60 protein-coding genes are annotated in these 53,453 nt (G+C 39.5%); 32 read left to right on the top strand and 28 right to left on the bottom strand.

Features of this window, described 5'->3' with window-relative positions; all coding sequences use genetic code 11:
• Nucleotides 1-538 precede the first annotated feature (538 nt).
• The 5 genes from FL972_RS04470 to FL972_RS04450 are packed head-to-tail and all read left to right on the top strand — an operon-like array spanning nt 539 to nt 4,757.
• Entirely contained in the window at nt 539-1,777 is a 1,239-nt protein-coding gene (locus FL972_RS04470) for a dihydroorotase (RefSeq protein WP_144603889.1), read from the top strand.
• Nucleotides 1,770-2,282, top strand: a complete 513-nt coding sequence (locus tag FL972_RS04465; protein ID WP_144603888.1) for a DUF4199 domain-containing protein — start codon at nt 1,770-1,772, stop codon at nt 2,280-2,282. The genes FL972_RS04470 and FL972_RS04465 overlap by 8 nt, the downstream gene beginning before the upstream one ends.
• 6 nt (nt 2,283-2,288) lie before the next feature.
• The gene (locus FL972_RS04460; protein WP_144603887.1) at nt 2,289-2,837 is read left to right on the top strand and encodes a DUF4199 domain-containing protein; all 549 of its coding nucleotides are present in this window, start codon (nt 2,289-2,291) and stop codon (nt 2,835-2,837) included.
• A gap of 1 nt (nt 2,838) precedes the next feature.
• Nucleotides 2,839-3,801, top strand: coding sequence for a glycosyltransferase family 2 protein (locus FL972_RS04455; protein ID WP_144603886.1), 963 nt, complete (start codon nt 2,839-2,841; stop codon nt 3,799-3,801).
• Nucleotides 3,801-4,757, top strand: a complete 957-nt coding sequence (locus tag FL972_RS04450) for a glycosyltransferase (protein ID WP_144603885.1) — start codon at nt 3,801-3,803, stop codon at nt 4,755-4,757. Before FL972_RS04455 ends, FL972_RS04450 begins: the two co-directional genes overlap by 1 nt.
• Here FL972_RS04450 and FL972_RS04445 read toward each other — a convergent pair.
• Complete coding sequence (locus FL972_RS04445) at nt 4,754-5,518, bottom strand: class I SAM-dependent methyltransferase (RefSeq protein WP_144603884.1); 765 nt, start codon at nt 5,516-5,518, stop codon at nt 4,754-4,756. The genes FL972_RS04450 and FL972_RS04445 overlap by 4 nt on opposite strands.
• A gap of 162 nt (nt 5,519-5,680) precedes the next feature.
• On the opposite strand from FL972_RS04445, the gene FL972_RS04440 reads away from it, so the two are divergent.
• Nucleotides 5,681-7,159 carry a TolC family protein gene (locus FL972_RS04440; RefSeq protein WP_144603883.1) on the top strand — a complete coding sequence of 493 codons (1,479 nt, stop codon included), beginning with the start codon at nt 5,681-5,683 and terminating at the stop codon, nt 7,157-7,159.
• A 14-nt stretch (nt 7,160-7,173) separates the two neighbouring features.
• On the opposite strand, the gene FL972_RS04435 is transcribed toward FL972_RS04440, so the two are convergent.
• From FL972_RS04435 to FL972_RS19360, 9 genes are all read right to left on the bottom strand, one after another.
• The gene (locus FL972_RS04435; protein WP_144603882.1) at nt 7,174-7,545 is read right to left on the bottom strand and encodes a hypothetical protein; all 372 of its coding nucleotides are present in this window, start codon (nt 7,543-7,545) and stop codon (nt 7,174-7,176) included.
• Between the two features lie 76 nt (nt 7,546-7,621).
• A complete protein-coding gene (locus FL972_RS04430; RefSeq protein ID WP_144603881.1) occupies nt 7,622-7,780 on the bottom strand; it encodes an Arc family DNA-binding protein in 159 nt (52 codons plus the stop codon).
• 3 nt (nt 7,781-7,783) lie between these two features.
• Complete coding sequence (locus FL972_RS04425) at nt 7,784-8,275, bottom strand: hypothetical protein (RefSeq protein WP_144603880.1); 492 nt, start codon at nt 8,273-8,275, stop codon at nt 7,784-7,786.
• 1 nt (nt 8,276) lies between these two features.
• Complete coding sequence (locus tag FL972_RS04420) at nt 8,277-9,125, bottom strand: SPFH domain-containing protein (RefSeq protein WP_144603879.1); 849 nt, start codon at nt 9,123-9,125, stop codon at nt 8,277-8,279.
• Between the two features lie 117 nt (nt 9,126-9,242).
• A complete protein-coding gene (ftsY, locus tag FL972_RS04415; protein ID WP_091648546.1) occupies nt 9,243-10,199 on the bottom strand; it encodes a signal recognition particle-docking protein FtsY in 957 nt (318 codons plus the stop codon).
• Nucleotides 10,200-10,290: 91 nt separating this feature from the next.
• Nucleotides 10,291-10,443, bottom strand: coding sequence for a DUF4295 domain-containing protein (locus tag FL972_RS04410; RefSeq protein WP_091648549.1), 153 nt, complete (start codon nt 10,441-10,443; stop codon nt 10,291-10,293).
• Between the two features lie 37 nt (nt 10,444-10,480).
• Nucleotides 10,481-10,663 (bottom strand): 50S ribosomal protein L33, encoded by a 183-nt coding sequence (rpmG, locus tag FL972_RS04405; RefSeq protein ID WP_009036148.1) that lies wholly within the window; start codon nt 10,661-10,663, stop codon nt 10,481-10,483.
• 32 nt (nt 10,664-10,695) lie between these two features.
• A complete protein-coding gene (gene rpmB, locus FL972_RS04400; RefSeq protein ID WP_091648551.1) occupies nt 10,696-10,938 on the bottom strand; it encodes a 50S ribosomal protein L28 in 243 nt (80 codons plus the stop codon).
• A gap of 103 nt (nt 10,939-11,041) precedes the next feature.
• A complete protein-coding gene (locus FL972_RS19360) occupies nt 11,042-11,200 on the bottom strand; it encodes a DUF5522 domain-containing protein (protein ID WP_175557828.1) in 159 nt (52 codons plus the stop codon).
• A 71-nt stretch (nt 11,201-11,271) separates the two neighbouring features.
• On the opposite strand from FL972_RS19360, the gene rocD reads away from it, so the two are divergent.
• The 7 genes from rocD to FL972_RS04365 all read left to right on the top strand — a co-directional run bounded on the left by rocD (nt 11,272) and on the right by FL972_RS04365 (nt 19,488).
• The gene (gene rocD, locus FL972_RS04395) at nt 11,272-12,543 is read left to right on the top strand and encodes an ornithine--oxo-acid transaminase (RefSeq protein ID WP_144603878.1); all 1,272 of its coding nucleotides are present in this window, start codon (nt 11,272-11,274) and stop codon (nt 12,541-12,543) included.
• Between the two features lie 66 nt (nt 12,544-12,609).
• A complete protein-coding gene (locus FL972_RS04390; RefSeq protein ID WP_144603877.1) occupies nt 12,610-13,266 on the top strand; it encodes an HAD family hydrolase in 657 nt (218 codons plus the stop codon).
• Nucleotides 13,267-13,448: 182 nt separating this feature from the next.
• Nucleotides 13,449-14,663: a porin gene (locus FL972_RS04385; RefSeq protein ID WP_144603876.1), complete on the top strand. Its 1,215-nt coding sequence runs from the start codon at nt 13,449-13,451 to the stop codon at nt 14,661-14,663.
• Between the two features lie 111 nt (nt 14,664-14,774).
• A complete protein-coding gene (hemB, locus tag FL972_RS04380) occupies nt 14,775-15,743 on the top strand; it encodes a porphobilinogen synthase (RefSeq protein ID WP_144603875.1) in 969 nt (322 codons plus the stop codon).
• A 518-nt stretch (nt 15,744-16,261) separates the two neighbouring features.
• Nucleotides 16,262-17,557 carry an ammonium transporter gene (locus FL972_RS04375; RefSeq protein ID WP_144603874.1) on the top strand — a complete coding sequence of 432 codons (1,296 nt, stop codon included), beginning with the start codon at nt 16,262-16,264 and terminating at the stop codon, nt 17,555-17,557.
• A gap of 107 nt (nt 17,558-17,664) precedes the next feature.
• Nucleotides 17,665-18,837, top strand: coding sequence for a porin (locus FL972_RS04370; protein WP_144603873.1), 1,173 nt, complete (start codon nt 17,665-17,667; stop codon nt 18,835-18,837).
• 288 nt (nt 18,838-19,125) lie between these two features.
• Entirely contained in the window at nt 19,126-19,488 is a 363-nt protein-coding gene (locus tag FL972_RS04365) for a hypothetical protein (RefSeq protein ID WP_144603872.1), read from the top strand.
• 36 nt (nt 19,489-19,524) lie between these two features.
• Here the strand turns inward: FL972_RS04365 and FL972_RS04360 are convergent, their stop codons facing one another.
• Both FL972_RS04360 and dnaK read right to left on the bottom strand, forming a co-directional pair.
• Nucleotides 19,525-19,899, bottom strand: coding sequence for a co-chaperone GroES (locus tag FL972_RS04360; protein WP_144603871.1), 375 nt, complete (start codon nt 19,897-19,899; stop codon nt 19,525-19,527).
• 218 nt (nt 19,900-20,117) lie between these two features.
• On the bottom strand, nt 20,118-22,037 hold the full coding sequence (dnaK, locus tag FL972_RS04355; RefSeq protein WP_144603870.1) for a molecular chaperone DnaK: 1,920 nt from the start codon (nt 22,035-22,037) through the stop codon (nt 20,118-20,120).
• A gap of 541 nt (nt 22,038-22,578) precedes the next feature.
• On the opposite strand from dnaK, the gene FL972_RS04350 reads away from it, so the two are divergent.
• Nucleotides 22,579-23,385 (top strand): MOSC domain-containing protein, encoded by an 807-nt coding sequence (locus FL972_RS04350; RefSeq protein WP_250161281.1) that lies wholly within the window; start codon nt 22,579-22,581, stop codon nt 23,383-23,385.
• Nucleotides 23,386-23,407: 22 nt separating this feature from the next.
• On the opposite strand, the gene hemE is transcribed toward FL972_RS04350, so the two are convergent.
• From hemE to truA, 6 genes are all read right to left on the bottom strand, one after another.
• The gene (gene hemE / locus FL972_RS04345) at nt 23,408-24,433 is read right to left on the bottom strand and encodes a uroporphyrinogen decarboxylase (protein WP_144603869.1); all 1,026 of its coding nucleotides are present in this window, start codon (nt 24,431-24,433) and stop codon (nt 23,408-23,410) included.
• 106 nt (nt 24,434-24,539) lie between these two features.
• Complete coding sequence (locus FL972_RS04340; protein ID WP_144603868.1) at nt 24,540-25,067, bottom strand: hypothetical protein; 528 nt, start codon at nt 25,065-25,067, stop codon at nt 24,540-24,542.
• A 169-nt stretch (nt 25,068-25,236) separates the two neighbouring features.
• The gene (locus FL972_RS04335; RefSeq protein ID WP_144603867.1) at nt 25,237-25,755 is read right to left on the bottom strand and encodes a hypothetical protein; all 519 of its coding nucleotides are present in this window, start codon (nt 25,753-25,755) and stop codon (nt 25,237-25,239) included.
• Between the two features lie 2 nt (nt 25,756-25,757).
• The gene (locus FL972_RS04330; protein ID WP_144603866.1) at nt 25,758-26,348 is read right to left on the bottom strand and encodes a hypothetical protein; all 591 of its coding nucleotides are present in this window, start codon (nt 26,346-26,348) and stop codon (nt 25,758-25,760) included.
• Between the two features lie 39 nt (nt 26,349-26,387).
• Complete coding sequence (locus tag FL972_RS04325) at nt 26,388-28,160, bottom strand: ABC transporter ATP-binding protein (RefSeq protein ID WP_144603865.1); 1,773 nt, start codon at nt 28,158-28,160, stop codon at nt 26,388-26,390.
• Nucleotides 28,161-28,166: 6 nt separating this feature from the next.
• A complete protein-coding gene (truA, locus tag FL972_RS04320) occupies nt 28,167-28,925 on the bottom strand; it encodes a tRNA pseudouridine(38-40) synthase TruA (protein WP_144603864.1) in 759 nt (252 codons plus the stop codon).
• Nucleotides 28,926-29,027: 102 nt separating this feature from the next.
• Between truA and FL972_RS04315 the strand changes: the two genes are divergently transcribed.
• Together FL972_RS04315 and FL972_RS04310 are read left to right on the top strand one after the other, a co-directional pair.
• Entirely contained in the window at nt 29,028-29,510 is a 483-nt protein-coding gene (locus tag FL972_RS04315; protein WP_144603863.1) for a DUF4293 domain-containing protein, read from the top strand.
• Nucleotides 29,511-29,617: 107 nt separating this feature from the next.
• Entirely contained in the window at nt 29,618-30,724 is a 1,107-nt protein-coding gene (locus FL972_RS04310; RefSeq protein ID WP_144603862.1) for a trans-sulfuration enzyme family protein, read from the top strand.
• Here FL972_RS04310 and FL972_RS04305 read toward each other — a convergent pair whose 3' ends face one another.
• Complete coding sequence (locus FL972_RS04305) at nt 30,725-31,132, bottom strand: rhodanese-like domain-containing protein (protein ID WP_144603861.1); 408 nt, start codon at nt 31,130-31,132, stop codon at nt 30,725-30,727.
• Nucleotides 31,133-31,272: 140 nt separating this feature from the next.
• Between FL972_RS04305 and FL972_RS04300 the strand changes: the two genes are divergently transcribed.
• The 3 genes from FL972_RS04300 to FL972_RS04290 all read left to right on the top strand — a co-directional run bounded on the left by FL972_RS04300 (nt 31,273) and on the right by FL972_RS04290 (nt 33,037).
• Nucleotides 31,273-31,719, top strand: a complete 447-nt coding sequence (locus FL972_RS04300) for a hypothetical protein (RefSeq protein ID WP_186299993.1) — start codon at nt 31,273-31,275, stop codon at nt 31,717-31,719.
• Between the two features lie 92 nt (nt 31,720-31,811).
• Nucleotides 31,812-32,207 carry a PAS domain-containing protein gene (locus FL972_RS04295; RefSeq protein ID WP_144603859.1) on the top strand — a complete coding sequence of 132 codons (396 nt, stop codon included), beginning with the start codon at nt 31,812-31,814 and terminating at the stop codon, nt 32,205-32,207.
• Entirely contained in the window at nt 32,204-33,037 is an 834-nt protein-coding gene (locus tag FL972_RS04290; protein WP_144603858.1) for an MBL fold metallo-hydrolase, read from the top strand. The genes FL972_RS04295 and FL972_RS04290 overlap by 4 nt, the downstream gene beginning before the upstream one ends.
• A gap of 21 nt (nt 33,038-33,058) precedes the next feature.
• On the opposite strand, the gene FL972_RS04285 is transcribed toward FL972_RS04290, so the two are convergent.
• On the bottom strand, nt 33,059-33,799 hold the full coding sequence (locus FL972_RS04285) for an MBL fold metallo-hydrolase (RefSeq protein WP_144603857.1): 741 nt from the start codon (nt 33,797-33,799) through the stop codon (nt 33,059-33,061).
• A 110-nt stretch (nt 33,800-33,909) separates the two neighbouring features.
• Here FL972_RS04285 and FL972_RS04280 point away from each other — a divergent pair, with 110 nt between their 5' ends.
• A complete protein-coding gene (locus FL972_RS04280; RefSeq protein WP_144603856.1) occupies nt 33,910-35,001 on the top strand; it encodes a 6-phosphofructokinase in 1,092 nt (363 codons plus the stop codon).
• A gap of 3 nt (nt 35,002-35,004) precedes the next feature.
• Here FL972_RS04280 and FL972_RS04275 read toward each other — a convergent pair whose 3' ends face one another.
• The 8 genes from FL972_RS04275 to FL972_RS04245 all read right to left on the bottom strand — a co-directional run bounded on the left by FL972_RS04275 (nt 35,005) and on the right by FL972_RS04245 (nt 43,027).
• Complete coding sequence (locus tag FL972_RS04275) at nt 35,005-35,442, bottom strand: DUF2214 family protein (protein ID WP_222116002.1); 438 nt, start codon at nt 35,440-35,442, stop codon at nt 35,005-35,007.
• Between the two features lie 143 nt (nt 35,443-35,585).
• Nucleotides 35,586-35,732, bottom strand: a complete 147-nt coding sequence (locus FL972_RS19355; RefSeq protein ID WP_186299991.1) for a hypothetical protein — start codon at nt 35,730-35,732, stop codon at nt 35,586-35,588.
• A gap of 13 nt (nt 35,733-35,745) precedes the next feature.
• Nucleotides 35,746-36,615: a restriction endonuclease gene (locus FL972_RS04270; RefSeq protein ID WP_144603854.1), complete on the bottom strand. Its 870-nt coding sequence runs from the start codon at nt 36,613-36,615 to the stop codon at nt 35,746-35,748.
• Nucleotides 36,612-37,475, bottom strand: coding sequence for an ORF6N domain-containing protein (locus FL972_RS04265; RefSeq protein ID WP_144603853.1), 864 nt, complete (start codon nt 37,473-37,475; stop codon nt 36,612-36,614). The genes FL972_RS04270 and FL972_RS04265 overlap by 4 nt, the downstream gene beginning before the upstream one ends.
• A gap of 23 nt (nt 37,476-37,498) precedes the next feature.
• Nucleotides 37,499-39,037: a YifB family Mg chelatase-like AAA ATPase gene (locus tag FL972_RS04260; RefSeq protein ID WP_144603852.1), complete on the bottom strand. Its 1,539-nt coding sequence runs from the start codon at nt 39,035-39,037 to the stop codon at nt 37,499-37,501.
• Nucleotides 39,038-39,095: 58 nt separating this feature from the next.
• Entirely contained in the window at nt 39,096-39,464 is a 369-nt protein-coding gene (locus tag FL972_RS04255; RefSeq protein ID WP_144603851.1) for a hypothetical protein, read from the bottom strand.
• 29 nt (nt 39,465-39,493) lie between these two features.
• Complete coding sequence (locus FL972_RS04250; RefSeq protein ID WP_144603850.1) at nt 39,494-41,326, bottom strand: ABC transporter ATP-binding protein; 1,833 nt, start codon at nt 41,324-41,326, stop codon at nt 39,494-39,496.
• 51 nt (nt 41,327-41,377) lie between these two features.
• Complete coding sequence (locus tag FL972_RS04245; protein WP_144603849.1) at nt 41,378-43,027, bottom strand: hypothetical protein; 1,650 nt, start codon at nt 43,025-43,027, stop codon at nt 41,378-41,380.
• A gap of 221 nt (nt 43,028-43,248) precedes the next feature.
• Here FL972_RS04245 and FL972_RS04240 point away from each other — a divergent pair, with 221 nt between their 5' ends.
• The 12 genes from FL972_RS04240 to FL972_RS04185 all read left to right on the top strand — a co-directional run bounded on the left by FL972_RS04240 (nt 43,249) and on the right by FL972_RS04185 (nt 53,395).
• Nucleotides 43,249-43,920, top strand: coding sequence for an OmpA family protein (locus tag FL972_RS04240; protein ID WP_144603848.1), 672 nt, complete (start codon nt 43,249-43,251; stop codon nt 43,918-43,920).
• Nucleotides 43,921-44,110: 190 nt separating this feature from the next.
• The gene (locus FL972_RS04235) at nt 44,111-44,356 is read left to right on the top strand and encodes a type B 50S ribosomal protein L31 (protein ID WP_026956569.1); all 246 of its coding nucleotides are present in this window, start codon (nt 44,111-44,113) and stop codon (nt 44,354-44,356) included.
• 69 nt (nt 44,357-44,425) lie between these two features.
• On the top strand, nt 44,426-45,622 hold the full coding sequence (locus FL972_RS04230; protein WP_144603847.1) for a GlmU family protein: 1,197 nt from the start codon (nt 44,426-44,428) through the stop codon (nt 45,620-45,622).
• A gap of 10 nt (nt 45,623-45,632) precedes the next feature.
• The gene (locus tag FL972_RS04225; protein ID WP_144603846.1) at nt 45,633-46,775 is read left to right on the top strand and encodes a DNA polymerase III subunit; all 1,143 of its coding nucleotides are present in this window, start codon (nt 45,633-45,635) and stop codon (nt 46,773-46,775) included.
• A gap of 1 nt (nt 46,776) precedes the next feature.
• Nucleotides 46,777-47,214 carry an ATP-dependent zinc protease family protein gene (locus tag FL972_RS04220; RefSeq protein WP_144603845.1) on the top strand — a complete coding sequence of 146 codons (438 nt, stop codon included), beginning with the start codon at nt 46,777-46,779 and terminating at the stop codon, nt 47,212-47,214.
• 2 nt (nt 47,215-47,216) lie between these two features.
• Nucleotides 47,217-48,128 carry a 30S ribosomal protein S6--L-glutamate ligase gene (rimK, locus tag FL972_RS04215; protein WP_144603844.1) on the top strand — a complete coding sequence of 304 codons (912 nt, stop codon included), beginning with the start codon at nt 47,217-47,219 and terminating at the stop codon, nt 48,126-48,128.
• Entirely contained in the window at nt 48,125-49,060 is a 936-nt protein-coding gene (hemC, locus tag FL972_RS04210; protein WP_144603843.1) for a hydroxymethylbilane synthase, read from the top strand. Before rimK ends, hemC begins: the two co-directional genes overlap by 4 nt.
• Nucleotides 49,057-49,902 (top strand): peptidylprolyl isomerase, encoded by an 846-nt coding sequence (locus tag FL972_RS04205; RefSeq protein WP_144603842.1) that lies wholly within the window; start codon nt 49,057-49,059, stop codon nt 49,900-49,902. Before hemC ends, FL972_RS04205 begins: the two co-directional genes overlap by 4 nt.
• Nucleotides 49,892-50,809, top strand: coding sequence for an SDR family oxidoreductase (locus FL972_RS04200; RefSeq protein WP_144603841.1), 918 nt, complete (start codon nt 49,892-49,894; stop codon nt 50,807-50,809). The genes FL972_RS04205 and FL972_RS04200 overlap by 11 nt, the downstream gene beginning before the upstream one ends.
• 40 nt (nt 50,810-50,849) lie before the next feature.
• Nucleotides 50,850-52,235, top strand: a complete 1,386-nt coding sequence (locus tag FL972_RS04195; RefSeq protein ID WP_144603840.1) for a sodium-dependent transporter — start codon at nt 50,850-50,852, stop codon at nt 52,233-52,235.
• Nucleotides 52,236-52,351: 116 nt separating this feature from the next.
• Nucleotides 52,352-52,723 (top strand): response regulator, encoded by a 372-nt coding sequence (locus FL972_RS04190; protein ID WP_144603839.1) that lies wholly within the window; start codon nt 52,352-52,354, stop codon nt 52,721-52,723.
• A 75-nt stretch (nt 52,724-52,798) separates the two neighbouring features.
• A complete protein-coding gene (locus tag FL972_RS04185; protein ID WP_144603838.1) occupies nt 52,799-53,395 on the top strand; it encodes a porin family protein in 597 nt (198 codons plus the stop codon).
• Nucleotides 53,396-53,453: the final 58 nt, after the last annotated feature.

Raw genomic sequence — 53,453 nt, 5'->3', positions numbered from 1 at the left:
GCTGGGGTTTTTGTGTTTTAGAGCTACAGAGAAGCGAGAACCTAGAAGCGAGAGACGAGAAGGCATGGAAAGGCTGAATTCTGAAGTGAGAAAGTTTATCTGCAGGAGGCAGGCTGAAAGAGTGGACTTTTAGTCGCTTTTCCTATTGATTTTTTTAGTTTATAAATAGTAGGCAGCATTGAGTAGACAGTAGGTATGAAAGGCTGAAAGCTTAAGTGAGAAAGCTGAAAGAACGGACTACTGGTTATTCGTCCCAATGAAGTTTATTCAGTTCAGGAATAGCAGGCAGTAGGCTGTGGGTAGAAGGGAAGTTTTTAAAGTTTATCTCCCAAAGGGAAGGTTAAGTCAGAAAGGTAAAAGGGTAAAGAATTCAACGGGAGACGTATTCCAACAACTAATTACTCAATAACAAATAACTCAATAACCAATAACCCAATTACTCCTCCCATGACGGGTAATGAATAGATTTATCCCCTGACACTGAAGTTTATTTTTCATTTTTAGAATATTGTTGCAGTTTTGTAGCAAATCAGAAATAATGGCTGTACTATTCAGAGGTATTACCCTCATTGCTTCAGGAAAATCTACTCAAGGAGATTTTATTTTTGATCAAGGGAATTTCACTCCTTTTTCTCCCTCCAAAGAATCACCAAAAAATGAAATAAATGCCACCGGCTGGATTGCTAGTCCAGGCTGGACTGATCTTCGCGTTAAAGCCGGAGAACCTGGATTGGAGTACAAGGAAACTATTGAAAGTCTATGCGAATCACTTCAAGTAAGTGGTTTTTCAAGGGCTGTTTTAATGCCCAATACAGATCCTGTCGTTCAATCCAAAAATGAGGTTGATTTCATCAAATCCAAGGCTGCTCAATATTCTCCTAAATTGATTGTTCAAGGTGCTGTAACCAAAAACACCGACGGAGAAGATTTGACCGAAATCCTGGATATGCATTACCAATCTGGTGTTAGAATTTTTGGAGAAGGTAATAAGCCCCTTTCTAATAGCGATCGCTATTTAAAAGTTATTCAGTATTTGCAAAAGTTTGAGGGTATTCTGTTTGACCATGCATATGATCCTTTATTATCTATTTTCGGACAAATGCACGAAGGAGAGATGTCTACTCATTTGGGTATGAAAGGGATGCCTTCTTTGGCCGAAGAAGTGGCCATACACCGTAACCTGGAATTGATTCGCTACGCAGGTGGTAGAGTCCATTTTCAAACAATATCCACAGCAAAAGGGGTGGAATTAATTCGACAAGCTAAAAAAGAAGGCTTGGCCGTTACTGCTGATGTATCCATCTATCAACTCTTGTTTTCAGACTCTGACTTAAAGGAGTTTGATCCCAATTATAAAGTGATTCCACCTTTCAGAGGTGTTGCAGAGCGAAAAGCCTTGATTAAAGGCCTCAAAGATGGAACTATAGATGCCTTGGTGTCCAACCATCAGCCTCAGGATTTTGACTCCAAATTTATGGAGTTTGACCTCGCCTCTTTTGGGATGTCTGGCCTTCAAACATTTCTTCCTGCCATGGTAAAGCTTGCAAAAGAATTGGGCTGGGATCTTTTGATTGAAAAAATCACGGATGGGCCAACCAAAGTTTTGTCCGATAACCAGGATAGTTCTTGGACGATTTTTGATCCAGCGGAAAAGTGGACTTATAATCGTAAATCCAATAAGTCTCTTTCAGCCAATCACCCTTGGTTCGGAACTGAATTGACCGGTAAAGTGAAGTATGTGTTTCAAAAAGGGAACTTGATAAAAATTGATGAATAAATATTTTGGATCTGCGTATCAATTCGGAACCTTAGGTGGAATCTTAAGTGTCATAGCTTTCGGGATATTAGCTTGGATGGAACCGGATCCTACGAATCTGAATTTGATTTTCGGCTATGTCATCACTCCCATATCCATATTTTTGGCTTTGAAGTTTTTCAAAGATTATTCTAATAACGGCTTTATTTCTTTTGCCGAAGGGATGTCGGTTGGTTTTGTGACCTATTGCTTGATTGCCATTATCTCAGGATTAGGTATTTGGATAATTTTGCTTTCATTTCCTGAATTATTTGAAGAAATCAAATCCTCCAAACTTGAGGTCTTGGGATCAAGTAAAGACACTATTATATCTCAAGTGGGAGAGGATTCCTATCAGAGTACTTTAAAAAATGTACAATTCATGGTTCCTTTTGACATTGGATTGAATGATGCTATTTGGAAAATCATCCCCGGACTGTTTTTTACCATTATTATTTCTATTATTTTGAGGAAAAACCCTAATTGATCACTTATGGAAGAGCAACAAACTCCTTTTAAAGCCGCTGTCCAACCTGGTTTGACAATCGGCCTAGTTTCTTTGGCAATAACTTATATTGCTTATTTTATCGATTCTAATTTACTCGCTTCTGGTTGGTTTGGCTTAGTTGCAATCGTATTGTTTTTTATTTTGATTATTTATTTCGGAAGACAATACAGAGCTGAATTAGGTGGGTTCATGAGTTTTGGGACAGCTTTTAACTTTAGCTTTATAGCTATTATCATCTCAGGAATAATTAGCATTATAGGGCAAATCCTACTATTTCATGTGATAGACCCATCATTACCAGATGTACTCGCAGATGCATCAGTTCAGAATACTCTGGAAATTATGGAGAGTTTTGGTGCTAATCCTGATAATATGAGTACTGAGCAGCTGGATGAGATGAGGGAAGCTACCAGGAATAATTTTACGCTAGGAGGCCAAATCAAAAACTTTGGCTTTGGATTGATAGTATATGCAATCATTGCCTTAATTTTGGGTGCTATCCTTAAAAAAAGAGATAAGTCCCTAGATTATTAAAATGCTTCAAGTCTCAGCTGTAGTTCCAGTATTCAACGAGGAGGAATCTTTACCGGAATTGACCCAATGGATTAGCCGTGTCTGTAATGACCACGGCTTTTCTTATGAAATCATATTGGTCAATGATGGAAGTACCGATCAGTCTTGGGAAGTAATCCAGCGTCTCGCCAAAGAAAATGGAAATATCAAAGGGCTTAATTTTATCCGGAACTACGGGAAATCTGCGGCTTTAGACGCTGGATTTAAAAAGGCTGAAGGGCAAGTAGTGATTACCTTGGACGCTGACTTGCAAGACAGTCCCGAAGAAATTCCGGGACTCTATAAAATGATAACAGAAGAAGGGTATGATGTAGTGTCTGGCTGGAAAAAAGAACGGCATGACCCTATTTCTAAAACGATTCCTTCCCGATTTTTTAATGCAGTTACCCGTTGGATATCAGGAATAAAACTTCATGATTTCAATTGCGGATTGAAAGCCTATAGGTCTAAAGTGGTTAAAAACATTCAAATCTATGGGGAGATGCATCGCTATATCCCCCTTTTGGCAAAATGGAATGGGTTTGCGAAAATCGGTGAAAAAGTCGTTCAGCATCAGGCCAGAAAATATGGATATTCCAAATTTGGGATCGAGCGTTTCCTGAATGGGTTTTTAGACCTGATTTCGGTTTCATTTGTCCACAGATATAAAAAGAAGCCTATGCATTTTTTCGGATTGTGGGGTACTCTTTCCTTCTTTTCAGGATTTATTATTACCTGCTGGCTGATTTTTCAAAAAGTTTATGGGCTAAGCCAGGGAAAACCAGTTCGGGAAATCGTAGACCAACCTTTATTCTTTTTGGCCTTGGTTGCCTTGATTATAGGAGTTCAGTTGTTTGTGACAGGCTTCATTGCAGAATTGATGACATCTAATCAATCTAAGGAAACTGAATACAAAATTGATGAAGAAATCAATTTTCACTTTTGATGAAATTTTCGGTAATCATACCGGTCTATAATCGTCCTCAGGAAATTCGAGAACTTTTAGAAAGTCTACAAAATCAGAGTTATTCAGATTTTGAAGTTGTCATTGTTGAGGATGGGTCTTATATCAAATCTGAAGAAATTGCGGCTTCTTTTTCCTCAGACCTAGAGGTCCGGTATTTTTATCAGGAAAATTTAGGTCAGGGCTTTGCCCGAAATTTTGGTATGAAAAATGCTTCTGGTGACTTTTTTGTCATTCTAGACTCGGATGTAATTCTCCCACCAAATTTTCTGCAAGTCTTATCAGAGGAAATTCCGAAAAGGAAATTGGATGCATACGGAGGGCCAGATGCTGCAAAAGAAGAATTTACAGCTCTTCAGAAGGCAATGGATTTTGCCATGACCTCTTTCTGGACAACAGGGGGTATTAGAGGTAAATTAAAAGATCCCTCCAAGTATCAGGCAAGAGGCTTTAATATGGGAGTTTCCAGAAAAGTCTTCGACAGTACTGGGGGATTTGTGGATCCCAATAGGGGAGAAGATATTGAATGGAGTATCCGAATAAAAAAGGCAGGATTTAAATTGGAGTTAATCGAAGATGCCTTTGTTTATCATAAGCGAAAAAATACACTTTTAAGCTTCACCAAACAGGCATTTTCTTTTGGGAGAAACAGAGTGAATGTGTCAAGGTTTCATCCAGGAGCAATCAAGCTGGTTCATTTGTTTCCCTCCCTTTTTCTCCTGTTTCTATTTATGACTTTGATTGGTTGGCATCCTCTTACTATTCAACTTCAACGAGGATTGATCTGTCTATGGGCCTTCTTAATCCTAGTTTCTGGATCTCTTCAAACCAAGTCATTGCTTACAGGATTTTTGGCCTTAGTCTGCTCAGTTATACAACTCTCAGCCTATGGGAAAGGTCTGATTTATGAACTGGTGTTAAAACAATTCAAAGGCTAATCTCCTTTTTTACAGACAAAAATGATTTCCTGAGAAGGTAAAGCAAAGTGCGATACTTTTTCTTCGGATAATTCCTTCACGAATTGATTTTCTTCTATGCGCAATCCTGAGCGCCTCAATCTTTCTGCGTAATCTTTACCGAATTTTCGAACATGGTCTCTTTGGCCAAAGAGTTTTTCTCTTTCAGCAGGGTCTGTAATGGAGGAGTCTTCCAGAGTTGTTTCTATAGGGTATACTGGAGACTGGAGAATAGCCCATCCGCTTGGCTTCAGGACTCTATTAAACTCCTGACAAGCCCTTATATCGTCTTCTACGTGTTCCAAGACATGGTTGCAGAATACTACATCAAATGTATTTTCCGGAAAGGGGATATCATGAACGTCCATTTTAACTTTTGCCAAGGGAGACTCAATATCTCCTGTGATATACTCCAAATTAGGAAGGGCTTCAAATCGCTGGATGAAACAATGCTCTGGTGCTACATGCAAAACTTTCAATGGAGCCGTGAAGAAGTTGGTTTTTTCTTTTAAATAAAGCCACATCAACCTGTGTCTTTCTAAGGAAAGGCAGTTGGGGCAAAGAGCATTTTCCCTTGCTATCCGGCCGTAAGGGAGGAATTTTTTGTATGATTTTTCACAAACGGGGCATTGAACTGCGCTGCCACGATTAGTTATGGCGAAAAATTTCATGGCCAAAGGACTTACTCTTTGTAGAAATGGTCTGGGAATATACCGGATGACAAAACTGATTATCTTCTTCATATCGCTATTCAGGCTGCAAGTTAATCAATCCTTTTTGCCTGAAATAATGATCAATAATAGAGTGTTTAGGATTTTTTAGGATTTTGATACCTAGGCATAATTTGTAATTCGTAGAACTATCATTATTTTAGTTCAAATTACCATATTATGATTTAAAATCTGATGAAAAAAAGACACTTTATTGGCTTATTATTTTTTGCTCTGACTTATTTTCCAACCGATTTAAAAGCCCAAAATGAAGCTACTTATACGCTTCAGGAAATGGTTCAACGAGCTAAAGATAGATCTCCCGCAGCCTTAAGAGCATTGACCAGAAAAGAAAACAGGTATTGGCAATACAGGCTTTTCAGGTCCAATTACAATCCTCAACTTCGCCTCAATGGGACAATTCCAAGCTATTCTCAGGCTTTTAATAGTATCACTCAGCCGGATGGTAGCATTGAGTTTTTGCAGGTAAGACAGAATTTTATGGATTTGGAATTGGGACTGCAGCAGGTAATTGCTCCAACAGGAGGGATAATATCTGTGAATACCTCAACCAACCGTTTTGATAATTTCCTGGCGGGTCCAAATGAAATCCAGACCCGCTGGTCGGGAGTTCCTGTGAATGTCAGATTGCAACAGCCGCTTTTTGCTTATAACCAATTCAAATGGGATAAGAAGATTCAGCCTTTGCTTTTTGAAGAAAGTAAAAGAGAGTATGTACAGGAGATGGAAGAGGTTTCTTTGTTTGTGACTCAATTGTTTTTTGACTATCTGATAGCTCAGGTAAACCTACAGGTAGCAACTCAAAACCTAGAAAACACGGAAGAGATTTTTTCCATAGAAAAGAAGCGTTATGAGTTAGGGACTACTTTCGAGGATCGACTACTTCAGGTTGAACTTCAGGCCTTACAGGCAAGGCAGGATCTAGCTCAGGCAAAATTGGATCTGGAGAGTTCAGCGCTTTCAGTCAACTCATTTATAGGGTTAGATCCCAGTACAAAAATTAGCTTGTTATCCCCTGAAAACTTGCCTGATTTTGAAGTCAATGTGGAAGAAGCAATTCGATTGGCTTTTCAAAACCGATCTGAAGCTTTAGGGTTTGACCGAAGGAAACTCGAAGCAGAAGCTCAGGTGGCAGAAGCGAAGGGTCAGAGAATAGGAATGCAACTAAATGCGAGTTACGGTTATAACAATGCCGCTTTTGCTTTCCCTGATATTTTCAACAATCCCAATACACAAGCTTTGGTGAATTTAGGGGTGTCGGTGCCTATTTTGGACTGGGGAAGAAATAAGGCGAGAATGGCTCAGGCGGAAGCAAATCAGCAACTGGTCAACTATACTGTGCAGCAGGATGTGATTAATTTTGAGCAGGAAATATTTACCAAAGTCAAAAACTTCCTAATGATCAAGGAACGGCTGAATGTGACTAAAACTTCCGATGAAGTGGCTCAAAGGAGATACGAAATTGCTTTGAAACGATACCAGACAGGCAATGTCACGGTGACTGATCTGAATATTGCTCAAAATGAAAAAGACAGCAATAAGAGAGCTTATTTCAATGCATTGAAAGATTTTTGGGTCGCCTATTATGAATTAAGGGCTTTGACCTTGTATGACTTTGAAAAAGAGGAATTATTATATAAACCTGAGATCTAAATGAAAAAAGACGGCTATATGCCGTCTTCATTTTCATTAATGTACTTCTCTAGTTTTTCAATGTCCTTTTTCAAGCCTTCAATACTTTTCTTTTGCTTGGCGATTTTTTTGGTGATTTTCTCAACATCATTTGGAGAAAGTTTTCCTGCTGCATTGTCCCTTTCAAATTTGGTTTGGGTTTTAACCAGTTTAGCCTCTTCTTTTTGAAGTTTTTCTAGTTTTTTTCCCAAATCAATCTTCGCTTTGACTAGCTTTTCTGCAGATTTGATTTCTTTTTTTTCTTCTTTAGACATCTCTGAAGTCTGGGCTGAAGCAAGATTTGGAATCATAATCAATCCAAAAACTGCAATCAGGCTTAAAAGAAGTGTTTTCTTTATCGTGTTCATTTTAAAGTTCGTTTATCCAATATACTCACTTATATAAGGAAATGATTCTCTTTGGAGTTCAATTATTAGCCTTTGACTAAGAATTTTTCGGAAGCCTACCTGCTTTTTTTAACGCTTCTCTAATCACCCATTCTATTTGACCATTGGTACTACGAAATTCATCTGCAGCCCATTTTTCGATGGCCTTCATGGTTTCTTCATCGATGCGAAGTGCAAATGCTTTTTTTCTTGACATAATCTAACCCTCCCTCCAATCATTGATAAAATCTCGTAACTCAGGCCCTTTTTGTGTTCCCAGCATTATCTTTTTAGAATCGCCGGTATCAATTAGTAAGCCTTCATCTCCTACTATACTATAAGCCTTGCTGGTCTTGTTTCCTTTCAAACCCCATCCTCCATAATCGGTGATTGGACTGTAATGAATCACTTCTATAGATTTGATTTTTTCTCTTGGAATATGCCTCCATTTGTTGATGAATGGGAAAAACTTATAGTGTATACCCTGATCATCAATTCTTGTTTGCAGTTGAATATTCATTATTAACAAGAATGTGCCAATAATGGCGATGGATGCAATACTAAGGCCTACTAAGTTCTCTGTGACATCTCTGTCAGAGTTTATCAAAACCACAGAGAGAAGTATGAGTATGGGTACCTCTGTCATGAGTAAAAGGTACATGACCCAAGTTCCTCTGTAGTTTTGATTTTCGTTGAAGACTCTATTAGCCATTTTATTGATGTAATGTTCCTACATTCAAAACTGGGCTGGCACTTTTATCTGAACAAAGAACTACCATCAAGTTGGATACCATCGTAGCTTTTTTATCCTCATCAAACTCAATAATATCTTTCACTTTCAGGTCTTCTAAAGCCATTTCTACCATCCCGACAGCTCCTTCCACAATCTTTTGTCTTGCCGCGACGATAGCCGTGGCTTGCTGTCTTTGAAGCATGGCGGAAGCAATCTCCGAAGCATAAGCCAAATGGGAAATTCGGGCTTCTATTACTTTGATACCGGCATGATTGAGTCTTTCCACAATCTCTTCCTCCAGGGAATTATTAACCTCTTCCACACCTGAGCGAAGAGTGATCTCTGCCTCTTCATCTTCAAAATTATCGTAAGGATAGGAGCCAGCCATTTTTCTGACGGCGGCGTCTGATTGGAGATGAACGAAGTTTTCATAATCGTCCACATCAAAAGTGGCTTTGAAAGTGTCTTCCACTTGCCAAACTACGATGGTACCAACCATGACTGGATTACCGATTTTGTCATTTACCTTGAGTGGCTTGTTTTCAAAGTTTCTTACCCGAAGTGAAATTTTCTTCTTGGTCATAAAAGGGTTGACCCAGAAAAAACCGTTTGCTTTCACTGTTCCCTTATATTCTCCAAACAAGAGTAATACCATGGCTTTATTGGGTTCCACTATAAAATAACCTGGAATGAGAAGAATGAATGCGAAAATAGATGCTATTCCAGGAACTGCCTGTCCATTGACTAGTGAAAATATAGCAGCTGGAATTAAGGCTAGATTCAATAAAAGAATCATGTAGCCTGAGATGGGTTTGGTTATTTTTTCCATTTCAATATGATGTTAAAATGATATCATATTAAATTACGGTATAAAAATTAAATGTTCAAATTTTTGCAAAAAAAAAGCTCCGGAAATTCCAGAGCCTCTTTGGTTTGTGGTCTTCGATTATTTTTTGGTAAAAAGAGAATCAACGAACTCCTTTCGATTGAAGATTTGCAGATCAGTCATTTTTTCCCCAACCCCTATGTATTTCACCGGGATTTTGAATTGGTCAGAAATACCAATAACTACTCCACCTTTGGCTGTTCCGTCTAACTTGGTAATGGCCAAGGATGTGATTTCCGTTGCCTTGGTAAACTCTTTTGCTTGAATGAAGGCATTTTGACCTGTAGAACCATCCAGTACGAGTAATATCTCATGAGGTGCATCGGGGATAAACTTTTGCATTACCCGCTTGATCTTGCTCAACTCATTCATCAGGTTGATTTTCGTATGAAGTCTACCTGCAGTATCTACAATTACAACGTCAGCTTTTTGGTCAACGCCTTGCTTAACTGCATCAAAAGCTACAGAAGCTGGATCAGTATTCATCCCGTGAGAAATTACAGGTACTCCAACACGATCGCCCCAGAGAATCAATTGGTCTACTGCGGCTGCTCTAAAAGTATCAGCAGCTCCTAAAATCACATTTTTACCGGCACTTTTAAAAAGGTTAGCGAGTTTTCCGATAGTGGTTGTTTTGCCAACTCCATTCACCCCAACAACCATTATAACATAAGGCTTTTTGTCTTCAGGTAAATCAAAGTCTAGAAAATCCTGAGAATTATTCTCTTCCAACAGAGCCGCTATTTCCTCTTTTAAGATAACATCCAGCTCCTCTGTATTCAGGTATTTGTCACGAGCTACTCTTTCCTCAATTCTTCGGATGACTTTGATGGTAGTGTCGACACCCACATCAGAGGTGATTAGGATCTCCTCCAGCTCATCCAATACATCTTCGTCTACCTTGGATTTCCCAACTACAGCTTTACTGAGTTTGGAAAAGATATTGTCGCTGGACTTTTGAAGTCCTTGATCCAGACTTTCTTTTTTATCCTTTGAAAAGAAACCAAAGATTCCCATGATAGTATGATTTAAAAGTGGAATATAATGAAAAAGTCCCTGCTGACCGATGGACAGAGGGACTAGAAATCATTACGATGCTTTTGGCAAATTATTTCTTAAGGGTATCCTGAACCAATGTGGAAGGAACCATTTCTTCTCTGAAGGTGTATGCACCGGTCTTCTCAGACTTCACGGCTCTAATCACTTTGGCGTAAGACACGCCACCTTCTTTTTTTAGGGTTGCTACTACTTTCTTAGCCATATCTTTGTCGTTTTATCGGATTGAATCCGAGCTTAAATTACTTAATTTCTTTATGAACAGTAACTTTCTTAAGAATAGGGTTGAATTTTTTCAACTCCAATCTCTCAGTTGTATTCTTTCTGTTCTTGGTAGTGATGTATCTGGAAGTACCTGGCATGCCAGAGTTCTTGTGCTCTGTGCATTCCATTATCACTTGTACTCTATTTCCTTTCTTAGCCATCTTCTTATTCTTTTATTGCGTCGTGACTTTGATTATCTGATTACAATCATTCCTTTATCCTGCGCTTCTTTCAAAACTGCAGTGATACCTTTTTTGTTGATCGTCTTCAATGCTTTAGAGCACACTTTTAAAGTGATCCATGCATCCTCTTCAGGTACGTAGAAAGTCTTCTTATGAAGATTTGGGTAAAATCTACGCTTCGTTTTGTTGTTTGCATGGGACACGTTGTTACCTACTCGAGGTCTTTTTCCGGTAATGTCACAAACTTTTGCCATGATTATGTATCGTAATTTGTATGCGTTTCTGTAATGAGTCTGCAAATATCGGAACTTTTTGGGAATTAACAACAAAGGCTTTTAAAAATATCCAGGAATATTTTCAGCCTTTGGGATATGGGCAGTGTTTGCAGCCACTACCGCAGCAATAACCACGTTTGAGGTGGTACTTTTCTGTGAAGACCATCAGGCCTTGCTCATTCAAATAATAATCTCCCGGCTCCAAGGCAGGTAATTTACCCTGCTTCTTTTCTGATTTCATAGTAGCCCTCTTCTGCATTTGTTATATTTGCATTAGAGGAATTAATTAAGAACTCAAATTTACGAAAAAACATGGAGACTATCACTTCGAGCAAGCAGGCAATCGCCTTGGAAGATAAATATGGAGCACATAATTACCATCCTTTGCCTGTGGTATTAAGCAAGGGTGAGGGGGTGTTCCTATGGGATGTGGAAGGAAAAAAATATTATGATTTCCTATCTGCTTATTCCGCGGTCAATCAAGGACATTGTCATCCTCGTATCAAAGATGCATTAATTGAGCAGGCTGGAACTCTTACTTTGACTTCCAGAGCTTTTTATAATGATGTGCTTGGGCCTTTCGAGAAATACATCACCGAGTATTTTGGCTTTGACAAAGTGCTACCGATGAATACCGGTGCGGAAGGTGTGGAAACAGCTATCAAAATCGCCAGAAAATGGGGTTATGAGAGAAAAGGAGTTGCTGAAAACAAAGCCAAAATCATAGTTGCTGAAAATAACTTCCATGGAAGAACTACTACTATCATTTCATTTTCCAATGATGCCAATGCTAGGAAAAACTTTGGCCCTTATACTGATGGCTTCATTCGCATACCTTATAATGATATAACAGCTTTGAAAGCTGCTTTGCAACAGGAAAACGTAGTTGCATTTTTGGTGGAGCCTATACAAGGTGAAGCTGGGGTGTATACACCGGCAGATGATTATATCAGACAAGCGAAGGCAGCCTGTCAGGAGCAAAATGTGCTGTTGATTGCTGATGAGATTCAAACAGGAATTGCAAGGACTGGTTCTTTATTGGCTGTTTGCGGCAACTGTACTTGCCAAGGTCATTGCGAAAAGCAAGAGACTTATACAAAACCAGATATGCTGATCTTGGGGAAGGCGATTTCAGGTGGGTTCTATCCGGTTTCCGCAGTTTTGGCAGATAAAGATATCATGGATGTGATCAAGCCGGGTCAGCATGGATCTACTTTTGGAGGAAATCCTCTGGGGGTAAAAGTTGCCATGGCAGCTTTAGAGGTTGTTCGCGATGAAAAATTAGCCCAAAATGCTAGGAAGCTTGGGCAACTTTTCAGGGATCGAATGCAAAAAATGGTGGATAAATTCCCGATTGCAAAATTGGTTCGTGGCAAAGGGTTATTGAATGCTGTTGTCATTAATGACTCTGAAGATAGTTCTACAGCATGGGACATTTGTGTAAAGCTTGCAGAAAACGGTCTCTTGGCTAAACCAACGCATGGAAATATTATCCGCTTTGCGCCACCTTTGGTGATGACCGAGGAGCAATTACATGAGTGCTGCGATATTATAGAAAGAGTAATTGCTGAATTCAACCGATAATTTCAATTTACACCTAGTAGTCGCTTTTCATTTAACTATGGAAAGCGACTCTTTTATTATATAATCATGAGTAAAGCAGTGATTTTTGATATGGATGGGGTGATCTGTCATACCAATCCATTTCATTCGATGGCATTCAAAGAGTTTTTTGCAAAAAGAAACTTATACCCAACGGAAGAAGAATTTGCAGCCCATATGTATGGGAAAAGCAACTCTTATATTATGAGTCATTTTTTTGGGCGGAAGATAGAAGGGGAAGAGCTATTGATTTTAGAAGATGAAAAAGAAGGTTTGTTTCGTGAAATCTATCAGCACCATGTCAATCCAATTGATGGTTTCTTGGAATTTTTTCACGGTCTGAAAAAAAATAACCTTAAAACAGGAGTGGCGACATCAGCGCCGAAAGCAAACCTGGAATTAATCGCAGGTAAGCTGGATCTTTTTCCTCATTTTGAATCTTCTTTGGCCAGTGAGGATGTGAATAAACATAAGCCTGACCCGGAAGTTTATTTGAAGTCTGCTTCCAGGCTTCAGATAAGTCCTGAAAATTGTTTGGTCTTTGAGGATTCTTATTCTGGTATAACAGCAGGATTGAATGCGGGGATGAAAGTAGTGGGGGTTCTTTCTTCACATCAAAAGGAAGAGTTGCCGATATGTCATTTATATATTAACGATTACAAGGAGCTTGATGTAAAAACTGTAATTAGACTTCTCGAGGATTAATTTTTCATCGGGAAGTGAAACTTTTTTTATCTAAACTTCAAAAAAATTCAAAAAACGGCTTGATTGTTTACTAATAATCTAAGGAGAGTAACGAATTGATAATATACGGTTAACAATACAGACACTTTTAAAGTGGTACTTTGCAGCGCTGTACAATTTATTATTCATTAAATCTTCCTGCCATGCGAAGGATTTTCGCAATCACTGCTTTATTGGCGGTGATGACCATTACTGCTCTCTCTGCAAGAGGAGAGCATGGTGACTCTATACCTTCCAAGGTAGTACCATCGCCAAGCCCGACAAAGGGATGGTATGAAACGCTCAGATTACGAGGTTATGCCCAATTAAGATACAACGGGCTATTCGAGACTAACCCTAACTTGGCGTGTGATCAGTGTGATAAATCCTGGGGAGGAGAAGGTGGAGGTTTTTTCTTCCGTCGAATTCGACTTGTGTTTTTTGGGCAAATCCATGAAAGGGTTTATTTATATATTCAGCCAGACTTCGCTTCTGGAGGATCCAATTTGGCACAAATCAGAGATGCTTATTTTGATTTAGCCTTGGATGCTAAGCAAGAGTTTCGCTTGCGTATAGGACAGTCAAAGGTTCCGTTCGGCTTTGAAAATATGCAATCCAGTCAAAATAGATTGCCCCTGGATAGACATGATGGGATGAATTCAGCAGTTCCAAATGAGCGAGAGGCAGGTGTGTTCTTTTATTATGCACCCAAAGAAATCAGAGATAGATTTCGATACTTAGTCTCATCCGGACTCAAAGGTTCTGGAGATTACGGGATGTTCGGTTTTGGCCTTTACAATGGTCAGGGTCCGAATGCTCAAGACAGGAATAAGAACGTTCATGTGGTGTCCAGAATGACTTATCCTTTTCTGTTGAAATCTGGACAGATCATAGAGGCCTCATTTCAAGGGTATTCTGGGAAATATATTGTTCGACCAAGTGCAACAATTGATGCGGGTCAGAATGAATTCAAAGATTATCGATATGGACCTTCTTTAATTATTTATCCTCAGCCTTTTGGTTTACAAGCAGAGTATAACTGGGGTGTTGGGCCAGAATATGACCCAGAGTCAGGAAAAGTGGTTGAAGCTCCTTTAGGTGGGGGATATATTTTGGCCAATTATCAAATTAAAGCAGGAGAAAGGTTGATCATTCCGTTTACTCGTTACCATTATTATAAGGGAGGAAAGAAGTTTGAGGCCGATGCAACCAAGCACAGAGTAAAAGAATTTGAAATCGGAGTTGAATGGCAGCCTCATAAAAACTTTGAATTGGTAACGATGTATACTATTTCTGATCGAACTTTCGAGGATTCCTCAAATCCAAATAACAGACAAAAAGGTAGTTTACTTAGGCTTCAAGCTCAAGTGAATTTCTAAAATGAATTTTCCAAAAATTGAAAAAGCAGGGTCTGTCCTGCTTTTTTTGTTTCTATGTAAACTTTATCAGGTAAATTCTCATTAGTAACTTTGAAGAAATTTTAAGAATCCATGAATAGACGCCCAAGAAGAAATCGAAAATCAGAAGTTATCCGAAATATGGTGGAGGAAACCACCTTGTCTGTCAAGGATTTGATTTTTCCTATGTTTTTGGTGGAAGGGAGTGGAAAGAGAATTCCTGTAGATTCTATGCCTGGGATTTATCGGTATTCTACAGATACCCTACTAAGTGAGGTTGAATCCTGCATGAAGTTGGGGATTCAGGCAATTGATGTTTTTCCGGCATATCCTGAAAGCCTGAAAGATGCGATAGCAACCGAAAGCTATAATCCAGATACATTCTATCTAAAGGCCTTGAGGGAAATAAAGAAAAACTTTCCCGAAATCTGTTTGATGTCTGATGTGGCTATGGATCCTTATAGCAGCGATGGTCATGATGGCATAGTGAAAAATGGAAAGATTTTGAATGATGAAACCCTGGAAGTATTGGGAAGAATGTCATTGGCACAGGCTGATGCTGGGGTTGATATTTTAGGTCCTTCTGATATGATGGATGGAAGAGTGGGCTATATCCGGGAATTATTGGATCAGAATGGTTTTACGGATACTTCCATCATGTCGTATACTGCTAAGTATGCAAGTGCATTTTATGGTCCTTTCCGGGATGCATTGGATTCAGCTCCGAAGTTTGGAGATAAAAAGACTTATCAAATGAATCCCGCAAATTCTCAGGAGGCACTAGTTGAGGCTGATTTGGACATGGAGGAAGGTGCGGACTTTTTAATGGTGAAGCCTGCCTTGGCTTATTTAGATATTATCAAGCTTTTGAAAGATAACTATCCCTTGCCTATTGCAGCTTATAATGTGTCTGGTGAATATAGTATGCTGAAAGCTTCAGCAGAGAAAGGTTGGCTCGATAATGATCGTGCTATGATAGAAATGCTTACAAGTATCAAGAGATCAGGTGCTAAGATTATCCTAACCTATTTTGCGAAAGAGTTTGCTGAGCTTTCGAAGTAAAAAAAGAGGTTTGATTTAAGCCAAAGAGCCTGGAATTTTTCAGGCTTTTTTATTTTTAAGGTTAAAAATCAAACCAATGTTTCAATTAAAATTGAGTTTTTTTTAGGGTTCGATGAAAAAAAATACTGCTTTTTTAAAATTTATATATTTGATAATCCTGATAATTTAGTATTAAATTTAGTTTTTTTCGGTTCTTCAGAATAATAGTTCGATAAGGAGCTATTTAATTTTTATTTATTCTGATTTCTATTTCCCGCAACCGATTTCAAAAAATAATACTTATCTATTCGAAATATTATTTTATCAATTAATTGGTCTATGAAATGATCTATTTTAAATCATTTTTTGAAAAATTGTTAATATATGGTTCAAAAATCAATTGAAAATTCAAGTAAGTATGACTTTTTGTAAAAATGTGATTTGTTTTTTTATCAAAAATTAAATTACATTCGTTCAAAGCTTTTGCTTTCAAACCTATAGAAAATTTTGAAATAAGTTCAAATTTTAATCTCAAACCTATGAAGTATTTCGTAACCCTGTTGGCCAATGATGTGGCCGCGATGGATCTCTCTTTGGAGATATCCCAAAACATCCTCACGACAAACAATGTCTGGATGATGCTTTCCACTGCCTTGGTGTTTATTATGCACCTTGGATTTGCTGGAGTGGAAGCTGGATTTGGCCAAGCCAAAAACACGGTGAACATCCTGTTCAAAAACACCGTCACCCCAATTATCGGAATTATCTCCTATGCCGCCATTGGATTTTACCTAATGTACCCTGGTTTTGAAACTCCAGGATGGTTAAGTTTTGATTTTGCCGGTTGGAACATGTTCTGGTTTTCACCTGCCAGTGCTGATGTAAGTTCTGCATATGCAGATGGTGGCTATACCTATTGGACAGATTTCTTGTTCCAAGCCATGTTTGCTGCAACAGCAGCCACCATCGTATCTGGCGCGATAGCTGAGCGTGTGAAACTAGGTGCCTATTTGGTGTTTACTCTCTTCTTTGTTGGAATTGTTTATCCTTTGATAGGCAGCTGGAAATGGGGTGGAGGCGCGTTGGATGCCATGGGATTCTATGACTTTGCAGGAAGTACGCTGGTACACTCTGTAGGTGGATGGGGAGCCTTAGCCGGTGTGATCTTGGTTGGCCCTCGAATCGGTAAGTACGTAAACGGAAAAATTGTAGAAAAGCCTGGTGCTTCTGTACCTTTGGCCGTAATCGGTGTATTCTTACTTTGGTTAGGCTGGTTTGGATTTAATGGTGGCTCAGTGCTATCTGCTGATCCTGGATTGGTTTCCTTTGTTTTAGTGACTACTTCTCTTGCAGCCTGTGCAGGTGGATTGGGTGGATTCCTTACAGCCTACTTTGCTTTCAAGAGATTAGACTTAGGGATGGTTTTGAACGGTATTCTGGCTGGTCTTGTAGCCATTACAGCTGGAGCCGATGTAATTAACCCAGGTTCCGCAGTGCTGGTTGGTTTAATCGGAGGCGTTTTGGTAGTGCTTTCTGCCATCCTTTTAGATAAATTTCACCTTGACGATGTAGTAGGAGCCGTGTCGGTTCACCTGACCTGTGGGGTTTGGGGAACATTGGCAGTGGGTATTTTTTCCACTAATCCTGAGCATACATTGCTAACTCAACTTATCGGTGTTGCAATCTGTGGCGTTACTGCCTTTACTGCAGCTTTTGTGATCTTCTTTGTTTTGAAGAAGACGGTTGGTATCCGTGTCTCAGAAGAGCACGAGCGTACAGGTCTTGATTCCCACGAACATGGAATCAGAGGTTACACTATCGTTTACGACGAATAGTGTTAAAAAAATAAAGAACCCCGCCCGAAGAAAAAAATGCGACTCTCTTTCAAGCGGGCAGGGGTCCTATTGGTCAACTCTATCATTCACCAACACTCAAAATTAAAATGAAAAATACATTACTACTAATCCTATGCATAGTTGTTTCTTCCTTCCATGTATCTTTTGCTCAAGAAGAAACTGAAAAAGCTCCTCCCGCTTTGACACTTTCCGGTTCTGTTGATGCGTATTTCAGAACTAATCTCAATGCACCTAATAAAGGTGAAAACATCATGGCTCCGGCCACTTCTTTCGGAAATCTCCCTGGATTTTCATTGGGTATGGCAAATATTATAGCCACTTATGAGGGCGATAAGATTGGAGCTGTGGTTGATTTAGTATTCGGCCCAAGAGGCGAAGACGCCGTTTTTGGATCTCCACTTTATGCAGGAGGAATGGCTGGAAGCTCCCAGATTATCAATCAGATGTACGTCTATTGGAATGCGAGTGACAAAGTGACTTTCACTTTGGGGAACTTCAACACCTTCTTGGGTTACGAAGTGATTTCTCCGACTGGAAATTTTAATTACTCGACTTCCTACATGTTTTCTTATGGACCTTTCTCTCATACAGGCTTGAAGGCTGATATCGCACTTTCTGATAAATTTTCTTTCATGGCCGCTGTGATGAATCCAACAGATATGACGGAGTTTAACCTAAATGGGACCTATACGCTAGGAGCTCAGTTGGGGTATTCAACTGATGCAGGAAGTACATTCTTGAATGTGGTGTACGGAGATCAGGACGGGAAACTAAGCAACGACGGATCATTAATGTCCGGGCAAACTTCCGGAGGAAATACCTTTCAGGTAGATTTGACTACGGGCTTTAATCTAACTGATGCCGTGTATTTAGGTGTAAATACCACCTATAACACCACTTCTTCTGGAGAGTTTTTCAGTGGTTCGGACGTGCAAGACTCCGAAGGTGATGGTTATGGTTTTTATGGATTTGCGGGCTACTTGCAAGCTACAACTTCTGAAAAATTTGCCTTGGGCTTACGAGGTGAGTACTTCAACGTATTCAACTCAGGGTTGGACGGTGTTGTAGGATTAGATAGTTCCGGTGATGGAAATGTATTTGCGGTGACTCTTTCAGGGAATGCAAAAATTGGCAAGAATTTGACCCTAATCCCTGAAATCCGATTGGATACCATGGGAAATGAATTCTTTATGAATAAAGATTTGGCTGCAACCAAAAATCTTTCTTCGTTTTTACTGGCTGCAGTATTTGCATTTTAAGCTAATAAACAGGGTCTATTGTTGTATGAAAGCCGGGGTGATTTTCGCCTCGGTTTTTTTTATTTCATAATTTCTTTAGGATTTTCGGATCAAATGGAATGATGAACCAACAATAATGCTGCGATTTTTCAATAATTAGGATGAAATTAAAACTGAACAGAAAATAAGTTTTTAAACATTTTTTAAAATTTAATTTCTAATGATCGGATTTTTTGAAGAAAAAATACTGAAAAGTGAAACAATTTCTTTTTTCTGCTGTATATCTTTGTACAACCCAAATATACAGATATGAAAAAGTTATTGCTCTTTCTATCAGCCTTTTGCATCCTAGGTTTCGCTCAAGCACAAAGCTTATCCAAAGGACCTAAAGCCAAAAATGCTAAAGTCTGGAAAACCCAAGATAAGTCGCTCAAAGTTGTTTTCCATTCTTCTCCTCAAACTCTAACCGGAGCAGAAGCTAAAAATTTTAAGCAGTGGAATTCTGAGTCGGCAAAACTTCAGATTAGAACTAGATCGGAAATCAACAATCCTAAAGGTCTCGAAGCTAAAAACAGAAAGGTCTGGGAGAAATCTCAAAAAATTCAGGTTAATTCAAAGGCATCCTATATTGAGCCTAAATCCATGAGGAAGAAAAAACTCTGGTGGCATTAAAAAAGAAAGCTCGGTTTATATTCCGAGCTTTTTTAATTATAGATCTTGTTCTCTTTCCAGCATCAAGATGGATGCCTGTGAGACTATAAAGTATTTTTCTCCTTCATACATTACTTCGTGAGCTCCAGAAAGAAGGAATATGGCTAAGTCTCCTTCTTTTGCCTGCAAAGGGACATACTTTACTTTTTCTTCATTTTCCATCCAGGGTTCATGATCATCTGCAGGCATAGGAATAGGATATCCCGGGCCAGCCTTTATGATGTAGCCTTGTTGAACTTTCTCCTTTTCCTGAACTCCAGGAGGCAGATAAAGTCCGGTGCTTGTTTTTTCGTTGGGTTTTTTCAGGCGAATTAATACCCTATCTCCCACTACAATTAGCTTTTTCAATTTATTGTCTGCCGTGAGTTGCATAATCGAATGATTATTGATGAAATCGAGCATGTCGGAGCCGACACACACTGGGATGCCCCGATGTATCGGGGAACATAAGTGAGATTCCATGTGACCTTTGAGAAACAAATTATAAACACATGAAAAAAGCCAAGAGTCGAGATACTATCATCTTGATCCTTGGCTCTTAAAAGGATTAGGCATCCGCCAATGACGGATGCCTAAGTTGGTTTAGTTTATTATTTCTTTTCTTCGTTTACTTCTTCGTAATCTACATCAGAAACTCCGTCACCGGCATTTTCTGCTCCAGATGAAGCTCCTGCATCAGCACCCGGCTGAGCTCCAGCTCCCTGAGTTGCATTGTAGATTTCTTGTGAAGCTGCTTCCCAAGCCTTATTCAAGCCTTCCATGGCAGAATCAACTCCAGCCAAATCTTGAGACTGATGAGCGGCTTTCAAGGTGTCAAGTGCTCCTGAAATGGCAGTTTTATTGCCTTCAGAAAGTTTCTCACCATATTCTTTCAACTGCTTTTCAGTTTGGAAGATCAAGCTATCAGCTTGGTTCAACTTTTCGATTTTTTCTTTCTCAGCTTTATCAGCAGCTGCATTTGCTTCTGCCTCTTTCTTCATTCTATCGATTTCTTCCTGGGAAAGACCAGAAGAAGCTTCTATTTTAATCTTTTGCTCTTTGCCAGTTCCTTTGTCTTTAGCAGACACATTCAGGATACCATTCGCATCGATATCAAAAGTAACTTCAATTTGAGGTACTCCTCTCGGTGCTGGCGGAATATCCGTTAACTGGAATCTACCAATAGTTCTGTTATCCTTCGCCAATGGTCTCTCACCTTGTAGGACGTGAATATCTACTGCTGGCTGATTGTCAGCTGCTGTAGAGAAGACCTCTGATTTTTTGGTTGGGATAGTCGTATTTGCTTCAATTAATTTGGTCATTACTCCACCCATGGTTTCGATACCAAGAGAAAGAGGAGTTACATCCAATAGCAATACATCTTTCACTTCTCCAGTCAATACACCACCTTGGATAGCAGCACCGATAGCTACTACCTCATCAGGGTTAACGCCCTTAGAAGGTTTCTTGCCGAAGAATTTCTCTACTTCTTCCTGGATTTTTGGTATTCTGGTAGAACCACCTACCAAGATTACTTCATCTATGTCAGATGGAGACATTCCTGCATCTGACAAAGCCTTTTTACATGGCTCCATTGATCTTTTTACCAAATCCTCTGAAAGTTGCTCAAACTTAGATCTGCTTAAGTTTCTCACCAAGTGCTTAGGGCCTGACTGAGTGGCAGTAATGTAAGGAAGGTTTATTTCTGTAGATGATGAGCTGGATAATTCAATTTTTGCTTTCTCAGCTGCTTCTTTCAATCTCTGAAGAGCCATTGGATCTTTTCTCAAATCGATTTGCTCTTCAGCTTGGAATTCAGAAGCCAACCAGTTGATGATAACCTGGTCGAAGTCATCACCACCCAAGTGTACGTCACCGTTGGTAGACTTTACTTCAAATACACCGTCACCTAATTCAAGAATTGAAATATCGAATGTACCACCACCAAGGTCATACACTGCAATTTTCATGTCTTGGTTTTTCTTATCCATACCATAAGCCAATGCAGCTGCAGTAGGCTCGTTGATGATACGCTTTACTTCCAAACCAGCGATTTGACCGGCTTCCTTCGTAGCCTGACGCTCTGCATCATTGAAGTAAGCTGGTACTGTGATTACTGCTTCCGTTACTTCCTGTCCTAAGAAGTCTTCTGCTGTACTCTTCATTTTTTGAAGAATCATCGCAGAAATTTCCTGAGGAGTGTATGATCTGTCACCGATTTTTACGGCAACTGTATCGTTTGATCCTTGTTCTACTTTATAAGAAGCATGTTTTTTCTCTTCTGAAACTTCAGAGAACTTCTTACCCATAAATCTCTTTACGGAGGAAATGGTATTGCCCGGGTTGGTAATTGCCTGACGCTTTGCAGGATCACCCACCTTGCGCTCTCCATTTCCATTGTCAAGAAAAGCCACAATTGATGGAGTGGTTCTTCTTCCTTCACTGTTTTGGATGACTACAGGCTCGTTACCCTCCATTACAGCTACGCAGGAGTTGGTGGTACCCAAGTCAATGCCTATAATTTTTCCCATGATTATAAATTTTAATTTAGTTGCTGAATTAATACGTCTCCCTATCTTCAATGCTTATGCCAGCCCATATTTTTCTATTATTCGTGTCACAATGGCAGAAAACAAGACAATTTTTTAGCTGGATTTTCAGTTTTTGTCAAGACAACTCGGAATTTGGCTGAGATTATGACAGGCAAAAAAATATTGTGCCATGCAACTTTCATTGGCTATGTAGCATCTTTAGGTTATGAGAAAAGTAATTTTTAAATCCTTCAAATCGGATAAAGCTAAATGGATGTTTGTTTTGCTTCTAGGATTCTCATTTTGGAGCATTAGGGAGTTATTCCTGACGTATTTATGTAATTGGGAGACTTGGGAAAGCTGGATTCCTGATTATCATTTTTTAGACTTTAAACGAGTATTGTTTACGATTTTTAGCAAATAGTGCCTTTTTCCAAATACAGGCTATTTTGATTTAAGCATTCGCTAGTAAAAATTGTATGCTGGAAAAGAAGATTCTCAGCCAAACCTGTTTTATCTTGAAGGATCAAAAAAAACATATATGAGTCAAGATATTTTTTTACAGGATATTTACATATACCCCATTAAATCATTGGGGGGAATCCGAATGGAGGTCTGTCGGGTGGAAGAAAGAGGATTTCAATTTGACAGAAGATGGATGTTGATTGATCCTCAGGGAATGTTTATTACTCAGAGAGAATATCCCAATCTGGCCTTATTGAAAGTACAGTTGGAATCTGATTTTCTGAAAGTATATTCTTCAGAAAAGCCCGAGGATTATATTCAAATACCATTGATTTTAGAAGGATATGAGTCAGTGGAAGTAGTAGTCTGGGATGATACCATGCTCGCCAAAAAATTAGATCCGAATATCGATAGATGGTTTTCTGAAAAATTAGGTATGGAGGTTCATTTGGTCAAAATGCCTGAAACCACCCATAGACTAGTGAGTCCTAAGTACTCAGTCAACAAGGAGTCTGTCAGTTTTGCAGATGGTATGCCGTATTTGCTGATAGGACAAGAGTCCTTGGATGATCTCAACTCCAGGTTGGAGAGCTCTGTGCCTATGGATAGGTTTAGACCTAATTTGGTTTTCAGTGGAGCCAAAGCTTATGAGGAAGATTCTTGGAAGACGCTCAAGGTAGGCGAGGTCGATTTTCAAATTGTGAAACCTTGTGCCCGTTGTGTGATGACTACCATAGATCAGGAGAATGCAACAAAAAGTAAGGAGCCTCTTAAAACTCTAGCAAGCTTTAGAACTGTCAATAACAAAGTGCTTTTTGGGCAGAATATGGTAGCACTATCTCATGGAATACTCAAGGTGGGTGATCAGGTTAGCATCCAATAAAAAAGAGCCCGAAGGCTCTTAATCATTTAAAACTTTTTACTGTTTGTATAAATACTTTGACCATGTCAGGGTCTATGTCTGGATATACTCCGTGTCCTAAATTCGCAATATGTCTGCTGCCTTTAAATTGCTCCATCATTTGTATAGTGGCGGTCCTTACCTGGTCGGGGTTGCCATATAGAGCAGCAGGATCCAGATTTCCTTGTAAGGTCTTATTTTCTCCAATCATCTTTCTGGATTCAGAGATCCCCATATTCCAATCCAAGCCGATAGTTTCACAGTTTAATTTTCTCATGGCTTCTCTTGCGAAAAAGGCTCCTTTTGCAAAAACTGTTTTAGGAACTTCATTTACTGCATCACAGATTTGTCGGATATATCGAAGAGAAAACTCTTCATATTGTTCTGGTCCTAATATTCCAGCCCAACTATCAAAAATCTGAACCAAGTCTGCACCTGCTTGAATTTGAGCTTTGAGATAGTTGATAGTGCTGTCAGTAATCATCTGAAGCAGTAGGTGCGATAATTTAGGCTCAGTATAGAGCATAGCCCTTGCTTTGGAGAAAGTTTTGCTGCCGCTTCCCTCTACCATATAGGCGAAAATTGTCCACGGTGCACCTGCAAATCCAATCAGAGGAACGCGTCCATTCAATTCTTTTTTGGTGATTTCTATGGCTTTGATAACATAGCTTAGGTCATTTGCTCCATCAGCGACCCGAAGTTTTTGAAGATCAGAAGCCGAGCTCACAGTGTTTGGAAACCAAGGTCCTCTTTTCTCTACCATTTCATAAGGTAAGCCCATAGCTTCCGGAATTACCAAAATGTCTGAAAAAATGATCGCTGCATCCACTCCCAAAAGATCAACAGGCTGAATGGTCACCTCAGCCGCTAGCTCTGGAGTTTGTGCTAATTCAATAAAACCGGAAACAGATTCTCTTACCGCTCTGTATTCCGGAAGAATTCTACCTGCCTGGCGCATGAGCCAAACAGGAGTTCTCTCCACTTTTTCACCTTTTGCTGCTCTTAGCAGCAGATCGTTTTGGATTTGCATGGTGCAAAGATAGGAAGCAAATAATATTTGGCTGATAATTCTTGCACATAAAAAAAGACCGGAATCAAGTTCCGGTCCTAATTTTCTTTAAAGCGCACAGTTGTTTTTAATTTCTAGGATAGGTTTTTATAAAATCCTCTTCTTCTATTCCATAATATTCCATGGTAGCCGTGTAATCCGAGTAGTCCATTCTAAAGTTGGCAGGATCTGCAGGAATTACAATTGCCCGGAAAATTTGATTTTGGGTGAAATCTGAACCTAAAGTGGAAGGATCAATTGCGCCATCTAAGAAGCAAATCACATCTCTTCGGGTAAAGTCAAAATTATAAACCAAAATACCATTGTCCAGATAATAAGTTTGAGGCATTAGTCTCCATATGTCTTCACCTTCAAATTCTCCTACTAATAAGTAAACCAAGACCTTATCACTTGCTAAATTGGCAGAAGGAAATGTAAATGAAATTTGGTAATCATTGGCGGCTGTAAAATTGCCCCCAAATTCAAAGGCTTTTCCTACAATAGTTACTCCATCTAAACCATCCAATCCCGGAGGTCCTGGAGGTCCCATTGGACCTTCACATGCCTGAAAAGCCAATAAGGCTATAAGGCTGAAAATTGCGCTAAGTCTTTTCATGTTTAATTATGGGTTAAGTGATTAAAAGAGTTTAAACTAGATCGAAAACTTAGAGACGCAACTCTTGTTCAAAATAGTTTAGTTTATTAAAATATTATTTGGTAATTGATTTAATCTTTAACACGAAATTTCGGAATAGAAAGTTGGTTAAAAATCCTTAAGACGAGATTTACTCCTTAATCGGAGCAATAACTCTTACCTCACTTTCCGAAATTATCTGGTCGATAAATATTCCGGTCAAAGTCAGGTTGGCTGAGTCAGCATAAGTTTTTAATTCCTCCTTCACTGTTTCCGGTCCAGGCATCACCCATTTATTTCCCCTAATCGTAGCGAGTAAATAGCTTGATTCAGTAAAAATCCGAGTTTCATAATTCTCGCCTGTGAGCGATTGATTTAATCCGATGAATACTTTCATCGTGTCTAATTTACCTGCTGGCTCCACTTCATAGATGGTATGAAGGCTAGATCCAGGACGTAAGTTTTTTTGCCCTTCCATTTCCTTAAAGGCTTCTGCAAGCCTCTCATCTTGAGGTATGCCTATAAAATAGATTCCGCTGAGAGGTGGAGGGGTTTTTTGCTCCCAAGTAATTTCAATTGGATTTTTTCCTCCAAGATTTACAAAAACGTAATAGGCTGAAGCTCCAAGAAAAAGAAGAACCAATAGAATTACAAAAACCTTCTTTGCCATAATCAGAATAAGTATCGAACTCCAATCCCGCCTTGACCTTTGATATGGCCCACTCTATCTAACAGCTCTAAAAAGAATCCTACCTCAGCGAAAACTGAAATTGGGGCTTCACTGAAATAATATTCAGCTCCCCCAAATAGCTCAGGCCCAAAATCAATATTGCTTCTTTCTTCTGTCCTTGGTACTAATCCGGGACCTCCGACCTGGCCTTGGCTATATGAGTAATTCACTCTCGTGGAGCGCAATTGGGCGCCTATCCCTGCATAGCCTAAAAGATAGCCTTCAGTGATCTCAAACATATCTGTGATGTCTTCATGCAAAGCTATTCTGCCGTGGATTGATGCTCCTTTTTTGGCACTGTGACCAATGTAAAAGGCATTGGATGCAGGAGGATTATTTTCAAAATCTCTCTGATAATAAGAGTTTCCATTGACTCCTCCGCTTCCGACCATCAATTCCCAAGAGATGTAGTCATCAAAGAAGTCTTTGTAAGTCAAAGAAAATGGTTCTCCTAGACGAACGCCTGCTCCTCTTTCCTGTGCCATAGCAAGAAAAGGCAACAGAAATAAAAGTGTTACTAATCTGTATTTCACGATAATAGTTGGTTTTTGAACTTCTAAGCAAAATTCGGGCTAAATAGCCATCGTTTTCAATTGCATTTGATGCAATTGGGTATAATAGCCACCCTGATTCAGTAAAGAATCGTGCGTTCCCTGCTCTACTATTTCACCTTTATGCAAGACGATAATTTTATCTGCTTTTTGAATAGTGGAAAGCCTGTGAGCAATGACTATGGAGGTTCTCCCTTTCATCATCCTCTCTATAGACTCCTGAATAAGTTCTTCTGTCTCAGTATCTACAGAAGATGTCGCCTCATCCAAGATGATAATTTCAGGATTATATACCATCGCTCTGACAAAGGATATCAGCTGACGCTGTCCAACTGATAAAGTCGCACCTCTTTCCATTACATTGTAATCCAAACCTCCTGGAAGGCGCTCAATAAATTTCTTTGCCCCAACCATTTCAGCCGCCTCCATTACTTGCTCTCTACTGATATTGGGATTGCCTAAGGTGATGTTGTAGTAAATGGTATTGGAAAAAAGGAACACGTCCTGTAATACAACCCCAATGTGTTTTCGTAAGGTGCTTAATTCAAACTCCCTAATGTCCGTACCATCGATGGTGATGGAGCCTTTGTTGATTTCATAAAAGCGGGAAAGCAAATTGATTATTGAAGATTTCCCGGCCCCTGTAGCTCCGACCAGTGCTACTGTTTGTCCCGGTTTTACTTCGAAATTGATATTTTTCAATACATAATCTTCATCAACATAAGCAAACCAAAGATCTTTGACTTGAATATCTCCTTTGACTTTTTCAGGATTGAAATTTCCTTCATTTGCAATATGTTCCTTGCTATCCAGCAATTTGAAAATTCTGGAAGAGCTCACCACGCCCATTTGAAGTGTGTTGAATCGATCAGCAATCATCCGAATTGGACGGAAGAAAAGCTGCAAATACATGATAAAGGAAATCAAAACGCCTATTTGGAGTTCCATGCCCAAAACTCCCACAGCCCCATACCATACCACTAATCCAATACCGATAGCTTGGATGATTTCAGCAACCGGGAAATAAATGGAATAGTAAAGAACTGATCGAATATGCGCTCTTCTATGCTCTCGATTTATTTCTTTGAATTTTTCAAACTCTCTATCTTCCCGATTGAAAATCTGCACGATGTTCATCCCGGTGATATGCTCCTGAAGAAATGAGTTGAGGTTAGAAACAGCATTCCTTACATCATTGAAAGTCACCTTGATTTTCTCTTTGAAAATGTAGGTCGAAATGATCATCAATGGCAGCGTACATAAACTGACTAAAGTAAGCTTCCAGTCGATGTAGAACATCACTCCTAAAATGGTTACCAACTGGAGAAGATCACCAATAATAGCAGCAAGGCCCTCGCTGAATACATCTGCCAGCGTTTCGATATCGGAGATATTTCTAGTAACCAATCTACCGATAGGAGTAGTATCAAAGAATTTCAATTTTAATTTTAACAGGTGATTATAGAGTCGAACCCTTAAATCCCTGATGATCACTTGACCAATCCAGCCTGAATAATAGGTGTGAGCCCATTGAACTATGGCTTGTAAAATCATAAGACCCACTAGAATGTAGATCATTCGAATCAGTCCCTGACTATCTCCAATTGCAACATAGTCATCGATGGCAACCTGAATAAAGTAGGGCCTTGTTGGGGCCAAAAGAGCCAAAGTAATAGTTAAGAATACCAAAAAATAGAATTGGGCCTTATAAGGCTTTACGTATTGATAAAGCTGCCTCAGTACTTTGGTGTCGACTATTTCGCCGGATGATTCTTTTTCTTTCTGTAAGCTCAAGGTATGCTAATCTAAGTAAATATTTTCCGGATATACGATTTTGCTCAGGAATAGCCCCTTTGCCGGAGCAGCTTTTCCAGCTTTGTTTCGATCTTTGGATTTAATTATTTCATCCATTGATTCCACTGGCTTTTTTCCCAAACCTATATCCACTAAAGTTCCGACAATCGCCCGTACCATGCCACGTAAAAAACGATTAGCGGTTATATGGAATAACAATTCCCCATCTTTTTGTTCCCAGTGGGCTTGTTTTATTTGACATCTGAAATGATTGACTTGAGTATGGACTTTACTGAAACATTCGAAGTCCTCATGATTCAGTAAAATTAAAGCCGCATCATTCATTTTCTGGAGATCAGGAGTGAAAAAAGAAGTCCAGGCAAACTCATCTAAAAATGGGCTTTTTCTGAAAATCATCCGGTAAACATAAGATCTTTCTATCGCGTCGAAGCGGGCATGTGCATCATCTGTAACCTTTCTAATCGAATGAATGGCAATTTCCTTAGGGAGAATTCCATTGAGCCCTTTCAGTAACTTTTCCCGGTCAAATTCCTGAGGAATGTCCACGTGACAAACTTGCATGCTGGCATGAACACCGGTGTCAGTTCTTCCGCTTCCCATGATAGTCAAGGGTGTTTTAAAATAGGTGCTCAGGGCAGACTCGATGGATTCCTGCACCGTAAAGGCGTTTTGTTGAATCTGCCAACCATGAAAAGGACCTCCGTGGTAACTCAATTCCAGAAAATATCGCTGAATCCTGCTCATAAGGCGCAAAGATACAATTCCTGCCTGATTCCGATAGCTTCCATAAGGCTTTCCTTGTGAAAGCGGGGATTTGGGCTTTTCTTTGCCAAAAATTATAGAAAAATGATTCAGCGCGTTCAAACCATATTTCTTTTCTTGGTAGTCATCTGTATGGGAGTGACTATTGGTTCAACTCTTTGGGTACAAAGCCAAACTGGCTCAGGTACTGGAGATTCTTGGGAGTTAACTGCCTTTATGTTGAATAATGTGGATTCTAGCGGAGAAGTGATTCAATCCTCTTCCAAATGGTATATTGCCACATTAGCTTCATTTGCCGGTTTATTAGCTTTGATTTCAATTTTTCAGTACAAGAATCGAACCCGTCAGATGATGTTTAATATGATCAATAGTTTGATTATGGTAGGTTTGGTTGTTGCCGTGTTTCTTACTACTAATGGAATCAACTCAGCAATCAATGCAGTAGAATCAGGCAGCTATCAGTTAGGTTTTTGGGTTATTTTGGCTGCAATGGTCTTTAATATGCTAGCCAATCGGTTTATTAGAAAAGATGAGGCTCTGGTCAGGTCAGTTGATAGAATCAGATAAAAGATACCCTGAGGATTTAAATTCTCAGGGTTTTTTTATGGGTTTAAAATTTTGGAATGAATTGAAATCTATTTTCATTTCTTAATTTCATGGCAAATACTTTTGACATGAAATTCGAAACCCTCGCCATACATAAAGGAAATACCAATTCGGATAAAAATAATCCGGTTGTTCAGCCCATTACACTGAGTACTACTTTCCATCACGGAGAGGGTGAAATGCTTTATACTAGAGCAAATAATCCCAATAGGCAGTCCTTGGAGCAAGTAATTGCTGTTTTGGAAAGGGGAGAAGATGCAGCTGCTTTTTCCTCAGGGAATGCTGCAGGAACCGCTGTTTTTCAGGCATTGGAACCGGGTTCTCACATTGTAGCTCCTGATGACATGTATCATGGACTTCATAATTCCATGACCATGTTATTCAAGGGAGTACATGAGGTAAGCTTTGTAGACATGTCCAATCTTGAAGAAGTGAAAAAAGCAATTCGGCCTAACACTAAACTATTTTGGGTTGAGACTCCTTCCAATCCCTTGTTGAAAGTCACAGACATCAGGAAAATCTCCGAGCTAGCAAAAGCTCAGAATGCGCTTTTGGTTTGCGATAATACTTTTGCAACGCCGGTTTTTCAAAACCCAATATTGCTGGGTGCAGATATGGTCATGCATAGCAGTACAAAGTATTTTGGGGGGCATAGCGATATTTTAGGTGGAGCCTTGGTGACTAAAAGTAAAAATGATTTTTGGGAGAAAATCAAAACCGTGCAGAAGGTAGGAGGAGCAGTTCCTTCCGCGATGGATTGTTATTGGTTGTGTCGTAGCATCAGGACTCTTGCCTACAGGATGAAAGGTCATGCTGAGCATGCCATGATTCTGGCAGAGTATTTAAGCGTTCACCCAAAAGTAGAAAAAGTACATTATCCGGGATTGAAATCTCATCCGGGACATGAGGTGGCAGCAGGCCAAATGAGCGGGTTTGGAGGAATTGTTTCTTTTCAAATTAAAGGAGATGCCCAAACGGCAGATCAATTCATTGCTCATCTTCAACTTTTTGCAAATGCAACCAGTCTAGGAGGGGTGGAGAGTTTGATCGAAAGAAGAGCCGCTGTAGAAGGTCCAGATACTAAAACTCCTCCAAATTTGATTCGAATTTCTGTAGGCTTAGAGCATACCGATGATTTGCTGGAGGATTTGGATCATGCTTTTTCCAAGGTTTAATCATTCAAAAGGGTATCCCTTTCTAACCCAGTTGCCTAAACCACCTTCTAAATGGTATATTTTGCTATACCCATTTTTAGCCAAGAACTCAGAAGCTTGCAAGCTCCTGACTCCTGCGCTGCAATAAATCAAGATTTCTTGTTCCTTGGGGAGTTTTAGAATTTCATCCTGAAAATCGGTTCGATAAAAATTGACGGAAATGGCAATGGGAATTTTACCTGACGCGATCTCCTCGGCAGTTCTAACATCTACCAAAAGTGCTTTTCCAGAGGAAAGCTTTTCAGAAAATTCTTTCTCGTCCAGTGAGACAACCGAATTTGCTGCTTCTTCATTGGATTGATTTTCTCCTTTTGGGGTACAGGCCAATACGCTGGTTATGAAGAGAAGTAATAGAGCTAGGTTTTTCATACAGCAAAAAAAAGAAGGTTTATTCTAATTCTTGGTGATTTTTTTCACATTTCTTCATGAGGATACAAAGAAAAAGCTGATACAAATCATAGAAATTTTAGAAAATTAGTTTTATACTTAGGGAAGCAAATGGCAAAATGATGAGAATTCCCAAGGCTCAAATATTCGAAGCGTGTAAACTCAAGCAAGAGCAGATTATTTCTGATTTTAAGACAGAAATATCCAATTTAAAGAGTGAAATCTATGATCGGGATGTTATTCCAAGTCAAGGTGACTCAAGTTCTTCAGAGCGCCACCAGGTCTTGCTCAGATATGAGCAGGAGCTTGAACATTTGGAACAGGAGTTAGGTGTTTTGGATTCTATTTCTGATGAGAAGATTTGTGAAACAGTTGAGCTTGGAGCGGTAGTAATTACTGATTCTCTCAGTTTTTTTGTTTCGATTTCTGCTGAAGAGTTGAATGTAAATGGTGGTAAAATCTTCGGTATCTCCGTTCAGGCTCCACTGTATAAGGCCATGAAAGGAAAGAAAAAGGGAGACACTTTTTCTATCAATCAAAAGCAATATGAGATTTTGGATGTCTATTAATTCCCTTTAAAATCGATTGTTTTTCAATAATTTAGCGAATTATATTAGGATTTTTCTTAACTTTTTAGAAGGTTATATAATAAAAAAGAACCATGCCAGCACAAGCCTTAGAATTAATCTTAGGTAGACAATTTGTCGATAGTCTTAGTATGCCAGCTTTTTTGGTAGACACAGAGGGTAATTTATTATTCTACAATGAACCTGCAGAACAAATTTTCGGACTTCGGTTTGGTGAGACAGGTGGAATGAGAGTAGAGGAATGGTCTACAATTTTTACTCCTACAGATAAAGATGGCAAACTGCTCCCTCCAGAAGGACTACCACTCGTAAAGACCCTGACATCCAAAGAACCGGCCCATGGATCTTTTTATATAGATAATTTGAACGGTGAAAGGATTTTTATCACGGTGACGGCATTTCCAATTATTGGTAGGCCAGATCGGTATCTAGGAGCTATGGCTATGTTTTGGAAAAGCGAAATGCAATGAATATCAAAGTCTGGGGCTGTCGAGGATCCCTTCCTTCTCCAGGGCCTGAAAATAATAAATACGGAGGGAATACATCCTGCGTTCAGGTCTACGATAAGGATACCTGTATTATTTTGGATGCTGGCTCTGGTATCCAACGCCTTGGAAGATTTTTGAGTCCTGAAATTAAGGAAATACATATTTTACTGACTCATCTTCACATAGATCATACGATGGGTCTGGGTTTTTTTCTGCCATTATACAATCCAACGGTTGAGGTTCATTTATGGGGACCTTCTTCCAGCACAGATCCTTTGTTGCAACGATTGAGAAGGTATTTTTCAGCTCCATTATTTCCGGTGAGACTTGGAGATCTGCCCAATCATCCGATTATTCATGAGTTGAGTATGACTGATTTTGAACTTGGAAGATTTAAAATTAAGTCTGAATACGTATGCCACCCTGGGCCGACTCTCGCGTATAGAATTCAATATGAAAATTCAATTTTTGCCTACATTCCAGATCACGAATTAAGAATTGGGTCAGCTGATTTTCCTAATAATCCAGAATGGACAAGTGGCTTTGAAATAGCCAATAATGCAGACTTACTTTTTCACGATGGGTCATATACTATCAAGGAGTATCCCCAAAAAATAGGTTGGGGACATAGTGCTGTAAAAGACGTTATATTATTTGCCCAAATGTGTAAGGTGAAGAGACTTGCTGTATTTCATCATGAACCCACCAATACCGATCAGCAATTAGATGAGATTCTTTTGGGTAATTTGAAAGATCAAACTTTCGATTTTCAAATCGAGATGTGTAGGGAGGGCAATACTTATTCTTTTTGAAGCTATTACAATCGTTTATAATCAATTTTCCGGATACCAGTTTCTCAGTCTAACTTCTACCTCTGGAGTAGATCCACTTACCAAGGTTTTAAATTTTTCTACATCACTCAAACCAATTCCTCCTCGGTAATGATAGGGATAAACTATTCCCGGTTTGAATGCTGATACTGCACTTGCAGCCTGTTCTACATCCATGGTGTAAGGAAGATTCATGCATACAAAGGCAACATCAATATTATTTAAGGACCTCATTTCAGGTATGTCCTCTGTATCTCCTGATAGGTAAAAGTTCTTTCCTCCGAGATTCAAAATATATCCATTACCACGTCCTTTTGGATGCCTAGAGTCAGAAGTTTCCGGTAGGTTGTACATGGGTATGGCTGAAATTCCCACCCCTAAAAGACTTTTCGACTCTCCATTCCCCAAAACTTCCACACTCTTGTATGTATTGGTTGGCAGTTTTTCAGCCACAGCAGAAGGTGTGATGATAATGGTTTGACTTAAATCTAAGCCATCCAATGTTTCTTGATTATGGTGGTCTCCGTGAATATCAGTGATCAGTACTATATCTGCCTTTTTTTGATTGGAGAATCGCTCAGCGCCACCGTAAGGATCGACATAGATTGTTAAGTTTTCATATTCCAATACCACCGTACCATGCAGGATAGGAGTAAATTTTACAGGGTTTTTTTCTGTAGGAATTATATCTTGGGCAAATCCGATACTTGTAAAGAAGAGAAAAAGAATGGTCAGTTTTTTCATGGCGAATGTATGTGGGGTTTAACAAGAAAAGCCTAATCGCTGTTTGGATATTTGATTTAATATCGGGTATTTATCGATTATATTCCACAATATTTTACAAGATTCACATTATGAAGAAACTTTTAATATCGACTGGCGGAGGTGATTGTCCGGGATTGAATGCAGTTATTAGGGGCATCACCAAAAGAGCGTTACAGGAAGGGGAATGGGAAGTTTGGGGAAGTTTTGAAGCATTTAATGGATTGATGGAAGAACCTGCCAGGCTGATCAAATTAGATGAAAAAAATACAGCGGGGATTCATGTTTTGGGAGGGACTATGCTAGGAACTACCAATAAGGGAAATCCTATCAGATTCTCCGAAAAGCAAGCTGATGGAAGCATTAAGGTGGTTAACAAGATTCCAGATTTGGTGGCCAAATTAAAAGCTGAAGGGTTTGAAGCAGTAATCAATATCGGAGGTGATGGCTCACAGGAAATATCTCAGGCTATGCATGAAGCAGGAATGCCAGTAGTCGGAGTACCTAAAACCATCGATAATGACTTGTCTTCCACTGATTTCACTTTTGGTTTCCAAACTGCCGTTCAGATAGCCACAGATTCATTTGATAGGTTAGTAACAACTGCAGCCAGTCATCATAGGGTGATGATCATGGAAGTGATGGGCAGAAATGCCGGTTGGATTGCGCTTTACACTGCCATTGCAGGAGGTGCTGAAATCTGCCTGATTCCTGAAGTTCCCTATGACCTTGATGAAGTTGTCGAGAAAATCGAGTCCAGATATAATAAGGGGCGAGGATTTGTGAACATTGTCATTGCCGAAGGAGCACATGCCAAAGAAGGCTCAATTACTTCCAGTCAGGGAGAAGAGGGGAGGATTTCTGTTCGTTTGGGTGGAGTAGCCTACACCCTCAGTGAACAATTGAAGGCTGCCGGAATAGATGCAGATATCAGAGAGACGGTTCTAGGTCATACCCAGCGAGGTGGAACTCCTATTGCTTTTGATAGAGTGATAGCTTCTGTTTTTGGGGTCAAAGCTTTTGAGTTGGTTTTGGAGAAAAAATTTGGGCAATTAATCGTCCTGTTGAATAATGAGTATACTTCAGTACCAATCAAGGAGGCAATTTCCGCATACAATTATGTAGATCCAAAGGGAACTTTGGTAGCGGCAGCGAAAGGATTAGGGATTAGTTTTGGAGACTGAAAGTCATAATATTCTAATTCCCTTGGCCATCAAACCAGCAAGAATGGGAATGATAATTAAAAGGATTAATTCAGTATAAACGGACCACCTGACCAACTTAGGGATATTGACAATTTGGTCGGGAAGTCCTTTTCCTTGTTTGATAAAGAAAACAGTAGGATAAATAGATATTAGCCCAATTGCGATAAATAAACCTAGTTTCAAGTGAAAGGTAGGATTCTGGCTGTAAAACTCAGTGGGTTTCCCATATCCTCCAAGCCAGAGGGTTAAGCCGACGGCAAGGAGCGTTAGAGCCGAAATACCGTAAAGTCCATCGATTTTTCCTAAAACTTGAATTTGCTTTCTGTTTAATGATTTTTCTATCAAAAAAAACTCAGCGATCAATGTTCCTGCTAAAGCAAATATGGAAACAAAATGAAGGTAGCGTAACAAAATCTCCATGATAAAAATGATTGGACTTCATGAAAGTTCGTTATTTATGAAACGAAATCAAATGACTATTAATGAGAAGAGTAAAATGCGGACTAAAATCAAAAAATAAAACAGAATAAGCTGATACTTTACTTCAGTTGAACGCTTCGCAATTAATTAGTTTTTCCTTTACGTACGCTTTCATAACCCTCTCTAAAGGCCGCCTTTGCTTCCTCCCAGTTTAGGGAAGTGTCAATTATTAGAATAGTAAATAATCCTAAAACAAAGGCGATGATTTCTCTTTTGGTGATTTTTCTCATTTCATAAATTTGATTATTCCCTAAATTTCGAAAAATAACTAAAATCTACATCATAGACTACTTTTGGCTTTAGCCCCAATTCAACTTTTTCAAACATTTCAACGAGTTTCTTACCATCTACGAGTTCAATTGGAGGAGCTCCGTCGCGAGAAGCTTCTTTTTCAGCTTCTCTAGAGAAAGATCCTGTAGTAAGAATAATTCCTTTTTCAGCTCGACCTATCATTGCATTTCGAAAGTCTCCAACTTGAGCTCTTGAGACAGCACCCTCGTAACGTTTACACTGAAAAATCACTTTGAAACTGACAAAGGGGTTTAATTCTAAAACACCGAAACCATCAATTCCTCCATCATGAGATTTTCCTGTGACTTCAACTTTTTCAAAACCATGTTCCCTTAGAAGTTCCTTACAAACATTTTCAAATCCACTTGGTGAAAGAGACTTTAAAACTGATAAAAGATTGTTTTCTGCACTTACTTCCGCGGATTCAGGTGTTTCCTCTTCTTGGTTCTCAATTATTTCTTTTTTTGATTTATCCTTTCTGATTTTCTGATTGATTTCAACCCATTTCAGAAATATTTCCTTTGATTCTTCAGGCGTTAAAATAGTCTTTTTTCCTTTCTCGGTGAGCTTCCATGTTCCTCTTGTAGAGGAATCTAGGAGACCCTCCCAAATTAAATATTGACGAGCCCAAGCTACCTGATTGTGAAAACGATTTCCCCCTGATTTGAGGGTCTCATCCAAGAAACCTTCATCTAATTCAAGATTTTGAGCTATTCTCTCAGAAACTTCTTTTGGTTTTCCTGAGTAACCTAATTCTCTTAAAGCGTCTAACAGAGGACCAAACCATTGTACAAACTCTGCCTGGTTTTTACTTTTTTTCATTTAATTTCTTTCAGAAGTATTTCAACAAAATCATTCATTTGTGAAAAGGCAAACCATTTTTTACCCAGGTCTTTAAGAGAAGCACCAAAATGGTATAAGTCAGAATTATCAACAATTAGAAATCGATCATGACTTTTATTGAATTCTTTGATAAAAATCTTCGGATATTGACTATTATGTTTTTCTATATCTAGCTTGAAGTTTCTATTAATTTCCTTTGTGTAAATGGTTGCTTCAACTTCCGATGATCGTTTATTTAATAGTATTAAGATTGTTTCATCAACATAATTATCGATTAGTATTATTTCCTTTTTGGCTGATTTAATTAAACCAGCAACAAAAGTGTATGCATCGAAAATTTGTCCATCGAAAAAAATTCCTTTTTGAGGTTTCAATTGGTCCTTTTCCAAAGCATTGAACAATTGGTCAAACTTTTTTTCATTTTCAAGCTGCTTTGTTTCTAATTGAAACAAACGGTGAAAAAGTGGAGCGCTTTGTATCAGTAATTTTCTCATTTCAACAAACGCTTTCATTATCTCTACACTTACCTGAACTGCTGTATCTGTCTGTAATACAGATGAAAGCATGGCTATACCCTGTTCGGTGAAAACATAAGGTAAAGTTCTTCTTCCTCCGTGGGTATTTGAAGTACCAGAATGGTACTTCAAGTTTCCCCATTCACTTTTGGTCAATTGAAACACAAAAGAATTTGGAAATCTCTTAGGGTTACGGTTTACTGCTCGATTTATAAATTTAGTCTCGGTTTGATAAAGTACGGCCAAATCACTGTCCAACATCACCTGTTGTTCTCTGATTGTTAGAATTTTATTTTCTATTTCTTTTAATTCTTGAGAACTCATATTCAATAAAAAATATCAAAACATCAACCTGCCCATCCCTCTCTGTCCAGGCTTCGGTATTGAATGGCTTCTGCTAAGTGTTCTACTTTAATATCGGCTGAATCCGCAATATCAGCAATGGTTCTGGCTACTTTCAGGATTCTGTCATAGGCTCTGGCTGATAAGCCAAGCCTTTCCATAGCAGTTTTGAGTAGAGCCTTGCCAGCTTCATTAATTTGGCAAACTTCCTTCACCATATGAGAGGGCATCATTGCATTACAATAAACTTCAGGATTGTTGGAAAAACGCTCTTTTTGCCTGTCTCTTCCCTGAATTACACGTTCTCGAATAGCTTTGCTGGATTCACTCTTTCTGGTGGAGGTCATCTCATCAAATTTAACAGGAGTCACTTCCACATGTAAGTCTATTCGGTCTAGAAGCGGGCCTGAGACTTTGTTCAGGTAGCGTTGAACTATTCCCGGGCCACAAACGCACTCTTTTTCCGGGTGATTGTAATACCCACATGGGCAAGGGTTCATGCTTGCGATTAGCATGAAATTCGCAGGGTAATCAACTGAGACTTTTGCCCTTGAAATGGTCACTTTCCGCTCTTCCAAAGGCTGGCGCATCACTTCTAACACTGTTCTTTTGAACTCGGGTAATTCGTCTAAAAAAAGAACTCCATTATGAGCTAGGGAAATTTCTCCAGGTTGGGGATTGCCTCCTCCACCAACTAAGGCTACGTCGGAAATCGTATGGTGGGGGCTTCGAAATGGCCTATTAGCCAATAAAGAGGCATTTTTTCCTAGTTTTCCCGCAACTGAATGTATTTTAGTAGCTTCCAGAGCTTCCTGTAAGGATAGTGGAGGCAATATCGAAGGCAGTCTTTTAGCCAGCATGGTTTTTCCTGCCCCGGGAGGCCCAATCATGATCACATTATGCCCTCCTGCTGCTGCGATTTCCATAGCCCTTTTGATATTTTCCTGACCTTGTACATCCGCAAAATCAAACTCTACATCATCCAGCGAGTGGTAGAAAATTTCTCTCGTATCAGTGATCAAAGGCTCAATGGCGAGGTCCCCCATTAAAAAATCGGCTGCTTGATTTAGAGTTTCTACTCCGATGATATCCAAACTATTGACTATAGAGGCTTCCTTGGCATTTTCCAAAGGAAGAATAAAGCCCTTAAAACCTCTTTTTCTAGCTTCAATCGCAATGGGAAGAACTCCTTTGATTGGCCTTAGTTTACCATCCAATGCGAGTTCGCCCATAATGACATATCGGTCTAGTTCCGGAAATTCCACCTGCTCAGAGGCCTGCAAAATCCCCATTGCAATAGGAAGGTCATAGGCAGACCCTTCTTTTCTAATATCAGCGGGAGCCAGGTTGATGACTACTTTTTGGCGAGGCATTCTAAAACCAAAATATTTCAGAGCTGATTCCACCCTTTGTTGAGATTCTTTCACAGCAGAATCAGGCAGGCCTACCATGTAAAAACTGGTACCTTGTCCAACATTGACTTCTATTGTTATAAGATTTGCGTCTACTCCTGAGACTGCGCTTCCAAAAGTTTTTGCGACCATAATGAAAAAAGGAAACCGATTGGTTTCCTTAAATATACTATTAGTTAATAATTATTTATCAATCCTTCGTGAAATTTTGTCTTGGAGGAAGTGTTCCAGATTCAGGTTCAGAACTTTTCGTAGGAGCTGATTTAGGTTTTTCAGGTAAGTCAGGATGCTCAAAATCATAGATTTTAGCTTTTAATTTATTAATCTCAATTTCCATTTTGTTGATTTTGGAATTTTGGGATGAGGAAACTGCTTTACCTATTCCCCAGTTAATCAAAAACAAGACAAAACCAATCAAAAGGATAGTAACCATGGACTGAGAGGTGACTTCCTGCATTCCAAAAAGGCCTCCTAATGTGTCAAAAGCCATAAAAAACACCAAATAAAGAAGGAAATAGACCAACAGGACAATCTGAAGTACTTGGTGAAACTTTTTCATAATTTTATCAATTAAATTTTTCGAATATACTAAACTGACTGAATACTGGAAAGCTTTTGATATAAGCCCTCTCTTTGCATCAGCTCTGTATGTGTGCCACTTTGAACAATCCTTCCCTTTTCAATTACGAGAATTTCATCTGCATGTTGGATGGTGCTTAGGCGATGGGCAATTACTAATGTAGTTCTGTTTTTCATCAATTTGGTAAGAGCTTCCTGGACTAGTAATTCAGATTCAGAGTCCAGTGCAGAAGTCGCCTCGTCCAAAATCAAAATTGGAGGGTTTTTTAGAACTGCTCTGGCAATACTCAGTCTTTGTCTTTGTCCTCCGGAAAGTAAAGATCCTCGTTCTCCTATACTACTTTGGTAGCCATCTTCCATCTTTATGATGAACTCATGGGCATTGGCAATTTTGGCTGCCTCCATGACTTGTTCCTCGGTAATGTTTTCAAGCCCAAAAGCTATGTTATTGAAAACAGTGTCATTGAATAAAATGGATTCTTGGGTAACTATTCCCATGAGCCTTCTAAGACCTTCCATGTCAAACTTTCTCAGGTCTTTTCCATCTAACAGGATTTCTCCTTCTGTAGGATCATAAAATCTGGGAACTAAGTCGGCAAGCGTAGATTTCCCTCCCCCTGAAGGACCAACCAATGCGATAGTCTTCCCTTTTTCCAAAGAAAAATTGATGTCCTGAAGTACCCTCTGATCCTGATAAGCAAAGCTGACATTTTTGAATTCAATGCCTTGATTGAATCCTTCCGGAAATATGGGCTTTTCAGGATTTTTTATTTTAGAGGGAGTATCTACTACTTCGAAAATCCGCTCCGCAGAGGCTATCCCCCTTTGAATACTGCTGACTGCTCTAGAGATTTCTTTAGCTGGATTGAGTACTTGCGTAAAGATGATAATGTAGGTGATGAAGTCAGATGCGCTTAAGTCTGAATTTCCACTTAATACCAAACTGCCACCATAAACAAGAATCCCTGCAACTACAGTGACTCCCAAAAACTGGGAAATAGGAGAGGCTAACTCATTTTTGCGGGCCATATTCACATTGACGGCCGCATAGTAATCAGTTTCCTGATCAAATTTGCCAAACATGAATCGCTCTGCGTTGAAGGCTTTGATCACACGCATTCCTCCTAAAGTTTCGTCTAGGATATTGACAATTCTACCCAAAGATTGCTGACTTTGAACAGCTCTTTTTTTCAAGCGACGGGTAATCCCTCCTATAATTGCTCCAGAAATGGGAATGATTAAGATGGTGAACAAAGTCAATTTGACAGACATGAAAAACAGCACCGCAAAATAAAGGATGATGGTGGCCGGCTCTCTGAAAACAACTCTCAATGACTGTACAATAGTATTTTCAACTTCCTGAACATCATTGGTCATTTTTGACATCAAATCACCTTTTCGTTCATTGGAAAAATATCCAATGTGAAACCTTGTCACCTGACCGAATATATCGGAGCGCATATGCTTGATGACAACAGCGCGAACTTTTGCTAATACTACTCCTGAGAGATAGGTGAATAAGTTGGAAAGAAAAACGGAGCAAACGATAATGATACAGACGAATATCAGGGTCCCCACCTTTCCATAATCATCCTGAATATCGAGAAAATAATGATTGAATAAGCCCGTGAAGTATTCAATGGACAGAGAGAATTCAGGTAGAGTCCTGTATTGCTCCAAGGTCTGAGGATCTACTTGCTCAAATATGACATCAAATAAGGGCTTTAATAAAGTGAAGTTTACTAAGCCAAAAATGATGGAAAAAAGCGTGTAGAGAATATATGTAGGAACGAATCTTCCAAAGGGTCTAGCGTAGGATAGAATTCGTAAATAAGTCTTCATGCAGGTTTATTCGGTAATCCAGGCGGCAAGTTACGCAAAATTGAATTCCGCTTAGAAATTGAAATCAGGACGGATAAAGTTCCATCGAATTCCCAATTGCAAAAACTGGCTGTTTTCAGGAGCATCTAAGTCTTGGGCAGTTCTTCTTCTGAAGGTATGGGAGGCATCAATGAAGAAGTTATGTTTCAGCATATAGCTTGCCACTAGGTTAGACTGGACAACAGTGTTTTCTATTCCCTGTCCTGTAATATTTCCGAAAAGGCCGGTAGGACTACCATTTAACCTGTTTTTCAAGACATCACCACCCCAATTGGTATTCTGATCAGGATCGTCTCCATAAAGTTGATACATTCCCAATAGGCTGATATTCAATTTTGGAATTGGTTGGAATCGAACTATTCCCAAAAACTCCTTGAAATTAGCACCCAAAGGATGGGTTAAGGGAGTTCTCCAATTAGAGAAGGATTGATAGTCAAACTTTTCCTGAAAGGTATAAGGTCTAGCAGAATTGAATTCCAGCTGCAAATCCAGATTAGAAACCTCGAAGGCATTGATGTATTTATATCCGGCTTGAACTCCGTATTTGTTTCTTTTAGATCCTTTGCCATCTATTCCAAAAAACTCATTAAACACGAACTCATCTAAGGCAAACTGTCCGTACAATTGCATACCTGGATAAAAATTCCATTTACCATCCATTCCCAGCATGACTTTGTCTGGAGTTCCCAATTGCTGCTCAACCCAACGGAAGAACACAATAGGGTTAAAATAATTAAAGTTGACTTTGTCTGTCATGACAGATTCAAAGAATCCTAGGTTCAATTTTTTGCCCACATTGAACCCCAGTCGGTGCATAGAAAAGTATTTTTGCGGATAGCGTCCGTCGGTTGGTCTTCCCCTGTTGTATAGAACGTCCGCAGTCATTTGGGTCCATAGGTTTGTCACCTGAAACTTCCAGACTTTGGTGTTCAATTTGACAAACATGTAGGGATTGGAAAAGTCAGAAAGTAAAAAGGAGCGGTAACCTTCTCCTACAAAATTTCTGTCATGCCCAACCTGCGCTTGAATACTTTTGGTCAAATGAAAGTTGACATGTCCTCTTGCAGAAAAATAGCTGTATCCTTGCCCATTATATTCTTTCCAGAATCCTTCTCCTGGAACAGCGCCATTATGTGCTGCGTAATTTTTAACCCAAGAAGGAAAGAAAACCTCCGAAGTAGTCATGTAGGTGAAAAAGCTCACTTTTTTGTCTATAGAACCCCTGACGACAATCCCTCTGCTCAACTGGGCGGGGTTTTGATCATTATCAGTCTCCATACCACCTGAAATATAAAGTACAGGACTCAGGTGTATGTCAAAATCATCACTGTAATAATGCGCGAAGTCTCCTGGTCTTCTATAGATCTTTTTGAGAAAAGGATTTTTGGATTCTGGGGTTTCTTGGTTGACAAACTCCCAATTGTCTTGTGCCAAATACGCTAAGTTAAACCTATCAGAGGAACTCTGAATTACCGGATCGTTCACCAAACTGTCCAAATATTTTGCTACAATATCCCTTCTGTAGGGTTTGAATCCAGTTTGAAAAAAGGGGTTGTTTTGTCCCTGCAAAATTTCGTAGCGCTCTATACGATGATAATAATCTCTTTCGTAAGGAATATAGCTTCCTTGTGCAAGGGTTGATGTGTGAGATGTTAGCAACATTAAAAAAAACAGGTTGCTCCAAGCAAGGTAATGGCAGGTAAGTTTTTGCATCATTTAAAACTAGGAAAGAATTGAAAATTCGAAATAAATATTCACAAAAAGATATAGTGTTGTCGATAATTTCATCTGAAACATGGTTTCGAAAATATAATTAGTGAACTACATGGTTAGACGTTTAATTGGAATGGGTATTGCCAGTACACACATAAATAAATTTCCATATGAAAACTTCAAATCAAATTTTAATTGGCCTTGCTTTAGGAGGGGTTTTACTGGGGACTCCCTCTTGTAAAACTAGTAATGCTGTCAAAGGAGCTGCAATCGGCGGTACCACTGGAGGAGTTTTGGGTGGAATAATTGCCGGTAAAAAAAATACTGCAACAGGTATTATTATTGGCTCAGCAATAGGAGGAACTGCTGGCGCTATCATTGGAAGGCAAATGGATAAGCAAGCAGAAGAGTTGAGAAGAGACCTGAAGGGTGCGAAGGTGGAAAGGGTTGGAGAAGGAATAAAAATCACTTTTGATTCAGGTTTATTGTTTGGTTTTGACCAATCAGCTTTGACTCCGGCTTCCAAATCAAACCTTCAAGATTTAGCTAAAACCCTAAACAAATACCCTGATACAAATATTCTGATCGAGGGGCATACAGATAATGTTGGGGAAGATGGCTACAATTTGACCCTTTCTAAGCAACGGGCACAATCAGTGGACGCATTTTTGACAAACCTTGGAGTAAATTCTCAAAGAATAACAAATAAAGGTTTAGGAGAAAATTATCCAGTGGTTTCTAACGACACTCCATCCGGAAGAGCCCAGAATAGAAGGGTAGAAGTGGCCATTTATGCCAACAAAAAAATGAAAAGGATGGCTAGACGAGGACAATTAGGTTAATTTTGAAGACTCAGAGTAGTCTGAATTGGAGCAAAAGATGATGGAGTTGGAGAACTCTTAGAAAATAATCGCTACTTAGAAAACATTCAGGTAACGAGCTTTAATATTTTCCATAAAGATTTGGTGAGTTTTACGAAAAAGAATAACTTTGTGCCTCATTTGAAAAAGCTACTCCAAAAATACTAGTAATATGAAAGCTGATATTCATCCAAACTACAGAGACGTTGTGTTTTATGACACTTCTTCTGAGTTTAAATTCTTAACTAAATCAACTATCGAAACAGACGAAACTATCGTTTGGGAAGACGGTAAAGAATATCCTGTGTACAAGATCGAAGTGAGCTCTGAGTCTCACCCATTCTACACTGGTAAGAAAATGTTGCTCGATACTGCTGGTCGAGTGGAGAAATTCAACAGAAGATACGCAAAGAAGTAATTCTTATTTGCTTACAGCTAAAAAGTCTTCCGGAGCATGGATTCCGGGAGACTTTTTTATTTTTGCCCCATGGAAAATATACTTTTGTTTGATGACCCCTCCATCAGAGGTTCCTTGCTGCCATTTGCCTTTACAAGACCCATCGCTGACTTTCGGGTTGGTATTTTGAAAATATCTGAAAAATGGGAAAAGCGCAGTGGTAAATCTGTTTCTTTTCTGACTCAAGACTATTTGCAAAAGAAATTTCCCCGAGCAGAGGGGCATTTGTTGGCTATAAACGGTGCTTGGCTTCCGGATGAAAAATCAGTGGAGGCTATTGAAAACTTGAAGGAGGATGAGTCTATATTTTTTGGAAAAATACTTCTGGCGAGTAAAATCCAGCCAGGTGAATCCAATCTTAGTTACGCAGCCGAAAAGAAAGTAATCCAAATTCAAGGTGAGCCTACTTTGATCCAAAAGACCTGGAATATTTTCCAATATAATGGGTCGGAGATCAAGAAAGACTTTGAGTTATTGACCAAGGGAAGGAAATCAAAAGAACTTACAGATCCTTTTACAAAAGTTTACAATCCTGAGCAGGTATTCATTGAAGAAGGTGCAATCATAAAGGCTGCGGTTTTGAATGCAGAAGGAGGGCCAATCTACATCGGAAAAAATACAGAGATCCAGGAAGGTTCTTTAATTCGGGGGCCATTTGCACTTTGTGATCATTCTACGGTAAATATGGGAGCCAAACTCAGAGGAGATACTACAGTAGGACCTCATAGTAAAGTTGGTGGAGAAATTTCCAACTCCGTCATTTTTGGTTATTCAAATAAAGGTCATGAAGGGTTCCTGGGAAATTCCGTGATTGGCGAATGGTGTAACATGGGGGCTGATACCAATACTTCCAACCTAAAAAACAACTATGCTCCTGTCAAGCTTTGGGATTACACCCGTGGAGGCTTTGCCAATACAGGTCTGCAATTTTGCGGATTGATGATGGGAGATCATTCCAAATGTGGAATCAATACCATGTTCAATACGGGAACGGTAGTCGGTGTAGGAGCAAATGTTTTTGGAGACGGATTTCCGAGAAATTTTATTCCTTCTTTTGCTTGGGGTGGAGCCGCAGGATTATCTACCTTTCAATTTCCTAAATTCGAAGAAACAGCCAAAGCAGTGATGGCCAGAAGAAAATTGGAGTGGACAGATACGGAAGCTGAGATCTTTCAAAAAGTTTTCGATTTGTCCAAGAACTATAGAATTTGGGAAAAGAACTCCTGATCAAAAGAACATGAAATTTGCCGACATTCCGGGGCTTCCCGAAACCAAAGAACATCTGATCAATGCAGTCAAAAACAACCATTTGGCTCATGCACTTCTTTTTTACGGTCCTGAGGGTTCAGCTAATTTAACCATGCCCCTTGCCCTGGCCACTTACTTATATTGCCAAAACCCAAGTGATTCAGACTCTTGTGGCACTTGCCCCTCCTGTCAACGAATGGCAAAATTAGTCATGCCGGACTTAAACTTTGCTTTTCCAGTCATTTCTTCCAAAAAGGAAGATAGCAGAGAAGATGGGCAAGATAAAAAAGTGGATTATCTGGCTAATTGGAGGAAGTTTGTACAGGAGCATCCCTACGGCAATGTCCATGATTACATATATTTCAATGGCTTCGAAAAGAAACAATTGAATATTTCTGTAGGAGCAGCCCGTCAGATTATCCAAACACTTTCATTGGTTTCCTTTGAGGGGGGATATAAAATCATGATGATTTGGGGAGTTGAGTTTTTGAATCAACAGGCAGCGAATGCCTTGTTGAAAATCTTGGAAGAACCTCAGCCGAAAACTATTTTCATGCTCATTACCACTCAGCCCGAGCAGCTTTTGACCACTATACTGTCGAGAACTCAAAAGGTATCCATAAGGGCTTTCAGGGATGAGGAAGTTCATCAGTATCTAGTGAATTCCGGTCTATGTGACGAGCAAACCGCTACTCAAATCTCCATGATAGCAGATGGAAACCTGAGAGAGGCTATGAGATTGGTTAATCAGGTGGAAGATCAGCAAGTCTCTTGGATCAGAAACTGGTTTAGGATGTGTCATAGCAAAAACTTCAAGGAGGTTTTCGCAATAGCTGATATATTTCACAAGTTTGATAAGGAAGCTCAAAAGTCCATTATTCAGGCTGGAATGAATGTTTTGAGAGAGATTCTGCTCAAAAATGCCGCAGTAGATTCGCTTTTAAGAACCAAAGGAGAGGATAGGGATTTTATAGAAAAAATCAGTGGTAAGGTACTCCAGGAAGAGCATATCCCAGGATTATACGAGCACTTCAATAATGCCTATTATCATTTAGAAAGAAATGGCAATGCTAAATTGATTTTTACTGATCTTTCTATGGAGATTGTGCTGCTAATGGCTAAAATAGACTAAGATGGAAAAGAAAATCATTGGCAGAAAAGAGAAAATATCCTTGCCAGACTTGGGTTTAAAGCTAGTCTGGGCAAAAGTGGACACCGGTGCTTATACCAGTTCGGTGCATGCTGAAAATATTCGATTAGAAAACAGAGATGGAAAAGAAGTACTAGTATTTGAAGCATTACTTCCCGACCACAAAAAATTCACAGGCAAGGAAGTGGTTGTCGAAAATTTCCGTGAAAAGAAAGTAAAAAACTCTTTTGGTCAAGCTGAAACCCGGTTTCTAATTATTACAAAGATGATTTTGGCAGGTGAAACTTTTGATGCAGAAGTGACACTTACCGATAGGTCCAGTATGAAAAACGCTATTTTACTGGGAAGAAAAATACTCCGAAACCGATTCTTGGTGGACGTGTCAGGCATGAATCTCGCAAAAGCCTACAGAAAAAAATAATTATGAAAATCGCAATCCTTTCAAGGAACCCTAATTTATATTCTACCAAAAGGCTTTATCAGGCTATTCAAGCAGCTGGACATGAAGCTATGATTGTCAACCACAGTATTTGTGACTTGATTATTGAGCAGGATGGGCCCTCGATCATTTACAAGGGAGAAAAACTCACCGGCGTGGATGCTATCATCCCTCGAGTGGGAGCTTCTGTGACTTTTTATGGCACTGCTGTAGTTCGCCAATTTGAACTGATGGGCGCATTTTCGGCTGTCAATTCACAGGCAATTGTACGGAGTCGAGATAAGCTGAGAAGTTTACAAATTCTTTCGAAAGCAGGCTTGGGGATGCCTAAAACTGCATTTACCAACTTTTCTAAAGGTGGAGAAAAGCAGTTGATAGAACACGTAGGCGGGGCTCCTCTGATCATCAAACTATTGGAAGGTACTCAAGGCCTTGGGGTAGTATTGGCAGAGACCAAGAAAGCCGGGCAATCAGTTATAGAAGCATTTCACGGTCTGAGAGCGAGGATCATTGTTCAGGAGTTTATCAAGGAAGCTAAAGGGGCAGATATCCGGGCCTTTGTAGTCAATGGAAAGGTGGTAGGAGCAATGAAAAGACAAGGGGCAGAAGGAGAGTTTAGATCCAATTTGCACCGGGGAGGAAAAGCTACCGTCATAAAATTGAGCAGAGCTGAAAAGCAGGCAGCACTAGGAGCGGCCAAAGCCTTAGGCCTTGACGTGGCAGGGGTCGATATGCTTCAGTCTGCCAGAGGTCCTTTGATCTTGGAAGTAAATAGTTCTCCTGGTTTGGAAGGAATTGAAAAGGCGACTGGGCTTGATATAGCTGCTGAGATTATCAAGTTTATAGAAGAAAGAGTAAACAAAAAGAATAGCCCAAAGAGGGTCAACGATCAATGAGAAAGGTTAAAATCGGAACCAGAGGTAGCAAATTGGCTTTGTGGCAGGCCTATCATGTGGAGGATTTGCTTAAAAAGTCTGGATTGGAGTCAGAAATAGTGATTATTGATACTAAAGGGGATCAAATTTTAGATGTCTCTATCTCCAAAATTGGCAGTAAAGGAGTTTTTACCCAAGAATTGGAGGATCAACTATTGGATGGCCGAATCGATATAGCCGTGCACTCTGCGAAAGATATGCAGTCCAATCTTCCTGAAGGATTTGAAATCATTGCTTTTACCGAAAGAGAAAAAGAAAACGATGTGCTCCTTTCTCACAAAAAAGGAATCAATTTGAAAGACGCATCTCAGCCTTTGGTTTTGGGTACTTCTTCCACCAGGAGAGTAGCGACATTAAAGCATTTTTATCCTCATGTGAAAACGGTTGAGGTAAGAGGTAATCTTCAAACCCGAATTCGAAAAATGGAGGAAGGTCTTTGCGATGCTTTACTACTTGCTTTTGCAGGGGTTCATAGAATGGGTTACGACGATCAGATCGTTGAAGAATTATCTTTGGAGGAGTTTACTCCTGCTGTTGGTCAGGGTTCTGTGGCCATAGAAGTAGCTACAATCTTGGATTCTGAAATCAAAAATCAACTTATTCAGGCATGTAACCATCAAGAAACCTCACTCAAATTGAGGGCGGAACGTGCATATTTAAGAGTATTGGAAGGAGGATGTAGTATTCCGGTATTTGCTTTAGCTCAGACAGAGCAAGATCAATTGATTTTAAAGGGAGGGATTGTTAGTCTGGATGGAGCTGAGAGAATTATATTGGAAGTAAAAGGTAGTCTTGAAAATCCGGAGGCCATTGGTCAGGAATTGGCCGAAAAGGTATTTGCCGCCGGAGGCAAGAAAATCTTAGATCAAATCAAATCAACATTGAATTCATGATTAAATATTGTGCTTTTTGGGGCATTTTAGCCCTAGGTCTTCTGATGTCTTGTGCAGGGCAGAAAGAACAAGTTGTCAGAATAGACACCCGTCATGGGGAAATTGTAGCTATCTTATTTGATGATACACCTGCTCATACAAACAATTTTCTGGACTTGGCCAAGTCAGGAAGGTTTGATTCAACAGAGTTTCATAGAGTTTTGCCTGATTTCATGATTCAAGGAGGAGATGTTTTTACCAAAGAAGAAATGCCCGCTGAGGAGTGGCCTACTTTACCGGCAGAGATCTTACCCCATCATTTTCATAAAAAAGGGGTTATCGCTGCAGCAAGACAGGGAAATAATATCAATCCACAAAAGCGGTCAAGTGGTTCTCAGTTTTACATTGTCTTGGGGAAAGTCTACAGCCAAGACGAGCTCATTACAGACATGGCTAAATTGCAGGCTGCTTTTATGCAATATGTCCAGCTACAGAGTCAGGATAAACTCAGACAGGAATATACACGACTCTATGAGTTACAGGAGTTTGATTCGTTGACTAATCTGATGATTTCCAAACGAAAAGAAATCGAACAGTCCTTGAATATGAAGCTTACCAAAGATATGTCTGCTGAAAGAATAGAAGCATACACCACGGTGGGAGGGACTCCTCATTTGGATGATGAATACACTGTTTTCGGCGAGGTTATTTCAGGGATAGATGTAGCGGAAAAGATTGCTCAAGAACAGCGAGGAGCAAGGGATAAGCCTTTGAATCCAGTCTATTTGAAAATGTCAGTAGAGCCTATGACCAAAGATAAAATCACCAAAGAATTCGGCTATCAATTTCCCAATGGCAACTAAAAAGAAAATCCTAATCACAGGTGCTAATGGTCTATTGGGCCAAAAATTGGTAAACCAATTGGTTAAAGAGCAACAATTTCAAGTAATAGCTACTGGAAGAGGATCCTGTAGGTTACCTGGGGACGGTTTTGAATACTTCCAATTAAACCTTGAAAATGAAGAGGAAGTAGCAAAAGTTCTATCCGAAACCCAGCCTGATGTAATCATTCATGGTGCTGCAATGACACATGTGGACCAATGTGAATTGAATCAGGAGGATTGTTATAAAGCTAACGTATTGGCTACTCAATATTTGACAGCAGAAGCTGAAAAGCTGAAAGTCCATTTTATTTTCGTTTCTACTGATTTTGTTTTTTCCGGTGAAGAAGGCCCTCTTTCTGAGGAAGCTGTTCCGGATCCTGTAAATTATTATGGAGAGACCAAGCTAGAAGGTGAGCGACTAGTACAGGCAATGAAAAATAAATGGGCAATAGCCAGAACTGTTTTGGTATTTGGTTTAGGGCATGATATGAGCCGAAGCAATATCATTCTTTGGGTGAAAGATAGCTTGGAGGCAGGGAAAGAGATTCAGGTAGTGGATGATCAATTCAGAACTCCAACTTTGGCAGAAGATCTCGCGGCGGGATGTATCTTGATTGCCAATCAGGGGGCCGAAGGAGTGTACCATATTTCCGGTCCTGACTATTTAACTCCCTATCAGATGGCAGTTGAGACAGCGGAGTATTTCAAGCTAGATCAGAGTTTGATCAAGCGTACAGACTCAACACAATTTACTCAACCCGCAAAAAGGCCTTTGAAAACAGGCTTTAAAATTGAAAAAGCCCAAAAAGAGCTGGGTTTTGAGCCCAAAAGTTTCCGAACGGCAATTGGTATTTTAGCAAAACAAATTATCTTAGCCCGCTCTTGAAAAGCAGTTTATACCCTTTAATTTAACTTTAGCATAATCTATGGCAGTAAGCGCAAATACCGAAGGCAGGGGCCAATGGGGATCTAGTCTCGGTTTTATCATGGCCGCAGCAGGCTCGGCAGTAGGCTTGGGAAATATTTGGAGATTTCCATATTTAACCGGTCAAAATGGAGGTGGTGCATTCGTTTTTGTTTACATCATCTGCGTCTTATTCATCGGAATACCTCTTTTATTTAATGAAATTGCTTTGGGAAGACGTTCCGGTAAAAATCCTATCGGAGCTATTCGTGATACAGGAGGAAATAAGTTTTGGCAGACAGCAGGCGTACTTTGTGTATTGGTCTGCTTTTTTGTTTTTAGTTATTATTCAGTGATAGCCGGCTGGACAGTTGGGTATATTTTCACTGAAATTATCAACCTTCCGGTAGATTTTGAGGTGTTTGTACAAACACCTATGTATGTGATTCCATTGACGTTTCTCTTCATCCTACTGACAATCCTGATTGTATTGGGAGGTGTCTCCGGAGGTATTGAAAAGGCCGCTAAGTTTTTGATGCCAGTATTGTTTATTATCATCATTTTCATTGCGGGTAGATCGGTAACTTTGGAAGGTGCAGAAGCAGGGATTCAGTATTATTTGAATCCGGATTTCTCCAAAATCAACGGGACAGTGATCTTACAAGCTTTGGGTCAGGCTTTCTTTTCTATGTCAGTGGGTTGGGGCTTGATGATCACATTCGGCTCCTATTTACCTAAAGAATCCAATATCATCCAATCTTCAGGTTGGATCGCAGGTATGGATACCATGGTCGCTCTATTAGGTGGTTTGATGGTTTTCCCTGCCTTGTTTGCCTTATTGCCTGGGAAAGATCCGGCTGCAGGTCCTGCATTGGTATTCGATGTATTGCCAAAAGTATTTGATGCCATGCCAGGCGGTAACATCATAGGCTCATTATTCTTCTTGTTGCTGATGGTTGCAGCTTTGACTTCTACTATCTCCATGCTGGAGGTTCCAGTTGCCTATTTGATTGATGATAGAAAATGGAACCGTAAAAAAGCAACCTGGATAGTTGGTATAGCAGCGATGATCATGTCTGTTCCGTCTGCTTTGTCATCCATTGAAGGAAACTTCTTTAATACGATTAATTTCAATTTCCTCAGCAATCCTATCCAAGGATTTTTTGGAGCAATGGACTTTATCTTCGGAACATTTGCAGTGGTTATTATTTGTTTGATGCTTTCACTTTATACCGGCTGGGGCCAGAAAATTGCAGACTATGCTGATAAATTGGCAAGTGGGGCCCCTGGTTTTAAAGGTATCTACAGAAAGGGCTGGATCTTCTTTATCAAATGGGTATGTCCAGTTGTCATCATACTGCTTATCTTAAATATGATTGGTCTTTTTGGGGCACCTCAAGCGGCTTAAACGAATTACAATTCTAAATGAGGAGGCATTAGGCCTCCTTTTTTTTTGAAAATATTTTCATAGAATAACGATTTTATTAAGTATTTGTGTATCTTATGTCAACAAAATTGTATTTCATGAGAGTACTAGTTGTCGACGATGATAATTTACATCTATTGATTCTTCGAAAAATCTTCGAAAAGTCTCAGGATACAGTGGTTGTAGCTCATAATGGCATAGAAGCTATAGAGGAGTTGAGGAAGGATCCTAATTTCAATGTGATACTTACAGATATCATGATGCCTGAAATGGATGGGCTAGAGTTACTGGGTAGAATAAAGAGTGATTTGAAAACCCAAAGCATCCCCGTGATAGGATTTACAGCAGGAGATGTAGAATATTATAGAAGAAAATCTTTAATCCCATTTGATGTATTGGTTCCCAAACCCATGGATTTCTGGGATTTACATCTCTTGGCTAAGAAAAAGGCCCTTACCAATTTGAATTGATTTTTGAGATTTATCCTGTTAGGAAAATCTTTTTTGAAAATTGTCGTTTAAGGAATTAAACCAATTTTCTCTATCATGAAAAAATTTTCAGTTCTTTTCACATTCTTTCTTATTTGTGCTATTCCAGCATTTTCTCAAAACTTTGGTCTTGGTATTAAGGCTGGCTTAAGTAGCACTGAAGTTGATTTTAAATCAGAAGAATTTATTCCTTCAGATTCTCAATTGGGTTATCACGTAGGTTTATTTGCCAGATTTGGTGGGGCAGGTTTTTTTGTACAGCCAGAGTTCCTTTTTACCCAAACTAGTGGTGAATTCATTTTCAGATCAAATCCACAGGCTCAGGGAGAAAAATTTGAAGCAAACTTTAACCGCTTGGATATTCCTGTTATGCTGGGCTTTAGAGTTCTGAAAGTCTTACGCGTTCAGGCTGGGCCCATTGCAAGTTTGAATATTGATTCAAATCTCAAAAATGCGGGTGGAACTGTTCAAGATGCTGAATTTAGTAATGCCACCCTGGGTTATCAGGCAGGTTTAGGGGTAGATATAGGCAACTTGTCCATCGATGGAAAATACGAAGGTGGATTGAGTAAATTCACCGATAATATTTCGAATTTTCAAACTGACAATAGAATCAACCAATGGGTGCTTTCTGTTGGGTTTAGATTGTTTTAAACCCGGATTATGCATTAGAATCTGTAGTGAGAGGTCAAACCGCAATAAAATCAAGTAT

Source organism: Algoriphagus algorifonticola, from assembly GCF_007655305.1.
Classification (GTDB): Bacteria; Bacteroidota; Bacteroidia; order Cytophagales; family Cyclobacteriaceae; genus Algoriphagus; species Algoriphagus algorifonticola.
Note: the sequence above shows the minus strand (reverse complement) of the source record. Positions and strands in the feature narration are given on the sequence as shown.

What these genes read in the sequence shown, in the direction of transcription:
- hemC (WP_144603843.1), top strand. Translation starts at nt 48,125, where the DNA reads ATGAGAAAGGTTAAAATCGGAACCAGAGGTAGCAAATTGGCTTTGTGG.
- FL972_RS19360 (WP_175557828.1), bottom strand. Translation starts at nt 11,200, where the DNA reads ATGAAATCAGAAAAGAAGCAGGGTAAATTACCTGCCTTGGAGCCGGGA.
- FL972_RS04385 (WP_144603876.1), top strand. Translation starts at nt 13,449, where the DNA reads ATGCGAAGGATTTTCGCAATCACTGCTTTATTGGCGGTGATGACCATT.
- hemE (WP_144603869.1), bottom strand. Translation starts at nt 24,433, where the DNA reads ATGCAAATCCAAAACGATCTGCTGCTAAGAGCAGCAAAAGGTGAAAAA.
- FL972_RS04390 (WP_144603877.1), top strand. Translation starts at nt 12,610, where the DNA reads ATGAGTAAAGCAGTGATTTTTGATATGGATGGGGTGATCTGTCATACC.
- rpmB (WP_091648551.1), bottom strand. Translation starts at nt 10,938, where the DNA reads ATGGCAAAAGTTTGTGACATTACCGGAAAAAGACCTCGAGTAGGTAAC.
- ftsY (WP_091648546.1), bottom strand. Translation starts at nt 10,199, where the DNA reads ATGGGAATCTTTGGTTTCTTTTCAAAGGATAAAAAAGAAAGTCTGGAT.
- FL972_RS04305 (WP_144603861.1), bottom strand. Translation starts at nt 31,132, where the DNA reads ATGAAAAACCTAGCTCTATTACTTCTCTTCATAACCAGCGTATTGGCC.
- FL972_RS04440 (WP_144603883.1), top strand. Translation starts at nt 5,681, where the DNA reads ATGAAAAAAAGACACTTTATTGGCTTATTATTTTTTGCTCTGACTTAT.
- FL972_RS04350 (WP_250161281.1), top strand. Translation starts at nt 22,579, where the DNA reads ATGAGTCAAGATATTTTTTTACAGGATATTTACATATACCCCATTAAA.
- FL972_RS04340 (WP_144603868.1), bottom strand. Translation starts at nt 25,067, where the DNA reads ATGAAAAGACTTAGCGCAATTTTCAGCCTTATAGCCTTATTGGCTTTT.
- FL972_RS04450 (WP_144603885.1), top strand. Translation starts at nt 3,801, where the DNA reads ATGAAATTTTCGGTAATCATACCGGTCTATAATCGTCCTCAGGAAATT.
- FL972_RS04230 (WP_144603847.1), top strand. Translation starts at nt 44,426, where the DNA reads ATGGAAAATATACTTTTGTTTGATGACCCCTCCATCAGAGGTTCCTTG.
- FL972_RS04195 (WP_144603840.1), top strand. Translation starts at nt 50,850, where the DNA reads ATGGCAGTAAGCGCAAATACCGAAGGCAGGGGCCAATGGGGATCTAGT.
- FL972_RS04410 (WP_091648549.1), bottom strand. Translation starts at nt 10,443, where the DNA reads ATGGCTAAGAAAGTAGTAGCAACCCTAAAAAAAGAAGGTGGCGTGTCT.
- FL972_RS19355 (WP_186299991.1), bottom strand. Translation starts at nt 35,732, where the DNA reads ATGAGAAAAATCACCAAAAGAGAAATCATCGCCTTTGTTTTAGGATTA.
- dnaK (WP_144603870.1), bottom strand. Translation starts at nt 22,037, where the DNA reads ATGGGAAAAATTATAGGCATTGACTTGGGTACCACCAACTCCTGCGTA.
- rocD (WP_144603878.1), top strand. Translation starts at nt 11,272, where the DNA reads ATGGAGACTATCACTTCGAGCAAGCAGGCAATCGCCTTGGAAGATAAA.
- FL972_RS04435 (WP_144603882.1), bottom strand. Translation starts at nt 7,545, where the DNA reads ATGAACACGATAAAGAAAACACTTCTTTTAAGCCTGATTGCAGTTTTT.
- FL972_RS04465 (WP_144603888.1), top strand. Translation starts at nt 1,770, where the DNA reads ATGAATAAATATTTTGGATCTGCGTATCAATTCGGAACCTTAGGTGGA.
- FL972_RS04220 (WP_144603845.1), top strand. Translation starts at nt 46,777, where the DNA reads ATGGAAAAGAAAATCATTGGCAGAAAAGAGAAAATATCCTTGCCAGAC.
- FL972_RS04470 (WP_144603889.1), top strand. Translation starts at nt 539, where the DNA reads ATGGCTGTACTATTCAGAGGTATTACCCTCATTGCTTCAGGAAAATCT.
- FL972_RS04295 (WP_144603859.1), top strand. Translation starts at nt 31,812, where the DNA reads ATGCCAGCACAAGCCTTAGAATTAATCTTAGGTAGACAATTTGTCGAT.
- FL972_RS04425 (WP_144603880.1), bottom strand. Translation starts at nt 8,275, where the DNA reads ATGGCTAATAGAGTCTTCAACGAAAATCAAAACTACAGAGGAACTTGG.
- FL972_RS04420 (WP_144603879.1), bottom strand. Translation starts at nt 9,125, where the DNA reads ATGGAAAAAATAACCAAACCCATCTCAGGCTACATGATTCTTTTATTG.
- FL972_RS04335 (WP_144603867.1), bottom strand. Translation starts at nt 25,755, where the DNA reads ATGGCAAAGAAGGTTTTTGTAATTCTATTGGTTCTTCTTTTTCTTGGA.
- FL972_RS04285 (WP_144603857.1), bottom strand. Translation starts at nt 33,799, where the DNA reads ATGAAAAAACTGACCATTCTTTTTCTCTTCTTTACAAGTATCGGATTT.
- FL972_RS04255 (WP_144603851.1), bottom strand. Translation starts at nt 39,464, where the DNA reads ATGAAAAAGTTTCACCAAGTACTTCAGATTGTCCTGTTGGTCTATTTC.
- FL972_RS04375 (WP_144603874.1), top strand. Translation starts at nt 16,262, where the DNA reads ATGAAGTATTTCGTAACCCTGTTGGCCAATGATGTGGCCGCGATGGAT.
- FL972_RS04200 (WP_144603841.1), top strand. Translation starts at nt 49,892, where the DNA reads ATGGCAACTAAAAAGAAAATCCTAATCACAGGTGCTAATGGTCTATTG.
- FL972_RS04225 (WP_144603846.1), top strand. Translation starts at nt 45,633, where the DNA reads ATGAAATTTGCCGACATTCCGGGGCTTCCCGAAACCAAAGAACATCTG.
- FL972_RS04315 (WP_144603863.1), top strand. Translation starts at nt 29,028, where the DNA reads ATGATTCAGCGCGTTCAAACCATATTTCTTTTCTTGGTAGTCATCTGT.
- FL972_RS04205 (WP_144603842.1), top strand. Translation starts at nt 49,057, where the DNA reads ATGATTAAATATTGTGCTTTTTGGGGCATTTTAGCCCTAGGTCTTCTG.
- FL972_RS04185 (WP_144603838.1), top strand. Translation starts at nt 52,799, where the DNA reads ATGAAAAAATTTTCAGTTCTTTTCACATTCTTTCTTATTTGTGCTATT.
- FL972_RS04370 (WP_144603873.1), top strand. Translation starts at nt 17,665, where the DNA reads ATGAAAAATACATTACTACTAATCCTATGCATAGTTGTTTCTTCCTTC.
- rimK (WP_144603844.1), top strand. Translation starts at nt 47,217, where the DNA reads ATGAAAATCGCAATCCTTTCAAGGAACCCTAATTTATATTCTACCAAA.
- FL972_RS04290 (WP_144603858.1), top strand. Translation starts at nt 32,204, where the DNA reads ATGAATATCAAAGTCTGGGGCTGTCGAGGATCCCTTCCTTCTCCAGGG.
- FL972_RS04455 (WP_144603886.1), top strand. Translation starts at nt 2,839, where the DNA reads ATGCTTCAAGTCTCAGCTGTAGTTCCAGTATTCAACGAGGAGGAATCT.
- FL972_RS04265 (WP_144603853.1), bottom strand. Translation starts at nt 37,475, where the DNA reads ATGAGTTCTCAAGAATTAAAAGAAATAGAAAATAAAATTCTAACAATC.
- hemB (WP_144603875.1), top strand. Translation starts at nt 14,775, where the DNA reads ATGAATAGACGCCCAAGAAGAAATCGAAAATCAGAAGTTATCCGAAAT.
- rpmG (WP_009036148.1), bottom strand. Translation starts at nt 10,663, where the DNA reads ATGGCTAAGAAAGGAAATAGAGTACAAGTGATAATGGAATGCACAGAG.
- FL972_RS04245 (WP_144603849.1), bottom strand. Translation starts at nt 43,027, where the DNA reads ATGTTGCTAACATCTCACACATCAACCCTTGCACAAGGAAGCTATATT.
- FL972_RS04365 (WP_144603872.1), top strand. Translation starts at nt 19,126, where the DNA reads ATGAAAAAGTTATTGCTCTTTCTATCAGCCTTTTGCATCCTAGGTTTC.
- FL972_RS04260 (WP_144603852.1), bottom strand. Translation starts at nt 39,037, where the DNA reads ATGGTCGCAAAAACTTTTGGAAGCGCAGTCTCAGGAGTAGACGCAAAT.
- FL972_RS04275 (WP_222116002.1), bottom strand. Translation starts at nt 35,442, where the DNA reads ATGGAGATTTTGTTACGCTACCTTCATTTTGTTTCCATATTTGCTTTA.
- FL972_RS04190 (WP_144603839.1), top strand. Translation starts at nt 52,352, where the DNA reads ATGAGAGTACTAGTTGTCGACGATGATAATTTACATCTATTGATTCTT.
- FL972_RS04240 (WP_144603848.1), top strand. Translation starts at nt 43,249, where the DNA reads ATGAAAACTTCAAATCAAATTTTAATTGGCCTTGCTTTAGGAGGGGTT.
- truA (WP_144603864.1), bottom strand. Translation starts at nt 28,925, where the DNA reads ATGAGCAGGATTCAGCGATATTTTCTGGAATTGAGTTACCACGGAGGT.
- FL972_RS04430 (WP_144603881.1), bottom strand. Translation starts at nt 7,780, where the DNA reads ATGTCAAGAAAAAAAGCATTTGCACTTCGCATCGATGAAGAAACCATG.
- FL972_RS04250 (WP_144603850.1), bottom strand. Translation starts at nt 41,326, where the DNA reads ATGAAGACTTATTTACGAATTCTATCCTACGCTAGACCCTTTGGAAGA.
- FL972_RS04360 (WP_144603871.1), bottom strand. Translation starts at nt 19,899, where the DNA reads ATGCAACTCACGGCAGACAATAAATTGAAAAAGCTAATTGTAGTGGGA.
- FL972_RS04460 (WP_144603887.1), top strand. Translation starts at nt 2,289, where the DNA reads ATGGAAGAGCAACAAACTCCTTTTAAAGCCGCTGTCCAACCTGGTTTG.
- FL972_RS04445 (WP_144603884.1), bottom strand. Translation starts at nt 5,518, where the DNA reads ATGAAGAAGATAATCAGTTTTGTCATCCGGTATATTCCCAGACCATTT.
- FL972_RS04235 (WP_026956569.1), top strand. Translation starts at nt 44,111, where the DNA reads ATGAAAGCTGATATTCATCCAAACTACAGAGACGTTGTGTTTTATGAC.
- FL972_RS04270 (WP_144603854.1), bottom strand. Translation starts at nt 36,615, where the DNA reads ATGAAAAAAAGTAAAAACCAGGCAGAGTTTGTACAATGGTTTGGTCCT.
- FL972_RS04310 (WP_144603862.1), top strand. Translation starts at nt 29,618, where the DNA reads ATGAAATTCGAAACCCTCGCCATACATAAAGGAAATACCAATTCGGAT.
- FL972_RS04280 (WP_144603856.1), top strand. Translation starts at nt 33,910, where the DNA reads ATGAAGAAACTTTTAATATCGACTGGCGGAGGTGATTGTCCGGGATTG.
- FL972_RS04300 (WP_186299993.1), top strand. Translation starts at nt 31,273, where the DNA reads ATGAGAATTCCCAAGGCTCAAATATTCGAAGCGTGTAAACTCAAGCAA.